Annotated in this window: 48 protein-coding genes and 1 tRNA gene; 26 read left to right on the forward strand and 23 right to left on the reverse strand. The window is 72.8% G+C overall.

Going from position 1 to position 57,080, the window contains the following annotated elements:
- Window positions 1–917: serine/threonine-protein kinase (locus C3486_RS20165; RefSeq protein WP_146075020.1), on the reverse strand; the 917-nt coding region annotated here is incomplete at its 3' end.
- Window positions 918–1,261: 344 nt separating this feature from the next.
- Here C3486_RS20165 and C3486_RS20170 point away from each other — a divergent pair.
- Both C3486_RS20170 and C3486_RS20175 read left to right on the forward strand, forming a co-directional pair.
- Window positions 1,262–1,522 carry a hypothetical protein gene (locus C3486_RS20170; RefSeq protein WP_052867513.1) on the forward strand — a complete coding sequence of 87 codons (261 nt, stop codon included), beginning with the start codon at window positions 1,262–1,264 and terminating at the stop codon, window positions 1,520–1,522.
- A 337-nt stretch (window positions 1,523–1,859) separates the two neighbouring features.
- Window positions 1,860–3,596 (forward strand): amidohydrolase, encoded by a 1,737-nt coding sequence (locus tag C3486_RS20175; protein ID WP_258052886.1) that lies wholly within the window; start codon window positions 1,860–1,862, stop codon window positions 3,594–3,596.
- Window positions 3,597–3,617: 21 nt separating this feature from the next.
- Here C3486_RS20175 and C3486_RS20180 read toward each other — a convergent pair whose 3' ends face one another.
- The 3 genes from C3486_RS20180 to hmgA all read right to left on the reverse strand — a co-directional run bounded on the left by C3486_RS20180 (window position 3,618) and on the right by hmgA (window position 7,035).
- The gene (locus C3486_RS20180) at window positions 3,618–4,826 is read right to left on the reverse strand and encodes a type ISP restriction/modification enzyme (protein ID WP_103834136.1); all 1,209 of its coding nucleotides are present in this window, start codon (window positions 4,824–4,826) and stop codon (window positions 3,618–3,620) included.
- An 85-nt stretch (window positions 4,827–4,911) separates the two neighbouring features.
- The gene (locus tag C3486_RS20185; protein ID WP_103834137.1) at window positions 4,912–5,661 is read right to left on the reverse strand and encodes a GntR family transcriptional regulator; all 750 of its coding nucleotides are present in this window, start codon (window positions 5,659–5,661) and stop codon (window positions 4,912–4,914) included.
- 18 nt (window positions 5,662–5,679) lie between these two features.
- Window positions 5,680–7,035, reverse strand: a complete 1,356-nt coding sequence (gene hmgA, locus C3486_RS20190) for a homogentisate 1,2-dioxygenase (protein WP_103834138.1) — start codon at window positions 7,033–7,035, stop codon at window positions 5,680–5,682.
- A gap of 138 nt (window positions 7,036–7,173) precedes the next feature.
- Between hmgA and C3486_RS20195 the strand changes: the two genes are divergently transcribed.
- The 3 genes from C3486_RS20195 to C3486_RS20205 all read left to right on the forward strand — a co-directional run bounded on the left by C3486_RS20195 (window position 7,174) and on the right by C3486_RS20205 (window position 10,713).
- The gene (locus C3486_RS20195) at window positions 7,174–7,779 is read left to right on the forward strand and encodes a TetR/AcrR family transcriptional regulator (RefSeq protein ID WP_103834139.1); all 606 of its coding nucleotides are present in this window, start codon (window positions 7,174–7,176) and stop codon (window positions 7,777–7,779) included.
- Window positions 7,780–7,942: 163 nt separating this feature from the next.
- The gene (locus tag C3486_RS20200; RefSeq protein WP_103834140.1) at window positions 7,943–9,382 is read left to right on the forward strand and encodes a CitMHS family transporter; all 1,440 of its coding nucleotides are present in this window, start codon (window positions 7,943–7,945) and stop codon (window positions 9,380–9,382) included.
- Window positions 9,383–9,426: 44 nt separating this feature from the next.
- Complete coding sequence (locus tag C3486_RS20205) at window positions 9,427–10,713, forward strand: MFS transporter (RefSeq protein ID WP_103834141.1); 1,287 nt, start codon at window positions 9,427–9,429, stop codon at window positions 10,711–10,713.
- Here C3486_RS20205 and C3486_RS20210 read toward each other — a convergent pair.
- A complete protein-coding gene (locus tag C3486_RS20210; RefSeq protein WP_103834142.1) occupies window positions 10,652–13,006 on the reverse strand; it encodes a LuxR C-terminal-related transcriptional regulator in 2,355 nt (784 codons plus the stop codon). The genes C3486_RS20205 and C3486_RS20210 overlap by 62 nt on opposite strands.
- Before the next feature lie 267 nt (window positions 13,007–13,273).
- On the opposite strand from C3486_RS20210, the gene C3486_RS20215 reads away from it, so the two are divergent.
- The 3 genes from C3486_RS20215 (at window position 13,274) to C3486_RS20225 (ending at window position 17,653) form a co-directional block, all read left to right on the forward strand.
- Entirely contained in the window at window positions 13,274–14,692 is a 1,419-nt protein-coding gene (locus C3486_RS20215; protein ID WP_103834143.1) for an aldehyde dehydrogenase family protein, read from the forward strand.
- Window positions 14,693–14,808: 116 nt separating this feature from the next.
- Window positions 14,809–15,888 carry a Zn-dependent alcohol dehydrogenase gene (locus C3486_RS20220; protein ID WP_103834144.1) on the forward strand — a complete coding sequence of 360 codons (1,080 nt, stop codon included), beginning with the start codon at window positions 14,809–14,811 and terminating at the stop codon, window positions 15,886–15,888.
- 373 nt (window positions 15,889–16,261) lie between these two features.
- Entirely contained in the window at window positions 16,262–17,653 is a 1,392-nt protein-coding gene (locus C3486_RS20225; RefSeq protein WP_103834145.1) for an MFS transporter, read from the forward strand.
- On the opposite strand, the gene C3486_RS20230 is transcribed toward C3486_RS20225, so the two are convergent.
- Both C3486_RS20230 and C3486_RS20235 read right to left on the reverse strand, forming a co-directional pair.
- Entirely contained in the window at window positions 17,628–18,629 is a 1,002-nt protein-coding gene (locus C3486_RS20230; RefSeq protein WP_258052887.1) for an urea transporter, read from the reverse strand. The genes C3486_RS20225 and C3486_RS20230 overlap by 26 nt on opposite strands.
- A gap of 104 nt (window positions 18,630–18,733) precedes the next feature.
- Window positions 18,734–19,366, reverse strand: a complete 633-nt coding sequence (locus C3486_RS20235) for a TetR/AcrR family transcriptional regulator (RefSeq protein WP_103834146.1) — start codon at window positions 19,364–19,366, stop codon at window positions 18,734–18,736.
- A 111-nt stretch (window positions 19,367–19,477) separates the two neighbouring features.
- Between C3486_RS20235 and C3486_RS20240 the strand changes: the two genes are divergently transcribed.
- Window positions 19,478–20,629, forward strand: coding sequence for an acyl-CoA dehydrogenase family protein (locus tag C3486_RS20240; RefSeq protein WP_103834147.1), 1,152 nt, complete (start codon window positions 19,478–19,480; stop codon window positions 20,627–20,629).
- Between the two features lie 163 nt (window positions 20,630–20,792).
- Window positions 20,793–21,422 (forward strand): TetR/AcrR family transcriptional regulator, encoded by a 630-nt coding sequence (locus tag C3486_RS20245; protein ID WP_103834148.1) that lies wholly within the window; start codon window positions 20,793–20,795, stop codon window positions 21,420–21,422.
- Window positions 21,423–21,430: 8 nt separating this feature from the next.
- On the opposite strand, the gene C3486_RS20250 is transcribed toward C3486_RS20245, so the two are convergent.
- Window positions 21,431–21,892, reverse strand: coding sequence for a MaoC family dehydratase (locus tag C3486_RS20250; protein WP_103834149.1), 462 nt, complete (start codon window positions 21,890–21,892; stop codon window positions 21,431–21,433).
- Between the two features lie 89 nt (window positions 21,893–21,981).
- Between C3486_RS20250 and soxR the strand changes: the two genes are divergently transcribed.
- Complete coding sequence (soxR, locus tag C3486_RS20255; RefSeq protein ID WP_103834150.1) at window positions 21,982–22,488, forward strand: redox-sensitive transcriptional activator SoxR; 507 nt, start codon at window positions 21,982–21,984, stop codon at window positions 22,486–22,488.
- 119 nt (window positions 22,489–22,607) lie between these two features.
- Here the strand turns inward: soxR and C3486_RS20260 are convergent, their stop codons facing one another.
- Window positions 22,608–23,972 (reverse strand): OFA family MFS transporter, encoded by a 1,365-nt coding sequence (locus C3486_RS20260; RefSeq protein WP_103834151.1) that lies wholly within the window; start codon window positions 23,970–23,972, stop codon window positions 22,608–22,610.
- A gap of 245 nt (window positions 23,973–24,217) precedes the next feature.
- On the reverse strand, window positions 24,218–24,829 hold the full coding sequence (locus C3486_RS20265) for a hypothetical protein (protein ID WP_103834152.1): 612 nt from the start codon (window positions 24,827–24,829) through the stop codon (window positions 24,218–24,220).
- A gap of 209 nt (window positions 24,830–25,038) precedes the next feature.
- On the opposite strand from C3486_RS20265, the gene C3486_RS20270 reads away from it, so the two are divergent.
- The gene (locus C3486_RS20270) at window positions 25,039–27,858 is read left to right on the forward strand and encodes a penicillin acylase family protein (RefSeq protein ID WP_103834153.1); all 2,820 of its coding nucleotides are present in this window, start codon (window positions 25,039–25,041) and stop codon (window positions 27,856–27,858) included.
- 69 nt (window positions 27,859–27,927) lie between these two features.
- On the opposite strand, the gene C3486_RS20275 is transcribed toward C3486_RS20270, so the two are convergent.
- The 3 genes from C3486_RS20275 to C3486_RS20285 form a co-directional block, all read right to left on the reverse strand.
- Window positions 27,928–29,256, reverse strand: a complete 1,329-nt coding sequence (locus C3486_RS20275) for a serine-threonine protein kinase (RefSeq protein ID WP_103834154.1) — start codon at window positions 29,254–29,256, stop codon at window positions 27,928–27,930.
- Window positions 29,257–29,407: 151 nt separating this feature from the next.
- Window positions 29,408–30,739, reverse strand: coding sequence for an MFS transporter (locus C3486_RS20280; protein WP_374936900.1), 1,332 nt, complete (start codon window positions 30,737–30,739; stop codon window positions 29,408–29,410).
- Window positions 30,740–30,812: 73 nt separating this feature from the next.
- A complete protein-coding gene (locus tag C3486_RS20285) occupies window positions 30,813–32,090 on the reverse strand; it encodes an exo-beta-N-acetylmuramidase NamZ domain-containing protein (RefSeq protein ID WP_103834155.1) in 1,278 nt (425 codons plus the stop codon).
- A gap of 168 nt (window positions 32,091–32,258) precedes the next feature.
- On the opposite strand from C3486_RS20285, the gene C3486_RS20290 reads away from it, so the two are divergent.
- The 3 genes from C3486_RS20290 (at window position 32,259) to C3486_RS20300 (ending at window position 35,401) form a co-directional block, all read left to right on the forward strand.
- The gene (locus C3486_RS20290; RefSeq protein ID WP_181138618.1) at window positions 32,259–33,032 is read left to right on the forward strand and encodes an SDR family oxidoreductase; all 774 of its coding nucleotides are present in this window, start codon (window positions 32,259–32,261) and stop codon (window positions 33,030–33,032) included.
- Between the two features lie 69 nt (window positions 33,033–33,101).
- On the forward strand, window positions 33,102–34,763 hold the full coding sequence (locus C3486_RS20295; RefSeq protein WP_103834157.1) for a class I adenylate-forming enzyme family protein: 1,662 nt from the start codon (window positions 33,102–33,104) through the stop codon (window positions 34,761–34,763).
- 44 nt (window positions 34,764–34,807) lie between these two features.
- Complete coding sequence (locus C3486_RS20300; protein ID WP_103834158.1) at window positions 34,808–35,401, forward strand: TetR/AcrR family transcriptional regulator; 594 nt, start codon at window positions 34,808–34,810, stop codon at window positions 35,399–35,401.
- Window positions 35,402–35,732: 331 nt separating this feature from the next.
- Here C3486_RS20300 and C3486_RS20305 read toward each other — a convergent pair whose 3' ends face one another.
- Both C3486_RS20305 and C3486_RS20310 read right to left on the reverse strand, forming a co-directional pair.
- Window positions 35,733–36,947 (reverse strand): acyl-CoA dehydrogenase family protein, encoded by a 1,215-nt coding sequence (locus tag C3486_RS20305; protein WP_103834159.1) that lies wholly within the window; start codon window positions 36,945–36,947, stop codon window positions 35,733–35,735.
- 19 nt (window positions 36,948–36,966) lie between these two features.
- Window positions 36,967–37,995, reverse strand: coding sequence for a phosphotransferase family protein (locus C3486_RS20310; RefSeq protein WP_103834160.1), 1,029 nt, complete (start codon window positions 37,993–37,995; stop codon window positions 36,967–36,969).
- Between the two features lie 254 nt (window positions 37,996–38,249).
- Between C3486_RS20310 and C3486_RS20315 the strand changes: the two genes are divergently transcribed.
- Window positions 38,250–39,065: an alpha/beta fold hydrolase gene (locus C3486_RS20315; protein WP_103834161.1), complete on the forward strand. Its 816-nt coding sequence runs from the start codon at window positions 38,250–38,252 to the stop codon at window positions 39,063–39,065.
- Between the two features lie 184 nt (window positions 39,066–39,249).
- Here the strand turns inward: C3486_RS20315 and C3486_RS20320 are convergent, their stop codons facing one another.
- The 6 genes from C3486_RS20320 to C3486_RS20345 form a co-directional block, all read right to left on the reverse strand.
- Entirely contained in the window at window positions 39,250–39,594 is a 345-nt protein-coding gene (locus tag C3486_RS20320; protein ID WP_103834162.1) for a DUF202 domain-containing protein, read from the reverse strand.
- 2 nt (window positions 39,595–39,596) lie between these two features.
- On the reverse strand, window positions 39,597–40,007 hold the full coding sequence (locus tag C3486_RS20325) for a YidH family protein (protein ID WP_103834163.1): 411 nt from the start codon (window positions 40,005–40,007) through the stop codon (window positions 39,597–39,599).
- 10 nt (window positions 40,008–40,017) lie between these two features.
- A complete protein-coding gene (locus tag C3486_RS20330; RefSeq protein WP_103834164.1) occupies window positions 40,018–40,584 on the reverse strand; it encodes an NUDIX hydrolase in 567 nt (188 codons plus the stop codon).
- Window positions 40,585–40,823: 239 nt separating this feature from the next.
- A complete protein-coding gene (locus tag C3486_RS20335) occupies window positions 40,824–41,588 on the reverse strand; it encodes a glucose 1-dehydrogenase (protein ID WP_103834165.1) in 765 nt (254 codons plus the stop codon).
- Complete coding sequence (locus tag C3486_RS20340) at window positions 41,585–42,247, reverse strand: TetR/AcrR family transcriptional regulator (RefSeq protein WP_103834166.1); 663 nt, start codon at window positions 42,245–42,247, stop codon at window positions 41,585–41,587. Before C3486_RS20340 ends, C3486_RS20335 begins: the two co-directional genes overlap by 4 nt.
- A 561-nt stretch (window positions 42,248–42,808) precedes the next feature.
- The gene (locus C3486_RS20345) at window positions 42,809–43,213 is read right to left on the reverse strand and encodes a (2Fe-2S) ferredoxin domain-containing protein (RefSeq protein WP_374936901.1); all 405 of its coding nucleotides are present in this window, start codon (window positions 43,211–43,213) and stop codon (window positions 42,809–42,811) included.
- 126 nt (window positions 43,214–43,339) lie between these two features.
- Here C3486_RS20345 and C3486_RS20350 point away from each other — a divergent pair, with 126 nt between their 5' ends.
- Together C3486_RS20350 and C3486_RS20355 are read left to right on the forward strand one after the other, a co-directional pair.
- Window positions 43,340–44,731 carry a cytochrome P450 gene (locus tag C3486_RS20350; protein ID WP_103834167.1) on the forward strand — a complete coding sequence of 464 codons (1,392 nt, stop codon included), beginning with the start codon at window positions 43,340–43,342 and terminating at the stop codon, window positions 44,729–44,731.
- Between the two features lie 428 nt (window positions 44,732–45,159).
- A complete protein-coding gene (locus tag C3486_RS20355) occupies window positions 45,160–46,776 on the forward strand; it encodes an ABC-F family ATP-binding cassette domain-containing protein (protein ID WP_103834168.1) in 1,617 nt (538 codons plus the stop codon).
- A 38-nt stretch (window positions 46,777–46,814) separates the two neighbouring features.
- Here C3486_RS20355 and C3486_RS20360 read toward each other — a convergent pair whose 3' ends face one another.
- Complete coding sequence (locus C3486_RS20360) at window positions 46,815–47,519, reverse strand: HAD family hydrolase (protein ID WP_258052888.1); 705 nt, start codon at window positions 47,517–47,519, stop codon at window positions 46,815–46,817.
- A 302-nt stretch (window positions 47,520–47,821) separates the two neighbouring features.
- On the opposite strand from C3486_RS20360, the gene C3486_RS20365 reads away from it, so the two are divergent.
- The 5 genes from C3486_RS20365 to C3486_RS20385 all read left to right on the forward strand — a co-directional run bounded on the left by C3486_RS20365 (window position 47,822) and on the right by C3486_RS20385 (window position 53,263).
- Entirely contained in the window at window positions 47,822–48,325 is a 504-nt protein-coding gene (locus C3486_RS20365; protein ID WP_103834169.1) for a hypothetical protein, read from the forward strand.
- 118 nt (window positions 48,326–48,443) lie between these two features.
- On the forward strand, window positions 48,444–50,192 hold the full coding sequence (locus C3486_RS20370; RefSeq protein WP_181138619.1) for a hypothetical protein: 1,749 nt from the start codon (window positions 48,444–48,446) through the stop codon (window positions 50,190–50,192).
- The gene (locus C3486_RS20375) at window positions 50,189–50,911 is read left to right on the forward strand and encodes an ABC transporter ATP-binding protein (RefSeq protein ID WP_258052889.1); all 723 of its coding nucleotides are present in this window, start codon (window positions 50,189–50,191) and stop codon (window positions 50,909–50,911) included. Before C3486_RS20370 ends, C3486_RS20375 begins: the two co-directional genes overlap by 4 nt.
- Window positions 50,908–52,128: an FtsX-like permease family protein gene (locus C3486_RS20380; protein ID WP_103834171.1), complete on the forward strand. Its 1,221-nt coding sequence runs from the start codon at window positions 50,908–50,910 to the stop codon at window positions 52,126–52,128. Before C3486_RS20375 ends, C3486_RS20380 begins: the two co-directional genes overlap by 4 nt.
- A 4-nt stretch (window positions 52,129–52,132) precedes the next feature.
- Window positions 52,133–53,263, forward strand: a complete 1,131-nt coding sequence (locus C3486_RS20385; RefSeq protein WP_103834172.1) for a hypothetical protein — start codon at window positions 52,133–52,135, stop codon at window positions 53,261–53,263.
- A gap of 168 nt (window positions 53,264–53,431) precedes the next feature.
- Here the strand turns inward: C3486_RS20385 and C3486_RS20390 are convergent.
- Window positions 53,432–53,519, reverse strand: a tRNA-Leu gene (locus tag C3486_RS20390).
- 301 nt (window positions 53,520–53,820) lie between these two features.
- On the opposite strand from C3486_RS20390, the gene C3486_RS20395 reads away from it, so the two are divergent.
- From C3486_RS20395 to C3486_RS20405, 3 genes are all read left to right on the forward strand, one after another.
- On the forward strand, window positions 53,821–55,167 hold the full coding sequence (locus C3486_RS20395; RefSeq protein ID WP_103834173.1) for a M20/M25/M40 family metallo-hydrolase: 1,347 nt from the start codon (window positions 53,821–53,823) through the stop codon (window positions 55,165–55,167).
- Between the two features lie 287 nt (window positions 55,168–55,454).
- Complete coding sequence (gene chpH / locus C3486_RS20400; RefSeq protein ID WP_103834174.1) at window positions 55,455–55,688, forward strand: chaplin ChpH; 234 nt, start codon at window positions 55,455–55,457, stop codon at window positions 55,686–55,688.
- Between the two features lie 172 nt (window positions 55,689–55,860).
- Window positions 55,861–56,667: a chaplin gene (locus tag C3486_RS20405; protein ID WP_103834175.1), complete on the forward strand. Its 807-nt coding sequence runs from the start codon at window positions 55,861–55,863 to the stop codon at window positions 56,665–56,667.
- The last annotated feature ends 413 nt before the right edge of the window (window positions 56,668–57,080 follow it).

Genomic DNA, 57,080 nt, shown 5'->3' on the forward strand with positions numbered 1-57,080 from the left:
CCTCCGCCGCCGCCTCGCCCGGCACCGGGCGAGGCGATCGTCGGCGAGTACGGGGCCCGCGGCGGAACGGTCGTCACCGTCGTCGGCTGGCCGCCGCCCGCCACCGCGGCCAGCAGCTCCGCTGCGCCGGCCGCCGACAGCCGCTCCGCCGGTTCCTTGCGCAGCAGCCCGGCCAGTACCGGCGCCAGCGGTCCCGCCAGGCGCGGCGGCGGCACCTCCTCGTCGACCACCGAGCGCAGCGTGCTCAGCGCGGTGTCCCGGTGGAACGGCGACCGGCCCTCCACCGCCGCGTACAGCGTGACGCCCAGGGACCACAGGTCCGACTCCGGGCCCGGCGTCCGGCCGAGCGCCCGCTCGGGCGCGGTGAACTCCGGCGAACCGATCAGCTCGCCGGTCAGCGTCAGCGCGGCGCTGCCCTCGACGGCGGCGATCCCGAAGTCCGTGAGCACCACCCGCCCGTCGTCCGCCAGCAGGACGTTGCCCGGCTTCACGTCGCGGTGCAGCACGCCCGCCGCGTGCGCCACCCGCAGCGCGGCCAGCACCTCCGCGCCCACCGCCGCGGCGCGCCGGGGCGGCAGCGGCCCGGCGGCCTCCAGGGTGTCGGCGAGCGAGAGGCCGCGGACCAGCTCCATCACGATCCACGGGCGGCCGTCCTCGGTGACCACGTCGAAGACGGTCACGACGTTGCGGTGCGCGATCCGGGCCGCGGCGCCGGCCTCCCGCTCCAGCCGGGCGTAGAGCAACCGCTCCTCGCGCGCGGGCAGTTCGCTGGGCGCCCGGACTTCTTTGACCGCCACCTCCCGGTTCAGCAGCTCGTCCCGGGCCCGCCAGACGACGCCCATGCCGCCCCGGCCCAGTTCGGCCAGCAGGCGGTAGCGGCCCGCCAGCGTCCGTCCGTTCCCCGTACCTGCGTCCATGGCACGAGCCCCCTCGACTCCGCAAATGGAGCGATGTGCACCAAACGTACCCCTCCCGGGCGGCCTTGCCGCCCCCTCGGCGGCAATCCGGAAGCGGTCCGGGCGCGTCCGGGCCGCCGCGGTGGTGACGCTCCGTCATGGGGGGCGCACGCTCGGGGCCGGTACGTGCTCCCGTACGCCCGCCGTGCCGTCCGAAGTAGGTGCAGCGCACGGACGTTCCGTATGGTGTTGGTCAACGCCCTTGCGGGGCAGGTGAATATGGATACCGGGCTGCGCGAAGGTCGTGCGGGAGAGATAGGGTTACCCTGCCCGGGCCGGGTGCCCTCGTACGGGTGGGGAGTGTCATGGAACAGATTGCAGTACGCAGCAGGCCGCGAGTGCCTGCCATCACGTGCGGCGGCGCGTCCAGCGCCCGCCTGGACCGCCATCTCGCGGTGCTCGGCGGGCCGGCGATACCGCAGCGCGAGACCGAAGGCGCCACGTCGCTGATGCAGGAGATCACCAAGCGTGATCACGCACGGACGCGGAAGAACCGCGGCGCGCGGGTGTCGCTCTTCGCGCCGCTGCGCCGGCTGCGCCGGTCGCTCTTCGGCGGTCACGGCTGAGCCGAGCCGTGCCGAGCGGTGCTCCGGTGCGCCCCCTGTGCGCCCCGTCAGCTCCCCGCCGCTGATCCGGCCCCGTTCCGCGGGCCGCCGGCCACCGCACGGCCCGGCCGCAGCACCACAGCGTCACAGCCCTGCGCGTCCGCCCCGCTCCCGGCATGTCCGGTGAGCGGGGCGGACGCGTTCGGCGTTTCCGGGTCACCCGGACGGCCCAACGGGGCACCGGCGACCCGGCTTCATCCGTACCGGTGATGCCGTACCGCGCTGTTGACGTGTCGATCATTCCGCGCCAGGGTGCAGTCGCTTGCCCCGTACAACCATCCTGCCGCGGGAGGCGCCTGTGTGTGATCTGCACGATGACCACGAGCACAAGCACGACGCGGGGGCTGCGGCCCCCAACGGGCTCAGCAGACGCAGGATCGTCCAGCTGCTGGGCGCCGCGGGGGTGAGCACCGCCGCGATGAGCGCGGCGGCGGACCCCGCGATGGCCGCCGCTGCCGACACCGCGGATCCGGACGGCTACAAAGCGCCCGAGGGACTGGCCAAGGACACCCCGGCCAAGGCCGCCGCGCTGGCCTGGATCGACCGGGAGCGGTCGAGGATCACCGGTCTGGACGACGAGATCTGGGAGAACGCCGAGCTGTCGCTGCGCGAGTGGAAGTCCTCGCTCGCCGAGGCCGACTTCCTCAAGGCCGCCGGCTTCGACGTGGAGTTCGGCACGGCCGGCTTCCCGACCGCCTTCACCGCCACCTTCCGGCACGGCAAGGGCGGCCCGGTGCTCGGCTTCAGCGGCGAGTACGACGCGCTGCCGGGGCTGTCGCAGCGCAAGGGCGTGGGCCACCACGACCCGCTGGAGTACGTCCACGACCCGTTCGCGCCCGGGTACGGGCCCGGCCACGGCTGCGGCCACAGCGCCCTGGGCACCGCGGCCGCGGCGGCGGCAGCGGCCGTCGCCAAGGCGGCCGAGGCGCACGGCCTGGACGTGACCGTGAAGTTCTTCGGCTCCACCGCCGAGGAGCAGCTGATCGGCAAGACGTACGCGGTGAGCAAGGGCGTGTACGACGGGCTGGACGCCTTCCTGGACTGGCACCCCTCCACCTCCAACGCCACCGGCTGGGGCTCGACCACCGCGATGACCGCGGTCACCTTCACCTTCCTCGGCGTCGCGGGCCACGGCGGCACCCCGCTGGGCAACAAGAGCGCGCTGGACGCCGCGGTGATGATGGCGACGATGTCGGAGTTCCTGCGGGAGGAGAACCTCGCGCCGTCGGGGCGGCTGCACTGGGTGATCAACAACGGCGGTGACATACCGAACGTCACCCCGGAGATCGCCGAGATCTCGTACTACGTGCGCGAGGGCAGCCCGGAGCGGGTCCAGGTGCTGCTCGACAAGGTGATCGAGGTGTCCGAGGCGGCCGCCAAGGCCAGCCGGACCACCGTCCGGCACAAGATCACCTCGGCCTGCTGGAACCAGCTGCCGTCCCGGTCCTTCGCCGAGCTGATGCACGACAACATGCGGCGGATCGGCCCGCCGGAGTTCACCGACGAGGCCCAGCGGCTCGCCAAGGACCTGCAGAAGTCGCTCGGCCTGCCCGAGAAGGGGATGCACGACGAGATCGGCGAACTCACCCCGCCCAACCCGGTCTTCATGGGCGGCGGCTCCACCGACGTCGCCGACATCAGCTGGAACGTCCCCACCGTCTCCATGGGCGCGGCCCTCGCGCCCATCGGCACCAAGATGCACACCTGGTCGACGGCCGCCTGCGCCGCCGCGGCCCCGGGGCACGCGGCCGTGCTCGCGGCGGCGAAGTACCTGGCCGCGACCGCCGTCGATCTGATCACCCAGCCGGCGCGGCTGAAGGCGGTCAAGGACGAGTTCGCCGAGCGCACCAAGGGCGTGCGCTGGAAGACCGCCCTCCCGGACGGCTACGAGCCGCCCATGTACGAGCCGCCCGCCTGGTTCCTGGAGAAGACCGGCCAGTCCTGGCCCCCGCCGAACATCACCTGGCCGCCGAAGCGCGTGGTCAGCCAGGAGAGGTTCAGCTCGCTGGGGCCTGATCTCGCGCCGCAGAAGTGAGCCGCTGAGCGCGGCCGGCGGTCAGAGCAGCGCGAACTGGCCGTCCGGGCCCTCCTCCTGGTGGTCCAGGACGGAGGCCGGGCGGCGGGCGGCGGCGGGCGCCGGCAGGACGCCCGCCGCGGTCAGCTCTCCGGCGGTGACCGGCGGCGCGTCGCCGACCGCGGCCGTCAGCCGCTCCTGCTCGGCCCCGGCCTCGCCGAGCAGCGCCAGTACCGTGATCAGCTCCAGCAGGTCGGTGGTCCACTCCTGCGGCCAGCCGGCGGGGCGCACCGCCTCCAGCGTGCCCGGCTCGACGGCGCCGGTCCGCCGCTCGTACCACGCCTCCAGCACCCGGACGCCGCCCGCGTGCGCGTCCCAGGCCGCCGCCGGCACCGGCGAGATGCGCCCCTCGCCGATCAGCAGCGCCTCCTCGTCCGGGTCGTACGCGAGCTCGGCCGGCAGGCCGCGGGCGGGCAGCGCGGCCCGTACGTAGGGGCGGCGGCCGCCGGGCAGCCGGGGGCGCTCACCGGTGTGCGCGCCCCGGGTGTGCAGCCGGATCAGCTCGCGCCCCAGCGCCACCCCGCGCGTCCACAGCTCCGGGTCGGTGGTGAGCGGGACGGCGAGGCCGCCGGCGTCGTGCCGGGCGGTGGCGGCCAGGTAGCCGAAGGCGTCCTCGGCGGTGACCGGCCGGCCGAGGCGGTCGGCGAGGTGGTCCAGGAGGCCGGGGGCGAGGTTCGGTTCGGCACCGGCCGGGCGGCGGTAGAGGGGGCGTACGCGGCCCTGGCGGCCGACCGGCAGCACGGCCGAGACGGCGAGCGCGGGGCCGGTGTCCTGCGGGACGCGGGGCTGTTCGACGGCGAAGAGCTGCCGCGCGTCGGCGACCCGCCACAGCTCGGGGCGTGCCGCGTCGATCAGCCGGTGGTCGGGGAGCAGCCACTGCTGGTCGTACGTGCCGTGCCGGACCCGCACCGGCTCCGGGCAGGGCGCCTCGCCGCGCACCAGGCGGGCCAGCCGGCCGGGTGCCGTGGCCTGTCCCGGCAGCTGGCCGACGGCGGTGTGCAGGGTGCGGGCCCGGGACGGGCGGAACAGCCGCTCGCGCTCGGCCGGTCCGTCGGCCCCCAGCAGCGCGTCCCAGCGCGCCCGCAGCGACCCGGCGTCCGGCGCCATGATCCAGGCCCGGCCGAGCCGCGGCGCGGCGACGGACCACGGCATCAGGTCGGACAGCAGGGGCACGTCCTGCTTCGCCGTCACGCGGCAACCCTCCCGGACGGTTCGGATGACCCGGGCATCGTAACCACGCTCCCGGCACCGCGCGCCGGGCCGCCCGGGCGGCCCCTCAGTCCGCGTCCAGGGTGACGGTGAACGAGAAGCGGTCGCCCCGGTAGTGGATGCGCGCGACGTCGATCACCCTGCCCGCCTCGTCGTAGGTGATGCCGGTGTAGTGCAGGATCGGGCTGAGCAGCGGTACGTCCAGCAGCCGTGCCGTCTCCGGCTCCGCGAGCCGCGCCTCGACGGTGTCGGTGATCCGGCTGATGGCCACGCCCACCGAGTCCCGCAGCACCTTCGTCATCGGGCGGTGCTCCAGCTCGGCCGGGTCGATGCGGGCCGCGAGGTCGGGCCGGACGTAGTTGACGGCGTGGTTGGTGGGCTCGCCGGTCCGTTCGTCGCTGCGCAGCCGCCGGAAGACGCCGGCCCGGGCGACGCCGGGGAAGTGCTCGGCGAGGTCCGGCGGCACCGGCCCCGTGCCGTGCTCCAGCACCTTGGTGACCATGCCGGACTGCTGGGCGACGATGGCGTCCACCGAGCCCAGCAGCCGGACGGGGGCTCCGCGCCGCGCGTCCGGCTCGATGAACGTGCCGCGCCGCCGGTGCCGGCTGATCAGCCCCTCGGCCTCCAGCTCCTTCAGGGCCTGCCGCATGGTCAGCACGCTCACCCCGTAGTGCGCGGCGAGCGCGTCCTCAGTGGGCAGCCGCAGCGGCGCGTCGGGCCGGCGGCCCAGTATGGAGGCCCGCAGCGACTGCGAGACCTGGTACCACAGCGGCAGCTTGCGGTTCAGGGCGAGCGAGTCGGGCGCGAAGGTCGTCACGGAGTGTCCCCACGGCGTCTATGGGCGGCGCTGTCCGGAGGATGATCCCCCGGACTGCCAGTGGCGTTCCAGACCCTGCCACACGTCGTCGTAGCCGCTCTGCAGGTGGTCGGCGGTACGGGCCTGTTCGGTGAGCAGCACCGGCCAGCGGGTCTCGAACATGAACGCCAGCCCGTCGTCCACCTTCTGCGGCTTCAGCTCGGCGGAGCTGGCCTTGTCGAACGTGGCGCGGTCCGGGCCGTGCGCGGACATCATGTTGTGCAGCGAGCCGCCGCCGGGGACGAAGCCCTCGGCCTTCGCGTCGTACGCGCCCTCGATGAGCCCCATGTACTCGCTCATCACGTTGCGGTGGAAATAGGGCGGCCGGAAGGTGTCCTCACCGACCAGCCAGCGCGGCGCGAAGACCACGAAGTCCACGCCCGCGAGGCCCGGGGTGTCGGACGGCGAGGTGAGCACCGTGAAGATCGACGGGTCCGGGTGGTCGTACGAGATCGAGCCGATGACGTTGAAGCGGCGCAGGTCGTAGACGTACGGGGTGTAATTGCCGTGCCAGGCGACGACGTCGAGCGGGGAGTGGTCGTAGGCGGCCGACCAGAGGTTGCCGCAGTACTTGTTGATCACCTCGCAGGGTTCGTCGGCGTCCTCGTACGCGGCGACGGGCGCGAGGAAGTCCCGTGGGTTGGCCAGCCCGTTGGCGCCGATCGGCCCGAGGTCGGGGAGCTGGAAGGGACGGCCGTAGTTCTCGCAGACGTAACCGCGGGCACTGTCGTCCAGCAGCTCGACGCGGAAGCGCACGCCGCGCGGGATCAGCGCCACGTGCCCCGGCTCGGCGGCGAGCAGCCCGAACTCGGTGCGCAGCAGCAGCCCGCCGCGCTCCGGGACGATCAGCAGCTCGCCGTCGGCGCTGCTGAACACCCGCCGTTCCATGGAGGAGTTGGCGTGATACAGGTGCACGGCCATGCCGGTGCGCTGGGTCACGTCGCCGTTGCCGCCGAGCGTCCACAGCCCGGCCACGAAGTCGGTGCCGGCCGGGGGCTCGGGGAGCGGGTTCCAGCGGAGCCGGTTGGGGTCCGGCTCGGTGGCGGTGAACGGTGCTGCCCGTACGCCGCCGTTGTCCATGCGCACGAAGGGCGGGTGCGCGGCCGAGGGGCGGATGCGGTAGAGCCAGGACCGGCGGTTGTGGGCGCGCGGTTCGGTGAAAGCGGTGCCGCTCAGCTGCTCGGCGTAGAGGCCGAGCGGGGCGCGCTGGGGGGAGTTGCGGCCGACGGGCAGGGCGCCGGGCACGGCCTCGGAGGAGTGTTCGTTGCCGAAGCCGGGGGAGTGGGCCAGTCCCTGCGCCGTCTTCCTCGCCTGCTCTCCGACCGTGCCTGTCATCGCGTGCTCCCGCCGCTCAGGGACAACCTCAGGGAATCCTGTGCAAGACCTTAGGATTGGCGGCCGGGGCCGTCAACGGCAAGCCCGGTACGACGCGCCGCCCGCCGCCGGAATCCGGCCGGAGTGCAGGATGGGTACGTGGATACCCCGTCCCTCCGCCGCGCCCCGGTCCAGCGCCGCAGCGCCGAGCGTCTGACCCGCATCCTCGACGCCTGCGCCGAAGTCCTCGACGAGCAGGGGTACGAGGACCTGAGCACCCGCGCGGTGGCGGCCCGCGCCGACGTGCCCATCGGCTCCGTCTACCGCTTCTTCCCCAACAAGCGGGCGATGGCCGAGGCGCTGGCGCTCCGCAACCTCGACGGGTACGCGGACCGGGTCACCGCCGGGCTCGCGGCGGCCGGCGACCGGCTGGACTGGCGGTACGCCATGGACGTGGTGGTCGACGAGTACCTCGCGATGAAGCGGTCGGTGCCCGGCTTCGCGCTGGTGGAGTTCACCGTGCCGGCGCCGCGGGCGACGCGCGAGGCGAACCACCGCGTGGCCGACCGGCTGCTGGCGCTGCTCGCCGGGCCGCTCGGCCTGGACCCGGCGGACCCGCGGCTGCGGACCGTGTTCCTGGTGGGCGTGGAGGCGGCGGACGCGCTGGTCCAGCTCGCGTTCCGGGTGGCGCCCGACGGTGACCCGGAGATCGTCGCGGAGACCAAGGAACTGCTGCGGGCATACCTCGGGCGGGTGCTGGACTGAGCCCCCGGCACCCGGCCGCCGACCCGTCTCCCCGTATTGACCTGGGGTTTTGCTCGTATTGCTCGCGCGTCAAGGTCTTGTTAACAAAAGTTGGCCGCCCCTAACGTCGCCTCGACCGCCACCCCCCTGGCAGGTGTTCAAGGGCGAACGTGAGGTACCCCCAATGCTGACCATCCTCGGATTCGTCATGATTGCCACCTTCTTGGTGCTGATCATGATGAAGAAGGTGTCGCCGCTGGCGGCGCTCGTGCTCATCCCGGCGCTGTTCTGCGTCCTGGTCGGGCAGGGCGCGCAGCTCGGCGACTACGTCATCAAGGGCATCGGCGACCTGGCGCCGACCGCCGCGATGCTGATGTTCGCGATCATCTATTTCGGCGTGATGATCGACGTCGGGCTCTTCGACCCGATCGTGCGGGGCATCCTCAAGTTCTGCAAGGCCGATCCCGTGCGCATCGTCGTCGGCACGGCCCTGCTCGCCGCGATCGTCTCGCTCGACGGCGACGGCTCCACCACCTTCATGATCACCGTCTCCGCGCTGTACCCGCTCTACAAGCGGCTGAAGATGAGCCTCGTGGTGATGACCGGCGTCGCCGCCACCGCCAACGGCGTCATGAACACCCTGCCCTGGGGCGGCCCCACCGCCCGCGCCGCCACCGCGCTGAAGCTGGACGCCGGCGACATCTTCGTCCCGATGATCCCCGCGCTGGCCACCGGCCTGCTCGCCGTCTTCGCCCTCGCCTACGTCCTGGGCCGCCGCGAGCGCAAGCGGCTGGGCACCCTCACCCTCGGCGAGCCCGGCACCGCCAAGGCCGTCACCGAGGACGCCGAGGTCACCGAGCAGGAGACCGTCCTGGTCGGCGCCGGTGCCGGCACCCGTGGCGGCAGCACCGGTCGCGCCCTGCCCGCCGGCGGCTCCGCCGGAAGCGCCGGCACCGGCCACGGCCCGGCGGACGAGGAGGAGTTCCAGGGCCTGGACCCGCACCGCGCCACCCTGCGCCCCAAGCTGTACTGGTTCAACGCCGCCCTCACCGTCGCGCTGCTCACCCTGCTGATCATGCAGGTGATGGACATCCCGGTGCTCTTCCTGCTGGGTGCCGCCATCGCGCTCACCGTGAACTTCCCGCACATGAAGGAGCAGAAGGAGCGCATCGCCGCGCACGCCGAGAACGTCCTCAACGTCTCCGGCATGGTCTTCGCCGCCGCCGTCTTCACCGGCGTGCTCACCGGCACCGGCATGGTCGAGCACATGGCCCGCTGGCTGGTCGGCAACGTCCCCGACGCGCTCGGCCCGCACATGGGCCTGGTCACCGGCATCCTCAGCATCCCGCTGACCTACTTCATGTCCAACGACGGCTTCTACTTCGGCATCGTCCCGATCCTCGCCGAGGCCGGCGCCTCGCACGGGGTGGGCGCACTGGAGATCGCCCGTGCCTCCCTCGTCGGCCAGGCCCTGCACATGTCCAGCCCGCTGGTCCCGGCCGTGTACGTCCTGGTCGGCATGGCCAAGGTCGAGTTCGCCGACCACACCAAGTTCACGGTGAAATGGGCCGCGCTCACCTCGCTGGTCGTGCTCGGCGCCGGCCTGCTGTACGGAATCATCTGAGGCAGTCCCCGACGGAACGGCACCCGAACGGAAACCGCTGACCCATGAACGCTCCGACGCCCGGCAGGGGCTGGCTGCTGCGCCTCGTGCTCACCTTCTCCTTCGCCCAGGCGGCGGTGAGCATGGCACGGCCCGCTGTCTCCTACCGGGCGCTCGCGCTGGGCGCCGACGAGACCGCGGTCGGCGTCATCACCGGCGTGTACGCGCTGCTGCCGCTGCTCGTCGCCGTCCCGCTCGGCCGGCGCACCGACCACGGCCGCTGCACCCCGCTGCTGGCCGTCGGCGTCGCACTGATCACCGGCGGCTGCGCACTGAGCGGCCTGGCGTCCTCGCTGCCCGCGATGGCCGCCTGGAGCGGGGTCATGGGCCTCGGCCACCTCTGCTTCGTGATCGGCGCCCAGTCCATCGTGGCCCGGCGCAGCGCCCCCGACGAACGCGACCGCAACTTCGGCCACTTCACCATCGGCGCCTCCCTCGGCCAGCTGCTCGGCCCGGCCGGCGCGGGGGCGCTGATCTCCGAGCACGACGGCGCCATGGCCCGGACCAGCGCCACGGCCCTGCTGGTCTCCGCGGCGGCGGCGGCCTGCGCCTGGACGGCCCTGTGGCGGCTGGAGCGCCGGGACGCGGTGGGCCAGGGCGGCACGCCGCGCGGCGACGGCGGCCGAGTGCCCGTGCTCGGCATCCTGCGTACGCGCGGTGTCACCGCCGGCATCTTCATCAGCCTCTCGGTGCTCTCCGCCACCGACATCCTCACCGCCTACCTCCCGGTCGTCGGCGAGGCCCACCACATCGCGCCCGCCACCATCGGCCTGCTGCTGAGCCTGCGGGCCGCGGCGACCATCGCCTGCCGGCTGGTGATGACGCCGATGCTGCGGCTCCTCGGCCGTACCGCCCTGCTCACCCTCACCTGCGCGGCGGCCGCGGTGCTGTGCGCCGCCATCGCGGCACCGCTGCCGGTCTGGGCGCTGGCCCTCGTGCTGGCCGTGCTCGGCTTCTGCCTCGGCGTAGGCCAGCCGCTGTCGATGACCACCGTCGTCCAGGCGGCACCCGACGACGCGCGCTCCACCGCGCTCGCGCTCCGCCTGACCGGCAACCGGCTCGGCCAGGTCGCGGCGCCCGCGGGAGCCGGCCTCGCCGCCGGGGTGGCGGGCGCCGCCGCGCCGTTCGTACTGCTCGGCGTGCTCCTGGTGGGCTCGGCCGCGGTCGCCCTGCGGTCGCCGCGGGAGGCCGGCGGGGCGCGGCGCGGAGGCGCATCCCGCCGGGCGGCCGCTACTGCTGCCGAGGCCCCGAAGCGCCGTCCTGCAGAGCGGCGATCTGCGCGCGGGAGCTGAAGCCGAGCTTGGCGAGGATGTGCTCGATGTGCGAGTCGACGGTCCGCTTGGAGACGACGAGCTTCTCGGCGATCTCCCGGTTGGTGAGGCCCCGGGTGACCAGCGCCGCGACCTGACGCTCGCGGGGGGTGAGTTCATCGGCCGGGCCGCCCGCCCGGACCGGCAGCTCCGGCATCTTCGTGAAGTCCTCGTCCAGCGCCAGCTCCACCGCCTCGGCCAGCGTCAGCGAGCCGCCCTCGGTGAACGCCCGGTGGAACGCGTCGGCGCCCAGTGCCTCGCGGGCCAGAGCGGCCGCGTTGTCGTGCAGTTCGTGCAGTACGGGGATGGCGAACCGGGCCTCCTTCGCGGCCTTGCGCCACAGCGCGTCGGCGGCGCCCTGGAGGGCGCCCACCCGCTCGAAGTGGCCCTGCTCGGCGGCGTACCAGGCGAAGCCCTCCAGAAAGTGCGCGATGCCCATCGTGTCGCGCAGGGCGGCCTTGGAGCGGATGCCCTCGCGGCAGCACTCGATGCTCTGCGCGGACTCGCCCTTCAGCCACAGGCCGACGCTCTTGACCCACAGCGCCCAGCTGCGCGACCAGTGCTCCTGCGGATGGGCGGCGTTGCGGCGCAGGGACTCGTCGCACAGGGCGATGCCCTCGCCGATGCCCCCGGCCAGGAAGTGGGCGAAGGCGAACTGGAAGGCGGTGATCAGCAGGGCCACCTCGTCGCCTGCCTCGGCCATGCGCCGGCGGGCGTCCTCGTACCCCTCGGCGACGCCCTCGACGGTGCCGCGGAAGTAGTGGGCGTGGTGCCGGTAGGCGAGCGTCCAGGCGAGGCCGCGGGCGTCGCCGGCGCGGGCGGCGATCTCCTCGGCCTCGTCGAGCAGCGCCCAGTTGTCGCCCCGCTCGCCCTGGACGTCCAGGTACCAGCTGGTGAGCCAGAGCGCCTTGACGCGTTCGGGGGTCGGTTCGCGGCTGACGTCGAGGGCGCGGCGCAGCCAGTAGCGGCCCTCGGTGTACAGCCCGGTGCACTGCCAGTAGCCCCACAGCCGGGTCGCGAGACACAGGCCGTCGTACGCCAGGCCCGGGGTGCCGGTGCACGTCTCCAGCGCGACCCGCAGGTTGGCCTGGTCGTAGCGGAACCTGCGTACCCACGAGAGCTGGGTGTCGCCGGTCCACGCGGCGTCGAACTCCTCGGCGCGGTCGAGGAAGTAGGCCGCGTGGCGCCGCCGTAGGCCCGCCTCCTCCGCTCCCGCGGCGAGCTGGTCCCGGCCGAACTCCCGGATCGTGTCGAGCATCCGGTACCGGGTGCCCACCTCGGTCTCCACGCGCAGCACGACGGACTTCTCCACCAGCCCGAAGAGCGCGTCGAGGACCTCCTCGGCGGGGAGGACGCCGTCGTCGGCGCACACCCCTTCCGCCGCCTCCAGGCTGAACTCCCCGGCGAAGACGGAGAGCCGGGCCCACAGCACCCGCTCCTGGGGGGTGGACAGATCGTGGCTCCAGCCGATGGTGGTCCGCAGCGTCTGATGACGGGGCACGGTGGTGCGGCGGCCGCCGGTGAGCAGCAGGAAGCGGCGGTCGAGCCGGCCGAGGATCTCCTCCAGGGACAGGGCGCGCAGCCGGGAGACGGCCAGCTCGATGGCGAGCGGGATGCCGTCCAGGCGGCGGCACAGGGACGTGGCGTCGGCGAGGTTGTCGTCGGTGAGGGTGAATCCGGGCACGGCCGCCGCGGTCCGGTCCGCGAAGAGCTGCAGCGCGTCGGAACGCGGGCCGGGCCGGCCGCACCGGGCCGCCGGGTCCGGGTCGTCCTCCACCGACAGCGGGGGAATGGGCAGGATGTGCTCGCCCGCGATGTCCAGCGGCTGCCGGCTGGTCGCGATCAGCCGCACGTCCGGTGCGGCGCACAGCAGCTCGTCGGCGAGCAGCGCGCACGCGTCGATCAGATGCTCGCAGGTGTCGAGGATGATCAGGGCCTTCTTGTCCGCCAGGTAGGCGGTGAGGACTTCCATGGCGGGCCGCGCTGCCTGCTCGGGCAGGTCGAGCGCGGCCGCCACGGTGTTGGGCAGCAGCTCGGGTTCGGCGAGCGCGGAGAGCGGTACGAGATGGACCCCGTCCGGGGACCGGTCGCGCAGCTGATGTGCCGCGCGCACCGCCGTACGGGTCTTGCCGACCCCGCCGGGGCCGGTGAGGGTGACCAGGCGGAAGCGGTCGAGCACCTCGGCGATCTGCGCGATCTCCCGCTTCCTGCCGATGAAGCTGGTCGTCTCGGCGGGCAGCTCGCCGCCGCGCCGGTGTTCGGTGTCCTCGGCCATGCGCGTCGCCACCCCGTACCTCGGAACTCGTGAATGGTGCCGGATGGCGCGCACGGTAGCGAGGGCACGCCGGGCATGCGTCCCTTCCGCCGAGTGTCACCCGTCCGAGACGTGGTAGTGGGACACTGCGGCACCCGTCGCCCGAAATCCGTCGAGGGGAGATCCCCGGCAGGGTGGCGCCCCGCAAACTAGCGGCGATAGTTTGTACGCGCGGCGTATGAGCGCCCGCTTAGCGCACCTGACGACCACCCTCGGGAGGACGCCGACATGAAGGCACACGACGGCATGTACATCGACGGAGCCTGGCGGGACGCGGCGGGAGGCGACACCATCGAGGTGCGCAACCCGGCCGACGAGCAGGTGATCGCCACCGTTCCGGCCGGTACCGCCGCGGACGTCGACGCCGCCGTACGTGCCGCCCGCGCCGCACTGCCCGGCTGGCGCGCCACCGCGCCCACCGAGCGCGCGGCCAAGCTCACCGCGCTGGTCGAGCAGCTCAAGGCACACGCCGACGAGATCGCCGAGACCATTACCGCCGAGCTGGGCTCGCCGAAGTCCTTCGCGGCGAACGTGCAGACCGGCATGCCGATCGCGGTCACCGCCTCGTACGCCCAGCTCGCCGCCGAGTACTCCTTCGAGGAGCAGATCGGCACCTCCACCGTGCTGCACGAGCCGGTCGGCGTCGTCGGCGCGATCACCCCGTGGAACTACCCGCTGCACCAGATCACCAACAAGGTCGCCCCGGCGCTCGCCGCCGGCTGCACCGTCGTTCTCAAGCCCGCCGAGGACACCCCGCTCACCGCCCAGCTCTTCGCCGAGTGCGTGGACGCGGCGGGCATCCCGGCGGGCGTCTTCAACCTCGTCACCGGCCTCGGCACGGTCGCGGGCCAGGCGCTCGCCGAGCACGAGGGCGTGGACCTGGTCTCCTTCACCGGCTCCACCGCGGTCGGCAAGAAGATCGGCGCCATCGCCGGCGGCGCCGTGAAGCGGGTGGCCCTGGAGCTGGGCGGCAAGTCCGCCAACGTCATCCTGCCCGGCGCCGACCTCGCCAAGGCCGTGAAGGTCAACGTCGCCGACGTCATCCGCAACTCCGGCCAGTCCTGCAACGCGCTGACCCGCATGCTCGTCCACGAGGACCAGTACGAGGAGGCGGTACGGCTCGCCGCCGACATCGTCGCCAAGTACCTGCCCGGTGACCCGAACGACGAGGCCAGCCGGCTCGGCCCGGTCGTCAACGCCAAGCAGCGCGACCGGGTCCGCGGCTTCATCACCAAGGGCCAGGAGGAGGGCGCCCGCCTGGTCACCGGCGGCGCCGAGGCCCCCGAGGGCCTGGAGACCGGCTACTACGTCCGGCCCACCGTCTTCGCCGACGTCACCCCGGACATGACCATCGCACAGGAGGAGATCTTCGGCCCGGTCATCTCGATCATGAAGTACCGGGACGAGGACGAGGCCGTGCAGATCGCCAACGGCACGGTCTACGGCCTCGCCGGTGCCGTCTGGGCGAAGGACCAGGAGACCGCGGTGGCCTTCGCGCGGAAGCTGGACACCGGCCAGGTCGACATCAACGGCGGCCGCTTCAACCTGCTCGCGCCCTTCGGCGGCTACAAGCAGTCCGGCGTCGGCCGCGAGCTGGGCCCGCACGGCCTGACCGAGTACCTCCAGACCAAGTCGCTCCAGCTCTGAGCGGCCCGGGCGCCGGTCACCGACCGGCGCCCGCCCCTTCCCCGCGGGCCCTGCCCGCACGTACCGTCCCGCAGTTCCCGCCCGTACTCCGCCCTCCCCACCGAGGAGACCGCACCGTGGTCCGCGCTGCCGTACTGCCCGCCGTCAACGCCCCGCTGGAGATCGCCGAGATCCAGCTGCCGGAGCCCGGACCCGGCCAGGTCCGGGTCAGGCTCGCCGCCGCCGGGGTCTGCCACTCCGACCTGTCGCTGTCCAACGGCACCCTCAAGCAGCCCGTGCCCGCGGTCCTCGGCCACGAGGGCGCCGGCACCGTCACCGCCGTCGGCGACGGGGTCACCGGCCTCGCGCCCGGCGACCCCGTCGTCCTCAACTGGGCCCCGTCCTGCGGCGACTGCCACTTCTGCGGCCTGGGCGAGGTGTGGCTCTGTGCCAACTCGGCCGCGGCAGCGGCGAAGCCGTACGCCACCCGGGCGGACGGCAGCGAGCTGTACCCGGGCCTGGGCACCGCCGTCTTCGCCGAGGAGACCGTGGTCGCGGCCAACGCCGCGCTGCCGCTGCCCAAGGGCGTACCGCTCACCGAGGCGGCGCTCCTCGGCTGCGCGGTCCTCACGGGCTGGGGCGCGGTGCACCACTCCGCGCAGGTCCGCGCGGGGGAGTCGGTCGTCGTCTTCGGCGTCGGCGGCGTCGGCCTCGCCACGCTCCAGGCCGCGCGGATCGCGGGCGCCGGCCCGATCATCGCCGTCGACGTCTCCCCGGCGAAGGAGGAGCTGGCACGCGCGGCCGGCGCCACCGACTTCCTGGTGGCGGCCGATGACACGGCGAAGGCCATCCGCAAGCTCACCGGCGGGATCGGCGCCGACGTGGCCCTGGAATGCGTGGGCCGCGCCGACACGATCCGCACCGCCTGGTCCTCGACCCGCCGCGGCGGCCGGACGACGGTCGTCGGCGTCGGGGGCCAGGACCAGCAGGTGACCTTCTCCGCGCTGGAGCTGTTCTACTTCGGCCGCACCCTCTCCGGCTGCGTCTACGGCAACAGCGACCCGGCCAAGGACCTGCCGGTCATCGCCGAGCACGTGCGCGGCGGCGCGCTGGACCTCTCCGGACTGGTCACCGAGCGGATCGGCCTGGAGGGCATCCCGGCCGCCTTCGACGCCATGCTCGCGGGCAAGGGAGGCCGCGCCCTGATCGTCTTCTGACGCCGGGCCCCTCCGAGCCGTCTTCTCGCACCGGCCCCCTTCCGGGCCGCCTTCTGACGCCGGCCCCCTTCCGAACCGTCTTCTCCCGCGGCCCCTTCCGAACCGTCTTCTCTCGCCGGCCCCCCTTTCGAGCGAACCTCCCCCTCCCGGGGCACTCAGCCCCCACCCCATCCGTCGGACGGGGTGGGGGCCACCCGCGCTGCACCTCTATGCGCGCCATCCGGAACCCCACGCTCCGCTGGGCAAAGCGCCGCCCAACCCGCCGTAAAAATCCCTGCTGCGCAGTCCGTTGACGCCGTACCAGCCGGTCGGTACGGTCACCCGACATCACGGCGCCGCCCCCCGTTCCCCGCACCCTTCGGAGCGTGCACGCATGGACACGGCCCCCTCCGCGACACCTCGCGGCACCACCGCGGGCACCCCCGCCCGGCACCGCCGGAAGGTGGCCACGGCGGCCGCCCTGGCCTCCGCCGTCGAGTGGTACGACTACTTCGTCTTCGGCATCGCAGCGGCCCTCGTACTGGGCCACGCCTTCTTCCCCTCCGGCAGTCAGGTCGCCGGCGTGCTCGCCGCGTTCGCGACCTTCGCCGTCGGCTTCCTCGCCAGACCCATCGGCGGCGTGATCGCCGGCCAGCTCGGCGACAAGCGCGGCCGCAAGCCGATGCTCGTCCTCGCGCTGACCCTGATGGGCCTGTCCACCACCGGCATCGGCCTGCTCCCCACGTACGAAACGATCGGCATCGCCGCACCGATCCTCCTGGTGACGCTGCGCATCGTGCAGGGCATCGCGGTCGGCGCCCAGTGGGGCGGCGCGATGCTGATGGCCACCGAGTACGCGCCCGAGGGCAAGCGCGGGCTGTACGGCTCGCTGGTCCAGCTCGGCGTGCCGATCGGCGTGGTGACCGCCAACACCGTCTTCCTGGTGGCCGGCGCGGCCGTCGGGGACGGCGCTTTCGCCTCCTGGGGCTGGCGGCTGCCCTTCTTCGTCGGCATCCTCGTGCTGGTCCTCGCCTGGTACATCCACACCCGCGTCGAGGAGACGCCCGAGTTCCGGGACGCCGAGCGCCGGCTCGCCGCCGCCGAGAAGCAGGCCGGCAGCGCCCGCTCGCCGCTGCGCGCGATCCTCCGCCACCACCTCGGCACGGTCCTGCTGGCCGGCGGCTCCTTCGCGGTGAACACCGCGACGTTCTACATCCTGATCACCGGCGTACTGGACTACGCGACCCGTGAACTGGCCATGCAGCGCACGTCCGTGCTGATGGTCTCGCTGCTGGTCAGCCTCACCCAGCTCGCCCTGATCCCGGCCGCGGCCGCGCTCTCGGACCGGGTCGGCCGGCTGCGGATCTACACGCTCGGCGCGGCCGGGCTGCTGGTCTGGGCGGTGCCGATGTTCCTGCTGATCGACACGGCGTCGCTGTGGTGGCTGGCCGTCGGCACGTTCGTCACCAGCTGCTTCCTGAGCATCATGTACGGGCCGCAGGCCGCCCTGTTCGCCGAGCTGTTCTCGGCGGAGATGCGCTACACCGGGGCCTCGCTGGGCTACCAGATCAGCGCCGTGCTGGGCGGCGGCCTCGCGCCGTTCCTCATGGTCCTGCTGCTGGAGGTGAGCGGCACCTCGCTGGCGGTCTCCGGCTACATCATGCTGCTCTCGGTGGTCGCCCTGGGCTCCATCGCGGTCCTGGCCAAGCGGGCCCGCCGGGCGGCCGCCGGTACGGCGGAGGCCGGGGTACCGGCCCCCGCTACGCGGCCGCGGCCGGCGGAGTAGCGCTCCCCGCCGCGACGGGTTCCGGCGCGCCGGCCTTCCGCAGCCTGGGGAAGGCCGGCACCGCCACCAGGAACGCCAGCGTGGTGAGCACGAACGGCCAGGTGAAGGTGTGGCCGCCGGACGGCGCGAAGAGCGCGGCGGCCGCCGAGGTCAGGATGGTCGCGGCGACCGCGCCGGTCACCGCGTACGCCAGCGACCAGCCGTCGGCGGCCAGGAAGACGCCGCCCAGCGCCATCGTCACCAGCACCGCGTTGTAGCCCATCCCGCCGTCGGCGATCTGCTGCGCGGGGGCGCCCAGCAGCCAGCTCGCCGCGATGCCGGCCGCGCTGCCCAGGCAGGCCAGCGCGCCCAGCCGGCGGTCGGCGACGAAGATGCCGAGCAGGAACAGCGCGCCCACGTACCACTGCGGCATGAAGAAGATCTGGGCGACGCTCGCGAAGAAGGCGTGCCAGAGGTCGGTCCAGGTGAGCGCGGTCGGGCCGGTGGCCGGCCGGGCCAGCGCCGCCAGCCCGCCGTCGTGGTGCCAGGCGCGGGTGAAGCCGGGCGCTGCGATGGTCATGGCGCTGGCCGTGAGGCAGTACGGCAGGGTCAGCGTCGGCAGGTTCCACGGGCGCAGCAGCGTGCCGACGGCGCCGGTGAGCACGGTGACGACCACGCAGCCGCCCGCCGCCAGCAGCACGGTCGAGAGGTGGCCGGCGCCCAGGAACGCCGCGAAGCCCACCGCCACCAGGCAGGAGTTGAAGCCCTCCAGGCCCGCGGTGATCCGGTCGCGGGCGACGCCGAGCAGCTGTGCGGTGGCGGTGCCCAGCGCGGTGCCGCACAGCCCGTAGACGCCGTACTCCCAGCCGGCGGCGCAGAGCGCGATGGTGAAGACGAGGCCGGCGAGCGCGCTGGGCAGGAAGTCCACCTGGGCCTGGCCGCGCAGCACGCGCAGTGCGAAGGCGAGGGCCGGCCGGTCCGGTATCGGCTGCTGCACGTGGGTTCTCCTGTCGCGCGTGCTACGTCACGGGCGCTCCGGATATTACATGCGTGTTACACGTAGGTAACAGGGGAGGGTCGCCCGCAGTGCGGCGCGTGCGGTCAGGAGGCCGGCTGGAACTGCAGCGCGAGCCCGTCGACCAGGGCCTGCAGCCCCGACTCGAACGCGCCCTCGTCCACCTGCTGCTGGTGCTCGGCGAGCAGGTGGGCCTGGCCGAGGTGGGGGTAGTCGGCCGGGTCGTAGGCGGCAGCGTCGTCGACGAAGCCGCGCGCGAAGGAGCCCAGCGCCGAGCCCGCGACGAAGTACCGCACCATCGCGCAGACCTTGGTGGCCTGCGCGGGCGGCCAGCCGGCCTCGACCATGCCGCCGAACGCCGCGTCGGCCATCTTCAGTCCCGCCGGGCGGCGTCCCGGCCCCTGTGCGAGGAACGGCACGAAGTTCGGGTGCGCGGCGAGCGCCGCGCGGTAGGACCGGGCCCACTCCAGCAGCCCGCGCCGCCAGTCCCGCTCGGGTCCGAAGCCCGAGACGTCGACCTTGGCGATCACCATGTCCGCCGCGGCGTCCAGGATCTCGTCCTTGGTCGTGAAGTGGTTGTACAGGGAGGGGCCGCTCACGCCCAGCTCGGCGGCGAGCCGCCGGGTGGACAGCGCCTGCAGCCCCTCCTCGTCGATGAGCGCGAGGGCCGCCGTGACGATGCGCTCACGGTTCAGCAGGGGCTTGCGGGGTCGGGCCATGACGCACATAGTAGAGGCTGCCGCCGAAAAACTAGCAGTGATAATTAAGGCTGCGGCGCCCCGCGGCTGCCGCCTGCCTTGCGCCACTGCCCCCGCAGAGGAAGACGCATCATGGACCTCGAACTCACCGAGGAGCAGGCCGCCGTCCGGCAGCTCGCCAAGGACTTCGTCGACCGCGAGGTCGCCCCGCACGCGACGGAGTGGGACCGCGCCGAACAGGTCGACCGCGCCATCGTGAAGACCATGGGCGACCTGGGCTTCCTGGGTCTGACCATCCCCGAGGAGTACGGCGGTTCCGGCGGTGACCACTTCGCGTACGCCCTGGTCACCGAGGAGCTGGGGCGCGGCGACTCCTCCGTGCGCGGCATCGTCTCCGTCTCGCTCGGCCTGGTGGCGAAGTCCATCGCCGCCTGGGGGAACGAGGACCAGAAGCGGGAGTGGCTGCCCCGGCTCACCTCCGGCGAGGCGATCGGCTGCTTCGGCCTCACCGAGCCCGGCACCGGCTCCGACGCGGGCAACCTCACCACGCGTGCCGTGCGCGACGGCGGGGACTGGGTGATCAACGGCTCGAAGATGTTCATCACCAACGGCACCTGGGCCGACGTGGTGCTGCTCTTCGCGCGTACCGGCCCCGAGCCCGGCCACAAGGGCGTGAGCGCCTTCCTCGTCCCCACCGGCACCCCCGGCCTGTCCCGCCGGGAGATCCACGGCAAGCTCGGCCTGCGCGGCCAGGCCACCGCCGAGCTGGCCCTGGAGGACGTGCGGGTGCCCGCCTCCGCGATGATCGCGCCCGAGGGCAAGGGCTTCTCGGTGGCGATGTCCGCGCTGGCCAAGGGCCGGATGTCGGTCGCGGCCGGCTGCGTGGGCATCGCGCAGGCGGCGCTGGACGCGGCGGTGGGGTACGCCACCGAGCGCGACCAGTTCGGCAAGACCATCGCCCACCACCAGCTCGTCCAGGAACTGCTCAGCGACATCTCGCTGGACGTGGACGCGGCCCGGCTGCTGACCTGGCGGGTCGCCGACCTGATCGACCGCGGCAAGCCGTTCGTCACCGAGGCGTCCAAGGCCAAGCTGTTCGCCTCCGAGGCCGCGGTACGCTGCGCCAACAACGCCCTCCAGGTCTTCGGCGGGTACGGCTACATCGACGAGTACCCGGTCGGCAAGCTGCTCCGCGACGCCCGCGTGATGACGCTGTACGAGGGCACCAGCCAGATCCAGAAGCTGCTGATCGGGCGCGCGCTGACGGGCGTCTCCGCGTTCTGAAGCGGCGTACGGTGGCCGTCCGCGCGCCGCGGACCCGGCCGGTTCCCCGTGACCCGGCCGGGCCCGCGGCGCGCTAAGCGCTTGCTCAGTCGCAGCGGTATGGTGTTCGATCTGATGGCCCGCCGCGGACGGACCGTGGCGGACCGCGGGATCGGAGTGCGCGATGGGTGCGGAGGCGGAGCGGGCCGGCGAGGCCGCCGAGGAGTGGTCAGGAGTGGCTCCGGACGCGGCCCAGCGGCTGGTCGGGGCCGCCGTCGAGGCGTTCGCCGAGCGCGGCTACCACGCCACGACCACCCGTGACATCGCCGGGCGGGCCGGCATGAGCCCGGCCGCGCTCTACATCCACTACAAGACCAAGGAAGAGCTGCTCTACCGCATCAGCGTCACCGGGCACGAACGCGCGCTGAAGATCATGTCGGCCGCCGCCGGCGCCGAGGGCACGGCCGCGGACCGGCTCTGCCACGCGGTACGCGCCTTCGCCAGCTGGCACGCCGAGCGGCACACCACGGCCCGCATCATCCAGTACGAGCTCAAGGCGCTCAGCGAGGAGCACTACGCCGAGATCGCGGGGCTGCGGCGGCAGACCGACCGGCTGCTGCGCGAGATCATCCAGGACGGCACGGACGCCGGGGAGTTCTCGGTGCGGGACGTGCCGGGCACGACGCTGGCCGTGCTCTCGCTCTGCGTGGACGTGGCCCGCTGGTTCACCGCGGACGGCAAGCGCACGCCCGACCAGGTCGGCGAGCTCTACGCCGACCTGGTCCTGGGCATGGTGGGCGCGCGCCGCCCGTAAGGAAGGCCCTACAGGTAGAAGCGGCTGACCGACTCCGCGACGCAGACCGGCTTGTCGCCGCCCTCGCGCTCCACGGTCACCACCGTGGTGAGCTGCACCCCGCCCGCCACCTCGGTCACCTCGGCGATCTTCGCGGTGGCGCGCACCCGCGAGCCGACCGGCACGGGGGAGGGGAAGCGCACCTTGTTGGTGCCGTAGTTGATGCCCATCTTCACGTTGTCGACACGCATCAGCTGCGGTACCAGCGCGGGCAGCAGCGACAGCGTCAGGTAGCCGTGCGCGATGGTGGTGCCGAACGGGCCGGCCTTGGCCTTCTCCTGGTCCACGTGGATCCACTGGTGGTCGCCGGTCGCGTCGGCGAACAGGTCGATCCGCTTCTGGTCGACCTCCAGCCAGTCGCTCGGGCCGAGTTCCTCGCCGACCGCACCACGCAGCTCGTCCAGCGAACCGAACACTCGGGGGTCTGCCATGTTCCTGTGCCTCCTCATCGACTAAGCGCTTGCTCAGCTTGCTGTGCGGAACCGCCGCTGTCAACGGACCGTCCGGTTAGGCTGGCGGCGTGCCCCAGCTACCGCGCAAAGTCCATGAACTCACCGTCGGCCAGCTCGCCGCGCGCAGCGGCGCGGCCGTCTCGGCGCTGCACTTCTACGAGTCCAAGGGCCTGATCAGCAGCACCCGGACGGCCGGCAACCAGCGCCGGTTCACCCGCGACACCCTGCGCCGCGTGGCGTTCGTCCGCGCGGCGCAGCGCGTCGGCATCCCGCTCGCCGTGATCCGGGACGCGCTCGCCGAGCTGCCGGAGGAGCGCACGCCCAACCGCGAGGACTGGGCCCGGCTCTCCGAAGCCTGGCGCGCCGAGCTGGACGAGCGGATCGGCCAGCTCCTGGAGCTGCGCGACAAGCTGACCGACTGCATCGGCTGCGGCTGTCTGTCGCTGGAGAAGTGCGCGCTGTCGAACCCGTACGACGAGCTGGGTGAGCAGGGCCCCGGCGCGCGCCGGCTGCGCGTGGACCGGGCGGCCCCGGAGAAGGACGGGGCCGGCGCGTGCGCACGCGCCGGCCGCTGAAGCGTTCCGTCAGCCGGTGAACAGCTGCTTCATCTTGAGCGCCAGCTCGTACAGACCGTAGGCGAAGGGCAGTCCGACCCACAGCCAGACGAAGGCGAGCAGGGCGCGGCGGCGGGCGGTCACAGGGCGGCTCCTTCTTCCCGGTCCTCCTGGCGGCGCGGCTCGGCCGGCTCGTGGTGGCGCGGATGCACCGGCCGGATCAGCTCGTTGGCGACGAACCCGATCACGAGCAGGCCGATCATGATGAAGAACGACGTGCTGTACAGGTCGGGCCCGCTGCGCCCGGCGGCGTGCTGGGCGTCGGCGATGGCGTTGACGATCAGCGGGCCGAGGACGCCGGCGGTGGACCAGGCGGTCAGCAGCCGGCCGTGGATGGCGCCGACCTGGTACGTGCCGAAGAGGTCCTTCAGGTACGCCGGGGCCGTGGCGAAGCCGCCGCCGTAGAAGGACAGGATGACCACGGCGCAGGCCACGAAGAGCGGCTTGGACGCGTCGCCGGTCAGCGCCAGGACGAGGTACAGCAGCGCGCCCACGCCGAGGTAGAGGCGGTAGATGTTCTTCCGGCCCGCCAGGTCGGAGAGGGTGGACCAGGCGAACCGGCCGAGCATGTTGGCGAGCGAGAGCATGCCGACGAAGCCGGCCGCCGCCGCCGCGCTCACGGGCGTCGAGGTGTCAGCGAAGAAGTCCGCGATCATCGGCGCGGCCTTCTCCAGGATGCCGATGCCGGCCGTGACGTTCATGCAGAGCACGACCCACAGGCACCAGAACTGCGGGGTGCGCAGCGCGCTGCGGGCGGAGACCTGCGCGGTGGTGACCAGCGCGCCGGCCGCGGTCCCGGCGGGCGTGGCACCCGGCGGCCGCCAGTCGTCGGCGGGCACCCGGACCAGCAGCACGCCCAGCGACATGAAGACGGCGTACGCCAGGCCCATCACGAGGAAGGTCCGCGCGATGCCGGCGGCGTCGGTGCCCAGTGCGTCCAGCAGCCCGCTGGACCAGGGGGAGGCGATCAGCGCGCCGCCGCCGAAGCCCATGATGGCGATGCCGGTGGCCATGCCGGGGCGGTCGGGGAACCACTTGATCAGGGTGGAGACGGGGGAGATGTAGCCGATGCCCAGGCCGATCCCGCCGATGAAGCCGTAGCCGAGCACGACCAGCCAGTACTGACGGGTGGCGGCGCCGAGCGCGGCGATCAGGAAGCCGGAGCAGAAGCAGAGGGTGGAGACGAGCATGGCCCAGCGGGGGCCGCGCCGTTCGACGAGGGTGCCGCCGAAGGCGGCCGAGAGGCCGAGCATCACGATGGCGAGCTGGAAGGGGAGCGCGGAGGCGGTGCCGGAGAGCCCGAGGGAGGATTCCAGGGGCGGTTTGAACACACTCCAGGCGTAGGCCTGTCCGATGGCGAGGTGGATGGCGAGCGCGGCCGGCGGCACGAGCCAGCGGCTCCAGCCCGGCGGGGCGACGGTGGCGGATCGGGCGAGCGCGAGCATGCCGTGAACGTAGTGCCGTGGGGTGAGTCAGGGGAAGATCTTCGTCAAGGACTCAACCAGTTCCGGCGCGATCCGCCCAACTGCCGCGCGCCGCGGCGGAGCGGGTCACCTGCGGGTCCCCCGTTCCCGGTGCGGCCGTGCCGCAGCGGCCCTTCGGGTCCCCCGTCCCGAGAGCAGGCCTCCGGTGTGTCCCGCGTGGTGGTGCCGGTGGTCGCCGGCCCCGTCGTGGAGCTGCCGCGTGGTGCTCAGGCCGCGGCGAAGGCGCGTTCGGCCCGCGCCCGGCGGGCCGCGGAGAGCGTGGCCGCGGTGAGGACCGCCGCCGGAGTGACCACGCCGCACTCCTGGCAGACCGGCCCCGCCATCGGACGCTCGGCGTCGGTGAGCCAGACGAAGCGGTGACCGCCGCAGACCGGGCAGTCCTCGCGCGGCCGGCCCGACTCCATGGCCGCGATCACCCGGCGCAGCACCTCGGCCAGGCGCGCCGTGGGGTGCCGGTCGGGCGACTCGCACGGCACGATGTCGCACCCTCCCCAGGTGCGCAGGTGCCATTCGTGCAGGGCGCCCGGCTGCCGGATGCCGTCGTGCTTCTCACGCCGCCTGCGGGCGGCGAAGTCGGCTTCGTAAGCGAGCCAGAGGTTGCGTGCTTCCTCCAGTTCCGCCAGGGCGGCCATGAGCCGGCCCGGGTCGGGGTTGCGGTCCTGCGTCCCGATGCCTGCGCGGGTGCACAGGTGGTGCCAGGTCGCCCGGTGCCCGTAGGGGGCGAACCGTTCGAGGCACTTGCGCAGCGCCGTCCGTCGCTGGGTGGCGACGAGACGCGGGTTACGGACCTGTTCGGCGAGAGCTCTGAAACCGGCCAATTCATCCCACCTCCGTGGGGAGGACCCGACTGGACATGGAATGGACGTAGCGGACCGCGATCCGGATCCATCGAACTGATGTGTGCATCTGGGCTGTTGGCCATGTGGCGTACGGGACAGGCGGGTTGAAAAAAGTTGACTGTTGTTCATCTTCCGCCGCGGTTTTACCGCCGGTAACCTCCTGCGCACCCGTCTCCCGAGGAGCAGGAATGCGACGACGTACCGGACGGCGCACCGCTGTCACCCTGGCAGCCGTGTTCGCCCTGGGGGCCAGCGCCCTGGCGCCCCTCCCCGCGGCGGCGGCCGCCGCGGACACCGACCCCGCCGACCACTGCCAGGGCCAGTGCGCCGACATCCTGCCGCCCGGCGAGAACGGCAACGCCACCCTCGCCGAGATCCTCGGCAACAAGGTCTTCGGCACCCGTCCCGCGCACGCCTCCGACCAGCTCGGCCCCTACGACGCGCTGAACGGCGGCTACCGGTCGCTCACCGACGACACCCTGAAGGACTTCTTCAACGACGCCTCCTTCGGCGTCCCCGAGGACCAGGTCGGCTCGGTGACCCGGCCGCGCGACGACGTGACGATCACCCGCGACAAGAAGACCGGCGTGCCGCACATCAAGGGCACCACCCGCTACGGCACCGAGTACGGCGCGGGCTACGCCGCGGGCCAGGACCGGCTCTGGCTGATGGACCTCTTCCGGCACATCGGCCGCGGCGAACTGACCTCCTTCGCCGGCGGAGCGCTCGCCAACCAGGGCCTGGAGCAGGAGTTCTGGCCCAAGGCCCCGTACACCGAGCAGGACCTCCAGGACCAGGTCGACGCGATCCGCAAGAACAACGGGGCACGCGGCGAGCAGGCCATGGCCGACGCGCAGGCGTACGTCGACGGCATCAACGCCTACCGCGAGCAGGCCAAGAAGGGCCGCTACTTCCCCGGCGAGTACGTCCTCACCGGGCACGTCGACGCCATCACCAACAAGGGCGAGATCGCCCCCTTCAAGCTCACCGACCTCATCGCCCTCGCCTCCGTCGTCGGCGGGCTCTTCGGCAACGGGGGCGGCGGCGAGGTCCCGCAGGCCCTCGCGCTGCTCTCGGCCCAGCAGAAGTACGGCGTCGAGAAGGGCACGCAGGTCTGGGAGTCCTTCCGGGAGCGCAACGACCCCGAGGCCGCGATGACGCTCCACGACGGCCAGTCCTTCCCGTACGCGGAGAAGCCGAAGAACGCCGAGGGCACGGCGCTGCCCGACCGCGGCTCGGTCACCCCCGAACAGCTGGTGTACGACCGGAAGGGCGCGGCCACCGCGAAGAGCGACCCACCGCAGGCCGACGTGCAGGCCCCGAAGAAGCTCGAGCCCCTCAAGGGCGTCTTCCAGGACGGCGTGCTGCCCAGGGGCAGCTTCGACACCACCCAGCACCGCGGCATGTCCAACGCGCTGCTGGTCTCCGGCAAGCACACCGCATCCGGCCACCCGGTCGCCGTCTTCGGACCGCAGACCGGCTACTTCGCCCCGCAGCTGCTGATGCTCCAGGAGATCCAGGGCCCCGGCATCAGCGCCCGCGGCGCCTCGTTCGCCGGCGTCGGCATGTACGTCCAGCTCGGCCGCGGCCAGGACTACGCCTGGAGCGCCACCTCGGCGAGCCAGGACATCACCGACACCTACGCCGTCGACCTGTGCAACGCCGACGGCTCGGCACCCACCAAGGACTCCACGGGGTACCGCAAGGACGGCCGCTGCGTCCCCATGGAGAAGCTGGAGCGCACCAACTCCTGGCAGCCGACCGTCGCCGACCCCACCGCAGCGGGCTCGTACCGGATGCAGGTCTACCGCACCGACTACGGCGTCGTGACGCACCGCGCGACCGTCAAGGGCAAGCCCGTCGCCTACACCGCGCAGCGCTCCACCTACCGCCACGAGGCCGACTCCATCATCGGCTTCCAGATGTTCAACGACCCGTCCTACGTCAAGGACGCGAAGTCCTTCCAGCAGGCGGCGCAGCACATCGGCTACGCCTTCAACTGGTTCTACGCCGACTCCAGGGACATCGCGTACTACAACAGCGGCCTGAACCCCGTACGCAACCCGAAGGTCGACCCGTCCCTCCCGGTCCGGGCCGAGAAGGCGTACGAGTGGCGGGACTGGGACCCGAAGGCCAACACCTCCGCCTACACCCCGGCGGACCAGCACCCCCAGTCGGTCGGCCAGGACTACTACATCTCCTGGAACAACAAGCAGGCCAGGGACTATGACTCGGCCGGCTTCGGCAACGGCTCCGTGCACCGCGGCAACCTGCTCGACGACCGGGTCAGGGCCCTGGTGAAGGACGGCGGCGTCACCCGCGCCTCGCTCACCCGCGCCATGAGCGAGGCCGCCGTCACCGACCTGCGCGGCGAGGACGTCCTGCCGGAGCTGCTGAAGGTGCTGCGCTCGGCGCCGGTCGACGACCCGGCGGTGAAGACGGCCGTGCAGCAGCTGGACGCCTGGCGCAAGGACGGCGCGCAGCGCCGCGAGACCGGCCCCGGCGCGAAGAAGTACGCCCACTCCGACGCCGTACGCATCATGGACGCCTGGTGGCCGCTCATGATCGAGAAGGTGTTCAGGCCGGGCCTGGGCGACGGCCTCTACGACGCGCTGAAGGCCAACATCGCCGTCGACGAGTCGCCTTCGGCCGGCCACGGCCCGACCGGCAGCCACGCCGGCTCGGCCTTCCAGTACGGCTGGTGGTCCTACGCCGACAAGGACCTGCGCGCCGTGCTCGGCGAGAAGGTGCGCGGCGGCCTGGCCGAGCGGTACTGCGGCGAGGGCGACCTGCACGCCTGCCACGACACCCTCGTCAGCACCCTGCGCGAGGCGGCCGCCAAGACCGCCGAGCAGGTCTACCCGGGCGACGACTCCTGCAAGGCCGGCGACCAGTGGTGCTCCGACGCGATCATCCAGCGCGCGGTCGGCGGCATCACGCACGACCCGATCAGCTGGCAGAACCGGCCGACTTACCAGCAGGTGGTGGAGTTCCCGAGCCACCGCTAGCCGGCTCGTGAACGGCGCGGTGCGCGGAGCCGTGGGGGGCTCCGCGCACCGCGCGCGCATGCGGGCCGGTCAGCCGCGGCCGATCCGGCCCGCCTCCGTGATCACCCGGGCCAGCTCCGGGTGGCAGATGTCGCTGTGCGCACCGGCCGGCGGCGCGCCCCGCCGCACCACGGCCGAGGCGTCCACGCTCACGCAGCCCGTCGTCGGCACCGCCTCGCCCAGCCGGATCCGCCGCGCCCCGTCGACGGCCTGGATGCCGTCGAACCCGATCGCGCCCCAGCGGTCGAACAGCCCCAGGAAGCTCGCCGAGTCCCCGGCCAGCTTCGACGCCAGCGGATAGAACGTGCCGAGCGCCTCGTCGTGCACCGAGTGGCAGGCCACCAGCGGGCCGTCGATCCGCTGCTGCATGCCGTTCAGCGCGCCGGAGCGCGCCTCGTCGTACGGCAGCCGGGCGGTGAACGCGTAGTGCGAGAAGGCCCCTTGCAGCAGCGTCACCGACTTCACACTGCGGTTGTCCCGCGGCATGCCGCGCAGCGCGTACGAGACCAGCCGGCCGCCGAAGGAGTGGCCCGCCAGGTGCACCCGCAGCGCGGGCGCCGCGTCCGCCAGCCCGCCGAGCACCGGGCCCAGCCCCAGCTGGCCCACCGTGCCGGCACGCCGCTTCATGGCGTAGTAGCCGCCCTGCCGCAGCAGTTCGTGCGCGCCGTTCCACAGCCGGGTCAGCCCGCCGCCGAAGAGCGGCATCCGCTCGGCGTCCACCGCCTCGCCCGGCCACACCCCGGCGCCCGCCGACCGCAGCGCGGCCGTGAACACCTCGCAGACCTCCAGCGCGTCGTCGGTCAGCATGCCCGGCGTCCCGTCCCCGCTGTCCGTCGCGAACCGCAGGTCGGGACTGTCCTCCGGTACCGAGATCAGCTCCCGCACCAGCCGCGCGAACTCGTCGAACGCCGAGCGCGCGTCGGGCCGCTCCGCCAGCAGCTGCGTGATCCGCTGCAGCACCAGCTCCCGGCCCGGGAAGACCGCCGCCAGCTGCTGCCGCATCGGGGCCCGCAGCGCCGGCCCCGCCGCGGCCTCCGAGAGCGCGGCGGACCGGGCCTGCGGCGAGGGATCGAAGTCGGGGATCGGCTCGTCGGTGAAGCGCAGCGCCGGCCAGAGCACGCCCACGTACCCCAGCCGGGCCCGCCCGTCCACCAGCAGCTCGGGGAAGGGCTCGAAGACCCTGCTGTACAGCCGGGTGGCCATCGACCGGTCGTTGTTCCACCCGTGCGAGAAGACCACCACATCGGTCAGCCGTTCCCGCACCACGCCCGACAGCAGCGCGTCCCGCTGCCGCGGATTCACGTCCCCGTCGGCGTCAAACGTCAGTTCCCAGTACGGCCGCACCCCGACACCCGCCATGACGACCCCCTTCGCTGCCTCTCGTGCAGCGATCGTCCTGCGCCCCGGCCGTCACCGCCATACGCAGGACGACGTACGCAGGACGACGGAGGCGGGAGCCGTACCGCGGGCCCGGTGGCGGCGCGCACCCGGCGCGCCGCCCGGCCGCGGGTCAGGCCAGCTCGCGCTCCCGGGTCTCCGGCAGCACCAGCACGCACAGCAGCGAGACCACGGCCATCGCGGAGACGTACCAGCCGACGGAGGACGAGCCGAAGGCGGCCTGCAGCCGGGTCGCGATCAGCGGCGAGACCGCACCGCCGAGCACCCCGCCGAGGTTGTAGGCGAGTGAGGCGCCGGAGTAGCGGACCTTGGTGGCGAACAGCTCGGGCAGGTACGCGCCCATCGGCCCGTAGACCACGCCCATGCAGAACAGCGCGCCGCCGAGGGCGAGCGCCACCAGGACCGGCGACTCGGTGTCCAGCAGCGGGAAGAGGACCAGCCCCCAGACCACCGCGAGGCCGGAGCCGGCCAGGATCAGCTTGCGGCGGCCCGCGCCGTCGGAACGGGTGGCGGCGAGCCAGGTGCCGGCCGCGAGGAAGAGGCAGGCCACCAGGGAGAGGCCCAGCATGGTGTTGCGGGAGATGCCGAGCGTGCCGGTCGCGTAGGACAGGCAGTACGTGGTGGCCGTGTAGAACAGCCCGTACGCGATGATCATGCCGCCCGCGCCGAGCAGCAGCTCGCGCCAGCCGCCGCGGAGGACGTCCAGCGTCGGGACCCTGCTGGCCTCCTGCGCCTCCATCACCTTCGCGAAGACCGGCGTCTCACTGATCTTCAGCCGTACGAAGAGACCCACCGCGACCAGCAGGAACGACAGCAGGAAGGGAATCCGCCAGCCCCACGACCGGAACGCGTCGTCCGCCAGCGACGCCGACAGCAGCCAGAAGACCCCGGTCGCGGCGAAGAACCCGACGGACGGGCCCAGTTGCGGGAAGGCGGCGTACAGGCCGCGGCGCTTCTTCGGCGCGTGCTCGACCGCGAGCAGCGCCGCGCCGCCCCACTCGCCGCCCAGCCCGATGCCCTGCAGGAAGCGCAGCAGGATCAGCAGCAGCGGCGCCCAGATGCCCAGCGTCGCGTAGCCGGGCAGCAGCCCGACGAACGCCGTGGACAGGCCCATCAGCAGCAGCGAGACGACCAGTACGGACTTGCGGCCCACCCGGTCGCCGAAGTGCCCGAAGACGATCGAGCCGAGCGGCCGGGCCGCGAACGCCACGGCGTACGTCGAGAACGAGGCCAGGGTGGCGTTGACCGGGTCCAGGGTCGGGAAGAACGCCTGGTTCAGTACGAGCGCGGCCGCCGTCCCGTAGATGTAGAAGTCGTAGAACTCGATGGCCGTGCCGATGAACGAGGCCACGGCCACCCGCCGCAGGCTCTCCGGGCTGCCGTCCTGTCCGGCGGAGCCGGCCGTGGTCTCTTCTGCTGTCGCTTCGCTCTGCACGAGCCGCATGCTCACGGTCGTTGGAGTGGGCAGTCAATAGGTGGGACGTGTGGTCTCGGCCTCTGAGACGGAGGCGCGCCGGTCAGCGGTAGCGCAGGTAATCCGCCCGCAGCGCGCGGAACTTGGCCAGGTCCGCCTGCCAGGCGCCCACCACCTCGGCCGTGCCGGCGCCCGCGTCGATCATCGTGCGGACCTTGTCGGACCCGGCGAGCCGGTCGATGCCGTTGTCCGCGCGCCACGTGAAGTCCCGCCACACCTTCTTCGCCGTCACCAGCAGCGCGATGCCCGTCCGCACCGGATCGAACGCCGCCCGGTCCTGCACGTGCAGCTGCACCCCGCCGATCGTCTTCCCCTGGAACTTGGAGAACGTCGGCGCGAAGTACGCCTCGCGGAAGCGGACGCCCGGCAGCCGCTCAGCGTTGGCCGCCGCCGCCCACCTCCGGTCGATGCCCTCGGCACCGAGCAGCTCGAAGGGGCGGGTCGTACCGCGGCCCTCGGAGAGGTTGGTGCCCTCGAACAGGCAGGTACCGGAGTAGACCAGCGCGGTGTCCGGGGTGGGCATGTTCGGGCTGGGCGGCACCCACGGCAGCCCGGTCGCGTCGAAGAAGTCCGCGCGCCGCCAGCCCTTCATCAGCACGGTGTCCAGCCGGACCGCCTTGCCCGCCGCCGCGGGCACGAACCGGTCGTTGAACAGCAGCGCCAGCTCCGCCACCGTCATCCCGTGCGCCTGCGCGATCGGCTCCCGGCCGACGAACGAGGCGTATTTCTTGTCCAGTACCGGACCGCTCGCCGACCGGCCGGTCACCGGGTTCGGCCGGTCCAGCACCACGAAGCGCTTGCCCGCCGTCGCCGCCGCCACCATGCAGTCGTACAGCGTCCAGATGTACGTGTAGAAGCGCGCCCCCACGTCCTGGATGTCGAAGACCACCGTGTCGACCCCGGACTCGGTGAAGATGTCCGCCAGCGCCTTCCCGCTCTTCTGGTACGTGTCGTACACCGGCAGCCCGGTCGCCGGATCGTCGTGCTTGCCCTCCGAACCGCCCGCCTGCGCCGTGCCGCGGAAGCCGTGCTCGGGCCCGAAGACGGCGGTCAGCTTCACCCGCTCGTCCGCGTGCATGACGTCCACGATGTGCTCGACGTCCGGGGTGACACCGGTCGGGTTGGTCACCATGCCGACCTTCTGCCCCGAGAGCAGCGCGTACCCGTCGGCCGCGAGCAGGTCGAAGCCGGTCCGTACGCGGCGGCCGCGGCCGGGCGGCGCCGCCGCGGGGGAGAGGGCGGCGGCCGGTCCGGTGCTCGCCGCCGAGGCGGCCCCCACCGCGCCGGTGACGGCCAGCAGGCTTCTTCTGGACAGGGACATGCGCACACCTCCGGAATCGGAACTCGTGTGCACCGCACGCTAATGCGCCGGACGGCCCGCCGCCGGGGCATTGCCCCGGACGGCTGCCTCCGGGGGCTTCCGCAGTCACATACCGACTGGTTAGTCTGCCTGCTGACCGTGGTGCCGGGCGAGGCGAGGGAGACGCAAGTGGAAGCCGTGCGGGACAAGGCCGTGGTGGTGACCGGAGCGGGCGGCGGCATCGGCGCCGCGCTCGCGGCCCGCTTCATCGCCGGGGGAGCCCGGGTCGTCATCAACGACCTCGACAAGGAGAAGGCCGAGCGCACCGCCGCCGAACTGGGCGCCATCGCCGTGCCCGGCGACGCCTCCGCCGTCGTCCCGGCCGCCCGCGAGGCCCTCGGCGGCCGCATCGACGTCTTCTGCGCCAACGCGGGCGTCGGCACCGGCGGCGGCCCCGAGGCCCCCGACGAGGACTGGCAGCTGGCCTGGGACGTCAACGTCATGGCCCACGTACGCGCTGCCCGCGCGCTGATACCCGAGTGGCTGGAGCGCGGCAGCGGCCGGTTCGTCGCCACCGTCTCGGCGGCCGGCCTGCTCACCATGATCGGCTCCGCGCCGTACAGCGTGTCCAAGCACGCCGCGTACGCCTTCGCCGAATGGCTCTCGCTCACCTACAAGCACCGCGGCATCGACGTGCACGCCATCTGCCCCCAGGGCGTCCGCACCGACATGCTCGCCGGCACCGGCTCCGCCGGCGACCTCGTCCTCACCCCCGGCGCCATCGAGCCCGCCGCCGTCGCCGACGCCCTCTTCGACGCCATCGCCGAGAACCGCTTCCTGGTCCTGCCGCACCCCGAGGTCGCCGGCTACTACGCGACCCGCGCCGCCGACCCCGCCCGCTGGCTGGGCGGCATGAACCACCTCCAGCGCAAGCTCGAAGCCGCCGAGGACGCCGGCGCCTGACCGGAGCGGCACCACCACGGGACCTCCGCACCACCACCGGGACGAGACGAGAGAAAGGGCCGGACGCCGATGACGTCGTACCAGGACATGCCGTGGCTGTCGCAGCTGAACGAGGCCCAGCGCGCCCCCGTGCACCCGCACCCCTCCACGCTGCACGCCTTCCGCGCCGCGGTCCGCCGGGTGCCCGACCGCACCGCACTGGCCTACTTCGACGGCCGGCTGTCCTACGCCGAGACCGACGCGCTCTCCGACGGCATCGCGGCCCACCTCGGCGACCGGGGCTTCCGGCCCGGCGACCGCGCCGCCGTCATGCTGCAGAACACCCCGCACTTCGTGCTCGCCGTACTCGGCGTCTGGAAGGCCGGCGGCGTCGTCGTCCCCGTGAACCCCATGTACAAGTCCGGCGAGATGACGCACGTCCTCACCGACGCCGAGGTCACCGCCGTCCTCTGCGCCGACCACACCTGGGACGCCTTCCTCCGCGACACCGCCGCGGCCGTCCCCTCCGTGACCATCGCCCTGACCGCCTGCGAAAGAGACCTGCAGACCCGGGACGACGCCCGCGTGCTGCGCGGCGAACGGCTCGGCCCGCGCGAAGGCGCCGACGACCTGCTGGCCGCCGCCCGCGCACACGCGGGGCGCGGCCCCGCCGCCGGCGTGCCCGAGCTCACCGCCGACGACATCGCCCTGATCAGCTACACCTCCGGCACCAGCGGCACGCCCAAGGGCGCCACCAACACCCACGGCAACATCTCCTACAACGCCGAACGCCAGCGCACCGGCCTCGGACTCCCCGACGGCGCCACCTACTTCGCGCTCGCGCCCCTCTTCCACATCACCGGCATGGTCTGCGAACTGGCCTCCTGCATCACCGGCGGCGGCACCCTCGCGCTGGCCTACCGCTTCGAGGCCGGCGTCGTCCTGGACGCCTTCCTGGAACACCGCCCGGCCTTCACCGTCGGCCCCTCCACCGCCTTCATGGCCCTGATGGCGCACCCCGACGCCTCCCGCGACCACTTCTCCTCCTTCGCCACCCTCGCCTCCGGCGGCGCGCCGCTGCCGCCCGCGCTGGTCGAGAAGTTCCGCGCCGCGTTCGGCCCGTACATCCGCAACGGCTACGGCCTCACCGAGTGCACCGCGCCCTGCGCGAGCGTGCCGCCGCACCTGGAGGCCCCGGTCGACAAGGTCTCCGGCACCCTCGCCGTCGGCGTACCGGGGCCCGACACGATCGTCCGGATCATCGACGACCAGGGCCGGGACGTGCCCTTCGGCGAACAGGGCGAGATAGCCGTACGCGGCCCCCAGGTCGTCCCCGGCTACTGGCGCCGCCCCGACGCCACCGCCGAGGCGATCCCCGGCGGCGAGCTGCGCACCGGCGACATCGGCTTCATGGACGCCGACGGCTGGCTGTACGTCGTGGACCGCAAGAAGGACATGATCAACGCGTCCGGCTTCAAGGTCTGGCCGCGCGAGGTCGAGGACGTGCTGTACAGCCACCCGGCCGTCCGCGAAGCAGCCGTCGTCGGCATCCCGGACGCCTACCGCGGGGAATCGGTCAAGGCGTACGTCAGCCTGCGCCCCGGCCAGTCCCCCGACCCGGCCGAGCTGGCCGCCTACTGCAAGGAACGGCTGGCCGCGTACAAATATCCCCGGGAGGTCGAGGTCCTGCCGGAGCTGCCGAAGACCACGAGTGGCAAGATCCTCCGACGGGAGCTGCGGGACCGCGGCTAGCCTCCACAGCACGCGAACAGCACGGAGAAGGACAGGTGAGGGCGATGGCCGGCACGACGGACGGGAGCACGAAGCCCGTGGCACAGCGGCTGCTGGCCACCGCCACCCGGCTCTTCGCCGAGCAGGGGTACGACCGGACCTCGGTCCAGGAGATCGTCGAGGCGGCGGGCGTCACCAAGGGCGCGCTGTACCACTACTTCGGCTCCAAGGACGACCTGCTGCACGAGGTCTACGGGCGGGTGCTCCGGCTCCAGCAGGAGCGCCTGGACCACTTCGCGAACGCCGACGCGCCGGTGGAGCAGCGGCTCCGGGAGGCCGCAGCGGACGTCGTCGTCACCACCATCGAGAACCTCGACGACACGAAGATCTTCTTCCGCTCCATGCACCAGCTCTCCCCGGAGAAGGACAAGCAGGTGCGCGCCGAGCGGCGCCGCTACCACGAGCGTTTCCGCGCGCTGATCGAAGAGGGCCAGCAGGCCGGCGTCTTCACCGCCGACGTCCCCGCCGACCTGGTCGTGGACTACCACTTCGGCTCGGTCCACCACCTCGGCACCTGGTACCGCGAGGGCGGCCCCCTCACCCCCCAGCAGGTCGCCGACCACCTGGCGGACCTCCTGCTGCGGGCGTTGCGGCCGTAGCGGCCTCTGTGCTGCGGCGCCGCGCCCGTAGGGGGCGGTGTACGGCGGCGCCTGAGGGGGAGCGCGGCCGCGGTGCCTGAGGGCGGACGTGGGCGCGGGGCTTGCAGGGGGTGCGGCCGCGCGTCGTTCCTGTAGGCGCGGCGCATTCGTATGACTGCGGCGCCGGCCCCGATTGCGCAGACCCACAGACCCCCACCAGGGGGTTACCCAGGTGGGGGTCCGCGCACGCGTGGGGCCGGGATGAAACCGGCCGGGCCTGGGCGAGGCCGGCCGGGGGCCCCGGCGAGGCCGGCCGGGCCCGGCGGGGCTGCGTCCGCCGGGCCCGGGGCGCCTACAGGTACTTCTTGATCTCGCGGCGGGCGAGGGAACGCTGGTGAACCTCGTCCGGACCGTCGGCCAGCCGGAGGGTGCGGGCGCCGGCCCACAGTTCGGCGAGCGGGAAGTCCTGGCTGACGCCGCCCGCGCCGTGCAGCTGCACCGCCTGGTCGATGATGTCCACGACCGTGCGCGGCGTGGCGATCTTGATGGACTGGATCTCCGTGTGCGCGCCCTTGTTGCCGACCGTGTCCATCAGCCAGGCCGTCTTCAGGACCAGCAGCCGCAGCTGCTCGACGGCGACCCGCGCGTCCGCGATCCACTCCTGGACCACGCCCTGCTGCGCGAGCGGCTTGCCGAAGGCCGTACGGGCCACCGCGCGCTTGCACATCAGCTCGATCGCCCGCTCCGCCATGCCGATCAGCCGCATGCAGTGGTGGATGCGGCCCGGACCGAGGCGCGCCTGCGCGATGCCGAAGCCGCCGCCCTCCTCACCGATCAGATTCGACACCGGCACGCGCACGTTCTCGAAGAGCACCTCGGCGTGCCCGCCGTGGTAGTGGTCCTCGTACCCGTACACCTGCATGGCCCGCTTGACCGTCAGGCCCGGCGTGTCGCGCGGCACCAGCACCATCGACTGCTGGCGGCGGATGTCCTCGCCGTCCGGGTCGGTCTTGCCCATCACGATGAAGATCTGGCACAGCGGGTTCATCGCGCCGGAGATGTACCACTTGCGGCCGTTGATGACGTACTCGTCGCCGTCCCGCTCGATGTGCGTGGTGATGTTCGTGGCGTCCGACGAGGCCACCTCGGGCTCGGTCATCGCGAACGCGGACCGGATCTCGCCCGCCAGCAGCGGCTCCAGCCACTGCTTCCGCTGCGCCTCATTGCCGAACTGCGCGAGCACCTCCATGTTCCCGGTGTCCGGCGCCGCGCAGTTCAGCGCCGTCGGCGCGAGCTGCGGGCTGCGCCCGGTGATCTCGGCGAGCGGCGCGTACTGGAGGTTGGTGAGCCCGGCACCGTACTCGGCGTCGGGCAGGAAGAGGTTCCACAGGCCCTGCTTGCGGGCCTCCGCCTTCAGCTCCTCGACGATCGCCGGGGTGTCCCAGGGCGAGGCCAGCGCGGCCCGCTGCTCGTGCGCGACCTGCTCGGCCGGGTACACGTGCTCGTCCATGAACGCGAGCAGCTTCTCGCGCAGTTCCTCGGTGCGGGCGTCGAATGCGAAGTCCATGAGCGGCCTCAGCCTTCCTTCAGGCGGACAGGGTGGACAGGGTGCGGTGGCCGTTGTCGATGAAGCGCGGCACGACCTCGCCGATCCGGTCGAAGCCCGCACCGACGGTCTGGCCGAGCGTGTACCGGTAGTGGATGCCCTCGAGGATCACCGCGAGCTTGAAGTACGCGAACGCGGTGTACCAGGCGACCTGTGAGACGTCGCGCCCGGAGCCGGCCGCGTACCGCTCGATCAGCTCGCCCGGCTCGGGGTGCCCGGGGGCGCTGCGGGTGGTGGTCACGGGCGAGTCGGGGGACTCCTCCTGCTCGCTGTACATGGCCAGCAGGCCGAGGTCGGTGAGCGGGTCGCCGAGCGTGGACATCTCCCAGTCCAGTACGGCGGCGATCCGGTCGTCCGCGCCGACCAGCACGTTGTCCAGCCGGTAGTCCCCGTGCACGACCGCGGGCGCGGGGGAGTCGGGGAGCTTCTTGCCCAGCGCCTCGTGGAGTTCGTCGATGCCGGCCAGTTCGCGGTTCTTCGAGGCGGCGAGCTGCTTGCCCCAACGGCGCAGCTGCCGCTCCAGGAAGCCCTCGGGCCGCCCGAAGTCGCCCAGGCCCACCGACTCCGGGTCCACGGCGTGCAGGTCGACGAGGGTGTCGACGAGGCGCAGCACGATGTCGCGGGTGCGCTCGGGGCCGAGCGGCCGCAGCTGCTCCGCCGTGCGGTACGGCGTGCCGTCGACCAGCTCCATCACGTAGAACGGCGCCCCGATGACCTCCTCGTCCTGGCAGAGGAGCAGCGTCTCGGGCACCGGAACACGGGTATCGTGCAGCGCGCTGATGACACGGTGCTCGCGGGCCATGTCGTGCGCGGTGGCGAGGACATGACCGAGCGGCGGGCGGCGGACGACCCAGCGGCCGGTGCCGTCGGTGACGCGGTACGTGAGGTTGGACCGGCCGCCCTGGACCAGCTCGGCGCTCAGCGGGCCCGCGACCAGGCCGGGGTGCTCCCGGTCCAGGTGGGCGCGGAGCCGCTCCAGGTCGAGGCCGGGCGGATTGTCCTTGCTCATCGTGCGCCTCCGTGTGCTGGGCGGTGGAGTATGACCGTCCACGATCATGCCGACTAGTCGGTATGGCGTCCAGAGGGCGGAGCGAACGCGTTGGGCGCGGGCGTGTTCCGCGCGTCACACGCGGGGGCCGGGAGGCCGGGGCGGAGGGCCCGGGCCGGGCATCGGGGCAGACGATTCGGGGGCGCTGGCGCGCCGTGCTCCGCACGCCGGAAAATGGGTGGCGGTGACGGACAGTGACGAGGATCATCGCTCGCATGACCGAACTCCGTGCGCTCGCCCCCGACGGCGTCCCGCTCACCGCCCTCGACGACGGCGGCAGCGGTCCCACCGTGCTCGTCGTCCACCCCGGCGGCCGGGGCCCCGAGTCCTGGGACGCGGTCGCCCGCCTGCTGACCGACCGCTTCCGGGTGGTCCGCATACGGCGCCGCATCTACGCACCGGGCGTACGCATCGGCCGTCACCACTCGATGGCGGTCGAGGCGGCCGACGTGCTGGCGGTGGCCGGGCTGCTGGCCGCCGACGGCCCCGTGCTGCTCGTCGGGCACTCCTCGGGCGCCGTCGCGGCCCTGGAGGCCGCGCTGCGCGACCCGTCCCCGTTCGCCGGGGTGGTGGCGTACGACCCGCCGATACCGACCCGGTCGCTGCTGGTCGGAGAGGCGGGGCCGCGTGCCCGCGCCGCGCTGGACGCCGGTGACCCGACGGAGGCGATCCGCATCCACTCCCGCGCGATCACCGGCATGCCGGACGAGGCGGTCGAGCAGATGCTCGCCGACCCCCGCGTCCAGGCACTCATCGCCACGCACGCCGAGGCGCAGATCGTCGAGGACGAGATCATCGACGCGCTCGGCCTCGGCGTGGACCGCTACCGCGCCCTCACCCTGCCGGTGACCCTGCTCCAGGGCGAGTCGAGCTTCCCGCACCTGCACGAGCGGGTGGCCGACCTCGCGGCGGTACTCCCGGACGCGCGCGTGGTGACGCTCCCCGGCCAGGGGCACGGCGCGAACTCCACGGCACCGGAAGCGCTGGCGGAGGAGATCGGCCGGGCGGCGAAGGGGGTTTTCGGAGGGTGAGGGGGCGGAGCGGGTGAGGGGCTGAACGGCGCCCCGCGCCCGCAGCGTGACCGCCGCGACGGCGCCCCGTGCTTACGACGGCACCCCGCGCCCGCCCTACGGAACCCAGCACTCACGGCACCCCGCGTCCGCGCCCAGGGCACCCCGTGCCCGCCCCACGGCACCCCGCGTCCCCGCTCGCGCCCTACAACGTGATCGCCGCGCCCAGTCCCACCAGGACCAGCGTGCAGCCGGCGGCCAGAAGTGCCGTGCGGAGGCCCATGGTCCGCGGCGGGCCGTCCGCGGGCGGCGCGGCCAGCTTCCGTATGCGCGTGTGCGCGGCGGTCAGGAAGGCCAGCCCGGCGAGGACCAGCAGCGCCACGAGGGCGACCTCCAGCCCGGTGGGCTCGCCGGTGAGCAGCACCTGACGCCAGGCCAGTACCACCGCGACCGCGCAGGACAGCGTCGTACGCCGCCATGCCATCCGGGTCCGCTCGGGCTGCAGGCCGGGGTCCCGGGCCGCGCCCCGGCGTTCCTCCTCGCCGCCCATCGTCAGCGTGACCAGCCCAGCAGCACGACCACCGCGATGGCCACCGCCAGGAGTCCGACGCCGGCGCCCAGCAGCGCGGGGAAGCGCGAAGCGGGCAGGTCCTCGCCGCGCCGCATCGCGCGTTCGCAGCGCACCCAGTGGTTGACCGAGCGCACCGCGCACAGCGCGCCGCCCGCGAGCAGCGCCACCGTGAAGACCGTCCGCACCGTCTGGTGCAGCGACGGCAGGAACTGGTCGACCGCGAAGCCACCGCCGATCAGCGCGAACGCGGTGCGCAGCCAGGCCAGGAAGGTGCGCTCGTTGGCGAGCGAGAACCGGTAGTCGGGGGTGCTGCCCTCACTGCGCAGCCGTCCGGGCGCGAACCACAGACGCAGGTCGGCGGCGAGCGCCCGCACGCGGTCCGGGAAGATCATGATCCGTACCCTATCCGGCGGCCGGCCGACCGGCCGCCTCCCATGCGCGCAGCCGCCGGAACGCCTCCAGGCCGTCCGGCACCCACTCCCACTCCGGCAGCCGGGCCGCCAGCTCCTCCTCGGTGAGGAAGGCGTGCCAGGCGACCTCCTCGGCCTGCGGGGCGACCGGCAGCGTGCAGCGCACCTCGTAGACCGCCGACCACCAGGTGTGCTCCGGCGTCTCGTACAGGAACTTGAACAGCGGTACGGGGCGGGGGAGTCCGGTCACGCCCAGCTCCTCCTCGGCCTCGCGCAGCGCCGCGTCGTCGTAGGACTCGCCTGCGCCGACCACCCCGCCGACGAACATGTCGTAGTGCGAGGGGAAGATCAGCTTCTGCGCGGTACGGCGGTGCACGAAGATCCGGCCCTCGCCGTCCCGGGCCAGGATGAAGGTGCAGCGGTGCCGCAGCCGGCGCGCGTACGCCTCGCCGCGCGGGGCCTGCCCCACGACCCGGTCGTGCTCGTCGACGATGTCGAGGATCTCGTCGGCGTTGAGCGGCTGCTGAGAGTCCGGTCCGGCCGGCTGCTGATCGGTCATGGGGCCATGCAATCAGACGGCGGGCGGAAGGCGGCCAGGGGCGGGTGACGGGCGGCGCCGTGGGCCCGCCGGGGCGTCGGACGCTGGCCCGCCGGGTGCGGCCGGGTGCGGCCGGGTGCTGCGGGGTGCGGTTGGGTACGGCCGGGGCGGCTGCCTGACCGGCCATGGCGCAGGCCCGCCCGTCGGCTGTATCGCCGTACGCCTCGTCCACCCCGTCCGCCCCGTCCGTCCCGGGCGCCCTACTGCCCCATCACGTACTTGACCGTCGGACCGGTGGTCCAGCCGCCGTCGACCGCCAGTTCGGCGCCGGTCACGTAGGACGCCGCATCGGAGAGCAGGTAGACCACCGCGCTCGCGATCTCGTGCGGCTCGCCGACTCGGCCCATCGGGGTGTTGGGGTAGTTGCCCTCGCCCTTCTGGATGCCGACGCCGGCCGTCATCGGGGTGTACGTCATGCCCGGGTGCACGGAGTTGACGCGGATGCGGTCCGTACCCAGCTCCACCGCTGCCACCTTCGAGAGGCCGCGCACGCCCCACTTCGAGGCGCCGTAACCGCCGGTCATCGCAAGGCCCATCAGGCCGGCGGCCGAGGAGATGTTGACGATGGAGCCCGCGCCGCGCTCCCGCATCAGGGGGATGACCGTCTTCATGCCGATGAAGACACCGGTGAGATTGATGTCGATCACCTTGCGGAAGAAGTCGACGGAAATGTCCTCCAGCGGCTGACCGGTGGATATCCCCGCGTTGTTGACCAGCCCGTCGAGGCCGCCGAATTCGGTGACGGCGAAGTCCGCCACCCGCTGCCAGTCCGCCTCGGAGGTGACGTCGTGCGGCAGGAAGCGGGCCGCGTCGCCCAGTCCGGCCGCGGTCGCCGCACCCTCCTCCGCCAGGACGTCGGTGAGGACGACCCGCGCGCCGGCCGCCACGGCCTCCCTGGCCGCCTCGGCGCCCAGCCCACGTGCGCCGCCGGTGATGAGAATGGTCTTGCCGGACAGATCGGTCATCGTGCACTCCTGTGTCGGGAAGCGGGCCGCCCCTCCTCCGGGGCGGGGGCGCGCAGCAGCGCCACCGTGGTGGTGACGAGGTCGGCGAGGAAGGTCTCCTCCGTGGTGAGCGGGCGCGCGCCGTCGAGGTACTGGCGCGCCCGGTCGGACAGCGCCGCGCCGATCAGCGTGAGCGCCAGGTCCGTGCGCTCCAGCCGGATCGCTTCGGGCAGTCCGGCGGCCGCGAGCGAGCCCTCGATGCGCTCGATCAGCTCCCAGTAGGCGGTGCCCGCCAGCGTGGGGTGCGGTGTCCGGCTGCGGATGCCGCTCTCATGGCTGAGCTGTGCGGAGATCCGCAGGCAGCGCAGCCCGCGTACGTCGCTCAGCTGGGTCGCCTCGGCGGTCACCAGGGCCCGTACGAGGTCCTCCAGCGTCGGCTCCGGCAGCTCCGCGAGGAGTGGCGCGAGCGCCGCCTCCGTACGCCGCAGCCGGCCGGCCATCACCGCGTCCAGCAGGCCCGCGCGGGATCCGAAGTGGTACTGCACCGCCGAGGGGTTGGCCTGGCCGGCCAGCCGCACGATGTCGCGGGTCTGGGCGCCGTCGACGCCCTGCGCCGCGAAGATCTCCTCCGCGGCGCGGATCAGCTTGTCCCGGGTCTCGGCCCCTGCGGTTCTCGCCATGACGCCATATTAATACTCGCCATTATTAAATGCACGGGTGTGAGGTGCCGCACGGATGCGGAGGTGGTGCGTACGGGGTGACGCTGCCCGCCGGGCGCGGCCTTCAGGGCGTGGCCCTCGGGGCGCGACCTCCAGGCGCGGGGGAGCGCGGTGACGGCTCGGTGGCTCGGTGGGTGGCTCGGAGGGTGGCGCCCCCCGCGTGGCCCTCCGGCGCGCCGACCGCGGAACCCGAGGGGGCCACATGCGGCGGCCTTACGGGGGTGCGCGGGGTGGCACCCAGGAGTGTCGGGCGGGACGGGCTCCACGAGTGCCATGCGAGGCGGGCCTACGAGTGTCGTGGGGGGGGCGGGCGACGGGCCGCACGAATGTCGTGCGAGGCGGCCTGTATGGATGTCGTGCGAGACGGCCCATTTGGGTGCAGTGCGGGGCGGGCCTCACGAGTGCCGCGCTGGGCGGCTCCCACGAGTGCCGTGCGGGGTGAGCCCCATGAACGTCGTACGGGCGGCCCGTCCAAGTGTCATGTCGGGCGCGGCCCCAAGATGCCGTGCGGCGGCGCCGCCCTCAGCCCGGCAGTCCCTCGCTGACGCGGCGGGAGACCTTGATGGCGTACAGGTCCAGGATGCCGGGCGGCTCGGCGATGCCGGGGCCGCCGGCGCGGATCCATGCCGCGATGTCCGCCAGCGCGTCGTCGTCGTTGACCAGGCCCAGCCACACGGGACGGCCGCCCGCCGCGCGCCCCTCGGGGGACGGCTGGACCACGACCACGTTCGCCTGGTCGCAGACGTCCAGGCACTCCGAGGCGCGTACCGGCGCCGCGCCGTCCAGCGCCGCGCGCAGTCGCGGGATCTGCTGGGCGTGGTCGACGCCGGGCACCTTGGCCGCGTCACCGCAGCAGCAGCCGCGGCACACCGTGACGCGGCAGGAGGCGGCCCGGTCGGCGGATCGGCGGGAGGACTTGTTGATCACCGGCCCATCGTACGGGGCGCCGCGTACGAGGGGGCGGCCCGTACGGCCCCGGGTGTGGCGCACAACTCCCCGCGGCAACAGGGAGTTTGAGTGCCGCGGAAGGCCCATCGGGGTAGGACCGGTGGCATGACTCACACTGCTACCGATGCGTACGCCGGGGCGCGCCCCGTGGATGCGATCCCCGGCCCCAAGGGGCTGCCGCTCCTCGGGTCGATGTTCGAACTGCAGCAGGACTCCCTGGGTGCGTTCCTCCGGGCCCGCCGCGACCACGGGGACGTGGTGCGGATATCGGCGGGGCCGCCCGGGCTGCGGACCGTCCTGCACGGCGTCTTCGGCCCCGAGGGAGTGCAGCAGGTGCTCGCCACGGAGTCGGCGAACTTCCGCAAGGACAACCCGTTCTACGAAGAGGTCCGGGCCGCCTTCGGGAACGGCCTGCTGACCAGCCAGGACGCCGATTACCTGCGCCAGCGCCGGCTGGTGCAGCCGCTGTTCACCAAGCGCCGGGTGGACGGGTACGCGGACGCGATCGCCGAGGAGGCCGCCGCGGTCGTCGCGCGCTGGAGCGGTCGCGAGGGCGTCGACCTGGTCGCCGAGATGAGCCGGCTGGCGCTGCGTACGGTGGCGCGCATCCTCTTCGGCTCCGACGTGGAGGCCGCCGTCGAGGTCATCCACCGCTCCTTCCCGGTGATCAACTCCTATGCCCTCAGCCGCGCCTACGCGCCGGTCAACGTGCCGCGCGAGTGGCCGACGCCCGGCAACCGCCGCGCCATGGCCGCCATCGCCGAGGTCTACGCGGTCTGTGACCGGATCATCGCCGAGCGCCGCGCCGCACCCGGTGGCCCCGTGGGCGAGGATCTGCTCACGCTGCTCGCGCAGGCCGGCAGCGAGGAGGACGGCAGCCTGGACGCGACCGAGATCCGCGACCAGGTGCTGATCTTCCTGCTCGCCGGTCACGAGACCACCGCGACCTCCATGGCCTTCACCCTGCACCTGCTCGCGCGCCACCCTGAGGAGCAGGCGCGCGCCCGCCAGGAGGTGGCGGAAGTGCTGGGCGACCGTGTGCCCACCGCCGCGGACCTGGAGCGGCTGCCGTACCTGACGCGCGTGCTCAAGGAGGGCATGCGGCTCTACCCGGCCGCTCCGGTGGTCGGCCGCCGGGCCGTGGCGGACACGGAGATCGGCGGCCACCGCATCCGGGCGGGCTCCGACGTCGTGGTCGCGCCGTGGGTCACGCACCGCAATCCCGACCTGTGGGAGGACCCGGAGCGCTTCGACCCCGAACGGTTCACGCCGGAGCGGTCGGCCGGGCGGCATCGCTACGCGTGGTTCCCGTTCGGCGGCGGCCCGCGGGCCTGCATCGGCCAGCACTTCTCGATGCTGGAGTCGGTCCTGGCGCTGGCCACGCTGCTGCGCGCGTACGAGCTGGAGGCGGCCGACGACGCCGAGGTGCCGGTGGGCGCGGGCATCACCCTCCAGGCGAAGGGCCCGGCGCGGGTCCGGCTGCGGCCGCGGACGTAACGGCCGGCCGCCGCCCGCCCGCTCCCTCCCGCGTGCGCAACGGGCGCCGACCGACGCCCACCCCGTCCCCGCCCGTGTCTCGCCGGGCGCGCCGAAACCATCCGCCAAACGCTACGAAAATAGCGTTTGCGTTTTCGCCGCGCTCGGCGTAGCGTCTTTTCCGGCCCCATTGCCGTCGATTGGAGAAGGCCGTTGCTCGTCTGAGGTCCTGAGACACCGCGCTGGTCCCAGCGCACCGTGCCCGACCTCGGCGTGCCTTCGTGCCCACGACGGCCGACCAGCCGCCCGCGTACGCGTCCCTCACGTACGCGCGACGACCACGGCAGCCCGTGTTCGTCCCCGGTGGCCGGCACCTGCACGGTCCCCCGCTCCAGCGGTGTCTCTATGCGCTGTTCCCCATCAGCCCACGCCCGCTCAGGGAGACCTGTATGTCTACGCACGACCGCTCCGCCGCCACCTCCATCGTCTGCACCGGTCTGTCCTTCGCCTGGCCCGACGGCACGGCCGTCCTGGACGACTTCCAGCTCACCATCGGTCCCGGCCGCACCGGCCTCATCGGGCTCAACGGCGCCGGCAAGTCCACCCTGCTGAAGCTCGTCGCCGGGGAGCTGCGGCCCACCGCGGGCACGGTGAAGACCGCCGGCGAGATCGGGTACCTCCCGCAGAACCTCACCCTGGACACAGCCCTCCCCGTGGACGAGGTGCTGGGCATCGCCCGCACCCGCGCCGCACTGCACGCCATCGAGGGCGGCGACCCGAGCGAGGCCCACTTCGCCGCCGTCGGGGACGACTGGGACGTCGAGGAGCGCGCCCGCGCCACCCTCGACCAACTCGGCCTGCACGGCATCGACCTGGACCGCACCATCGGGGAGGTGTCCGGCGGCGAGTCCGTGCTGCTGCGGCTGGCCGCCCTGCTGCTCCGCCGCCCGGACGTCCTGCTGCTCGACGAGCCCACCAACAACCTCGACCGCCGGGCCAGGGCGCGGCTGTACGAGGCCGTCGAGCGCTGGTCAGGCGTCCTGGTCGTGGTCAGCCACGACCGGGAGCTGCTCGACCTCGTCGACCAGATAGCCGACCTGAGGGCCGGCGAAGTCCACTGGTACGGCGGCAACTTCACCGCGTACGAAGCGGCGCTCGCCGTCGAGCAGGAGGCCGCCGAGCGCATGGTGCGGGTCGCCGAGGCCGATGTGCAGCGGCAGCGGCGCGAGCTGACCGACGCGCACGTCAAGCTGGCCCGCCGGGTCCGCTACGGCAACAAGATGTCCGCCAACAAGCGCGAGCCCAAGATCATCATGAACGAGCGGAAGCGCCAGGCCCAGGTCTCGGCCGGCAAGCACCGCATCATGCACACCGAGAAGCTGAAGGAGGCGAAGGAACGGCTCACCGAGGCGGAGGAAGCGGTCCGCGACGACGAGGCGATCCGCGTCGACCTGCCGCACACCGCCGTGCCCGCGGGCCGCGGCGTACTCACCCTGCGGGATCTGACCACCCGCTGCGGCACCCACGTCAACCTGGAGCTGCGTGGCCCGGAGCGGCTGGCGCTCGTCGGGCCGAACGGCTCGGGCAAGACGACCCTGCTCCGCACGATCACCGGCGAGCTCGCCCCGGCGGCGGGCGAGGCCGTGGTGCACGTACCGCACCGCTTCCTGCCCCAGCGCCTGGACGTGCTCGACGACCGGCTGACCGTCGCGGAGAACGTCGCCCGGTTCGCCCCGCAGGCCACCGTGAACCACATCCGGGCCCGGCTGGCCCGCTTCCTCTTCAAAGGGGCCCGCGCGGACCAGCCGGCCGCCACCCTCTCCGGCGGCGAACGCTTCCGCGCGACCCTCGCCGCCCTCATGCTCGCCGAGCCCGCCCCGCAGCTCCTGCTGCTGGACGAGCCCACCAACAACCTCGACCTGGCGTCCGTCCGCCAGCTGGTCGCCGCCCTCGACGCCTACGAAGGAGCCCTGATAGTCGTGAGCCACGACGAACGCTTCCTGACCGAAGCCGGCATCACCCGCACCCTGGATCTGGGGGAGGTGTCACCGGAGGCGGGTGGCTGACGGCAGCGGCGAGCCCGGACACCAGCGGGCCCGGTCCCTCAGAAGTGCTGCAGCAACTTCGGAAAGGCGGTGAGCCGCAGCACCTTCTCGTCCGCCGGGTCCAGCTCGTCGTGCTCCAGCACCCACGTGTTGTCGTTCGGGATGAACACCGCGTTCATCCCGGCGGCACGCGCGGGGAGGATGTCCGACCTGGGGGAGTTGCCGATCATCCAGGCCGACTCCGGCGTCAGCCCGTACTCCCGCGCCAGCCCGCGGTACGTCCCGGCGTCCTTCTCCGCGACGATGTGCACGCCCCGGAAGTGGTGCGCCAGCGCCGAGTTGTCCACCTTCCGCCGCTGCTCCTCCGCGTCGCCCTTGGTCAGCAGCAGCAACTCGTGCCGCCCGGCCAACTCGGCGAGCGTGGCGGCGACTCCGGGAATCAGCTCCACGGTTCCGCCGTCGAACGACGTTGCCCACGCCGCGATCCGCGCCAGCTCCTCGGCCGTGGCGTCCCGCCCGTGCAACTGCGCCAGGCACTCGCCCAGGCTGCGCAGGAAGACCTTGCTGCCGTAGCCGTGCGCCTTGGCGTTGGCCGCCTCGACGGCGTCCAGCGCCGCCCGCACCCCGTCCCGCCCGAGCCGCAGCCCGATCTCCGGATCGGTCATCCAGTCCAGGAACTCCCCGATCACCCGCTCGAAGATGACGTTGTTCTCCCAGAGCGTGTCGTCCGCATCAAAGATCAGCACCTTCTCCGTACCGCCCAACCCGGCCTCCCCACCACGCCGATCACCAACAGTCCGGCCCGCAGCGTAATGAGCGGGGCCGCCGGGGCGCACGGGGTTATCGGGTGGACGGACGGCCCGAAGGAAAAGCGAGTCCTCCGCATTTCAACCAATCCTTCTGTGAGTGGCGGCACATGTCACCCATTTGCTGCGTGATCACGCCAATGGCAGGATTACTCCCGCGTTCGCACCGCGAGCGCTTCTTTTTCTCGCACCCGAACTGACCATTCGGGCGCCTGTACCACACTGAAGATCCGTGCGCGTATGCATGGATCGGGGGAAACATGAAGACAAAGACCGCACGTTCGCGCTTCCTGAAGGGCGCCGCGAGCGCTGCCGCACTCAGCGCCGGCCTGCTGATCGCCGCTCCGAGCGCACACGCCACCAGTAGCTCCGGCACCTGGAACATTCCGGGTGGCAACAAGATGTCGGTGAACGCCTGGCACTGCGGGGCCTTCGTCAACGCCTGCGACTGGAAGGCGTCCACGAAGATGACGGGCAGCAACCCGAAGAAGGCCCAGTGGATCAAGAACGTCGCCGACCTCCAGGCGCACGGGATCAGCGTGAGCATCAAGATCTCGAAGAACCCCGAGGCGTCGCTCACCATGGTGAGCAAGTCCCTGGGGCGGGTGACCTGGAAGAACACCAAGACGTGGATCTCCGACACCAGCGGTCAGATGCGCCCGAGCAAGCTGACCACGTACGTGTCGACCAAGAGCTGCGGCTCCGCCCAGCTCACCAGCAAAATCAAGTTCAGCACGAAGTGCGTCTACGCAGGGGCTGCCTGACCAGCAGCCGCGGCTGAAGCGAACCGACCCATGAGAGCGGGCCGCCGGATACCGGGCGGCCCGCCCTCACGGATACGCACGGAGTGCGGGGGAAAGCGTGTCCCATTCACGACGCGGTATGGCATGCCCGGAAAACGGGTCGGGCCGAAGACCGGGCAACTGGCTGCTCCTGATGCTGTGTTGCTGCCTGCTGCTCAGTTCCTGCGGCGCTGCCGCGGAAGGAAATTCCGGACGGGCGGAAAAGCGGCCGTCCGACCCCTTCAAGAAATTCGTCAGTGCACAGAACGGGCTGTATTACCACCCGTTCCTGCTGAACGAGCCCGCCGGTGCCGAGGCGCAGTCCTATGCGCTGACCGTGCTGGCGGAAACGGGCCCCGAACCGAAAGTCTCCCTCGACGCGAAAGGGCAGTCAGCGCTGCGCGGGGACGCACTCGCCATGTCCCCCCTGTGGGGACGCTACTGGCTGATTCCCTTCCGGCGGGCGGACGCCACCGGCGTACTCGGCCCCCGGGACGCCGAGGCCGTGCGGAAGCTCCGCCGGAAGGACGGCTCCTACCGGGACCCCGACCAGGACGCCAAGGACACCGCCGCACTCATCGGCAGCACCTGGGCGGCGCTGGAGGTGCTCGACGCCATCGGCTCCCTCGGCGAAGCCGACCCCGCGGAAACCGGGCCGACCGCCGCCTGGCTCACCTCCCGCGCCGAAGGGACCCATGACCTCTCCGAAGCCGGGGCGCTGGCCCGCTCCCTGCGGCTCCTGTCGCGACCCGTACCGGAACGCCTCACGCGGCTCGAGGCGCCCCGCATGGCCGGCTTCACCTCACTGAAGCCCGGCGAACGGATCGCCCGGCTCGTCGACACCTACGGCTACGTGCAGATCCAGGAGGCGGCAGGACACCGGCCCGAGATCGACGTACCGGCCTGGCGGCAGGTCCTGCGGCACAACGCGGACACCCTCGACTACGAACAGCTCTTCTACGCCGTGCACATCCTGCGCGCGGCCGGTGCCGACGAGGGCGCGTACACCGACGTGCGCCGCCGTCTGGAACGCAACCGGCTGGACGACGGCACCGTGCGGGACCCGGACACGTACGCGGGCAGCCTGGACGCCTCCCTGTGGGTGGAACGACTGCGTACCCTGGCCGGCCTCCCGACCGAGGACCGCCGCCTCGTCACCGCGCTGGACCGCGCGGCCGTGACCGCCGACCACAGCCCCGACAGCGGCGAACTGCTCGCACGGGCCGCGCTGTACCGGCAGGCGGGCACCTCGGACGGCGCTCAGCCCACCACCAACGCGGCGAACGCGGAATGCCGGGCGGGGCGACTGCTGCCCGGCACGGTCACGGCGGACAACGCGTCCCCGTGGCAGCGCCAGAGCATGGCGTGCACCGAAGCCGGCAGCACCGTGCCCGCGCCGGCCGTGGACCGGTGGCAGCTGGACAGCCCGCAGCAGGTGGCGGCCGCCGCAGCGCTCGTCGTGGGGCTGTACGCCACGGGTCACCGGGACGCCGTCCCCGCATGGATCACCGCCGATGCGCTCGCGTCCTGGGCGAGGAACCCGGAGCGGTTCACCTCCGTCTTCGACTACGCCCAGACCGTACGCGCCCACCTGCTGCTCGGCGGCGAGGCGAAGGGCGCCCTACGTGCCGCGATGCGACGGGGCACCGGCCCCTACAAGGGCTGCCCCGGCCTCCCGGACCTCTACCGGACCGGCGGCGACGACCCGGGCTGCGACCTCAAGACCACCTGGGCGGTACGGGCCCTGGACCAGCAGGCACACGGCGTACTGAACGCCCTGCCCGACGACGCTGCCCGCACGGCAGCCAGGAAAGACGACGTCATGGACGAAGACGGGAACAACGAGTGAGTACGCCACTGCGCGCCGAAGGAGTGGGCAAGTCCTACTCCCTGCGCGGACGGAGAATCGACGTACTGAGCAGGGCCGGCCTCACCGTGCACGGCGGGCGGATCAGTGCTCTCATGGGCCGCTCCGGCTCGGGCAAGAGCACCCTGCTGCACGTCCTCGGACTGCTCACCCCGCCCGACACCGGGCGCGTCCTGCTCGACGGCGAGGACACGACCGGCCTGCGCGACGCCGAACTGGCCGAGCTGCGCCGCCGGCGGCTGGGATTCGTCTTCCAGTCCTACAACCTGCTGCCGCAGCACTCCGCGCTGGACAACGTGGTGCTGCCCTCGCTGCAGCGGCGCACCCCCGCCCGGCAGCGGGGCCGCGAACTGCTGGCCCGGGTCGGCCTCGGTGACCGTGCCGGCCACCGTCCCGGCGAGCTGTCCGGCGGCGAACAGCAGCGCGTGGCACTGGCCCGCGCGCTCATCAACGACCCGCCGGTCATCCTCGCCGACGAGCCCACCGGCAACCTCGACGAACGCAGCGAAGAACTGCTCCTCGGCCTGTTCCGGGAGCTGGCCGACGAAGGCAAGGCCGTACTCCTCGTGACCCACAACCAGTCCGTGGCCGAGGCCGCCGACACGGTGGCGCACATCGTCGACGGCACTCTCGACGAGACCGGAACCGGGACCGCCGCCGACGCGCGGCACGCCTCGGCACGAGAGGCGGACACCGCATGAGCCTGCTCCGACTCGCCCTGTCCAACGTCCTCGCCCTGCGCCGCAGACTGTACGGCCTGATCACCCTGGTGACCGTCGCCGCAGCCGTCTGCCTGGCCTCCCTGGGCATCGCCGACCGCGCCCAGGGAGCCGCCGACAACGGCGTGCGGGAGAGCTATGCCAACCGCAGCATCAAGATCGACCGGAGCGACGGCGACCGCCCCGACGCCAAGCCGCTGACCGACCGTGCCGAACGACGCCTGCGGGCGCTGCCCGGCGTGCAGTCCGTGCAGCACCGCGCGCAGGCGTCGTTCGGCCTCAAGGACGACCGCGTCGACGGGGTCCTGCTGTACGCCACCACCCACCGCGCCTCGCTCGCCCCGCCCGTCCTCGACTCCGTCCGCAGCCACCTCTTCCCGCTGCGCCCCGGCGAGGTCGTCCTCCCCGCCACCGCCCAGGGCGAGAACCTGGCACCGGAACTGGGCAGGAAGATCACCGTCGAGACCACCCGGTACATCGCCCAGGGACAGGGCACCGGCGCCTCCGACACGGTCCGCGTCGTCGGCCTCTACGACCCCGCCTGGCAGCTCGACGGCCCGGACGTGGCGTACGCCGACGACGCCACCGTCGTGCGCTGGGCCGCAGCGAAGGCCGGGATGGCGGCCGAGAGCTACCCGAGCACGGTCGGGTACGACCAGCTCACCGTGGTCGCCGAGTCCTCCGGCAAGGTGGCGGACGTCCAGCACCGCATCCAGCGGCTCGGCTACCCGGCCACCACCCTGCGGCAGGAACTCAGCGCGCTGCCCGGAGTACTGGAACTCATCCGGACCGTCGGCCGGGTGCTGGTCGTGGTCCTCGGACTGCTCTCCTTCGCGGGGGCGGCCACCGTGACCGGAGCGCTGGCCCGCCAGCGGTCACGCGAGATCGGCATCCTCAAGGCCGTCGGCTTCCGCACCCGCTCCGTCCTCACCCTGCTCGTACTGGAGACGGCACTGGCCGGCGCGGTGGCCGCAGTGCTCGGCACGGTGCTCGGCGCCGCGCTGAGCGGCGCGGGAGCCGCCGCGCTGCGCAGCCGGACGGACACCGCCGCCTACGTGGAGGGCGCGGTCCTGCTCCCCGGCCCGGGCATGTCGCTGCTGCTGCTCGGGGCCCTGGTAGTCGTCGTGGTCGCCGGTGCACTGCTGCCGGCCCGGCGCGCGGCAGCACTTCCCCCCACCGACGCGATGAAGGACTGGTGACCCCATGCACAAGCACGACAAGCCCGACGCCCCCGTCACGAAGGACGGGGCGCGGCGCCGCGCCCGGCGCTCCGCACTGCCGCTGGCCGCGGCCGGACTGCTCACCGCGCTCGCGGCCACGGCCTGCTCGGTGGAGCCGGGCGGCGTCGAGCTGGGCAAGGACTGGAAGGGCGCCCGGGCCTTCGCGCTGAGCGAGGTCGACGGCCAGCTGACCGTCATCGGCGTGAACCCGGTGAAGGGCAAGGCCGAGCCGCTCGTCGTCGTCCCCTCGCAGGCCGACGACAACGACACCCTCGCACCCCAGATCGTCCGGCTCGCCGACGGCCGCTGGATGATCTCGGTACCGCGCAAGGGCGGCAAGCCGGACCGGCTCTACGCGCTCGACCGCAAGGACCACTCCGTGGCCGTGCAGGGCGCCGGGGTCGAGTCGCTGCACGGACTGTTCCCGGCCAGGAGCCGGGTCGCCGCCGTCCCCGGACTCCCCGACGAGGACACCCACGGCGGCAAGGGCACGGGCGGCCCCAGCGCGATCCTGGTGCAGAACCCGGCGGACTGGACCACCGACCGCACGGTGCGGGTGCCCGGCACCGTCTCGCTCGCCGCGTCCTCGCGCGGCTCCGACACCCTCTGCGTGACCCGCGACGCGGCGGACGGCAAGGGCCGGACCAGGGTGTCCACCGTCGGCCTGACCGACGGCAAGGTCACCGAGGCCGCCGCGGCCCCGGAGGGCTTCACGGTCCAGCAGCTCGCCTGCGCCGACGGAACCCCCGTACTCGCCGGTGCCGGCAGTACACAGGGGAAGACCTCCGCGGGGTCCGGCAGGCTCGACGTGGCCCACAAGGACGGCAACGTGATCGTCACCGCCGACGGCGGACGCGTCGATCAGCTCGCCGTGGACGGGGACACCCTCGTCGCGGCGGTCTTCCACAAGGACCACGAGCGCCTCGTCACGCTCGACATGACGTCGGGGAAGGAAACGCACCGGGTGACGCTCCCCGGGCTGACCGACGCCGCCGGCCTCCAGCACACGGAGCGGGGCTGGCTGGCCCTCTCCGACGAGGGCGCCGTCCTCACCGACCCCGCGTCGGGCGCGACCAAGAAGATCGGACTGCCCGGCAAGCTGCTCGCTTCCTGAGCGGAGAGGCACGGTGGGCCGCTGACCGCGGGCCCTGGCCCGGTGTACGGACATCCTCGGACGGGTGGCCGTGCATCGGGCCTTCGTCGTTCTTCGCCCGGTCCGCGGGCCCGGAAGGCCCCGAAACGACGATTCCCCGCGGTCTCGGTGAGACCGCGGGGAACCGGCTGGTGTCCGAGGGGGGACTTGAACCCCCACGCCCGATAAAGGGCACTAGCACCTCAAGCTAGCGCGTCTGCCATTCCGCCACCCGGACAAGGTGTCTGTCGGGCGGGCCGTCTGCGCCCTTCCGACGTGGAAAACCATAGCAAACATTTGGGGGTGGTCGATCACGCGCTCGGCCGGGGCGTACGCGGCGGTGGCCGTGGGGCGGGTGCCGGGCGCCGCGGCGGGTGCCCGGCGGGGTGCGGTACCGCCCGCACGGCTGTGACCAGCGTGTGTCGGGAGGATTGCGGCCTTGGGCCCCGGGCGGGGGAGAGGGAGGATGGCGGAAGACCCCCGTCGCGGTGACCGCGCGTACCGGCGCGAACCGCGGCCGTGAAGCATGAGGAGGCAGCGTGAGCGAGTCGAAGCCCGCACCGGACGCGGCACAGCCGGTCCCGTCCGTCACCGGCGAGGACGAGGTCGTCGACCTGTGCCGCGACCTGATCCGGATCGACACGAGCAACTACGGCGACCACTCGGGCCCGGGTGAGCGGGCCGCCGCCGAGTACGTCGCGGAGAAGCTGGCCGAGGTCGGCCTCGAACCGCAGATCTTCGAGTCCCACCCGGGACGCGCCTCCACGGTCGCCAGGATCGAGGGCGAGGACCCCTCGCGCCCCGCGCTGCTGATCCACGGGCACACCGACGTCGTACCGGCCAACGCCGTCGACTGGACCCACCACCCCTTCTCCGGCGAGATCGCCGACGGGTGCGTGTGGGGCCGCGGCGCGGTCGACATGAAGGACATGGACGCGATGACGCTGGCGGTCGTCCGCGACCGGCTGCGCACGGGCCGCAAGCCCCCGCGCGACATCGTGCTGGCGTTCCTCGCGGACGAGGAGGCGGGCGGCGTCTACGGCGCCGGCCACCTGGTCAAGGAGCACCCGCACCTCTTCGAGGGCGTGACCGAGGCGATCAGCGAGGTCGGCGGCTTCTCCTTCACCGTCAACGAGAACCTGCGGCTCTACCTGGTCGAGACGGCCCAGAAGGGCATGAACTGGATGAAGCTCACCGTGGACGGCACCGCCGGCCACGGTTCGATGATCCACAAGGACAACGCGATCACCGAGCTGTCCGAGGCCGTGGGGCGCCTCGGGCGGTACGAGTTCCCGGTCCGGGTGACCAAGACCCTGCGGCACTTCCTCGACGAGCTCGGCGACGCGCTGGGCACCGAGCTCGACCCCGAGAACATGGACGAGACGCTCGCCAAGCTCGGCGGCATGGCCAAGCTCATCGGCGCCTCGCTGAAGAACACCGCCAACCCGACGCAGCTGGGTGCCGGGTACAAGGTCAACGTCATCCCGCAGCAGGCGACCGCGTACGTGGACGGGCGCTTCCTGCCCGGCTTCGAGGAGGAGTTCGAGGCGGACCTGGACCGCATCCTCGGGCCGCGGGTCAAGCGCGAGCCGATGCACGCGGACAAGGCGCTGGAGACCACCTTCGACGGCGCGCTGGTGAACGCCATGCAGTCGGCGCTGCAGGCCGAGGACCCGATCGCCAAGGCCATCCCGTACATGCTCTCCGCCGGCACGGACGCGAAGCACTTCGACAACCTCGGCATCCGCGGCTTCGGCTTCGCGCCGCTCAAGCTGCCGCCGGAGCTGGACTTCGCGGGCATGTTCCACGGCGTGGACGAGCGGGTGCCGGTGGACGGGCTGAAGTTCGGCGTGCGGGTGCTGGACCGGTTCATCGAGCAGAGCTGACGGCAGTCGGCAATCGGCAGACGGCAGGAATGGCAGCCGGTTCGCCGGCCGGCGGTCGGCGGCCGGACGGGCCTGGCGGCTCCCGCGATCGTGGGACACACGGGGGACTGAGGTCGAGTACGTGGCTGACGCCGTCGTCCACCACATTCGTCAACCCGGGTCAGTCATTCGTGAGCACTTAACTGAAAAGAGTGAATGCAACCATAGGCTCGTAGCTTCAATACACCTTCCTCGTTACAAGGAATGCGGCCCGAAGTTTGCGGTCGCATTGCCTACAAGGAGGAACAATGATCAAGAAGATCGTCGCTGCTGCGGCTGCCGCTGGTGGTCTCGTGCTCGCCGGCGCGGGGCTCGCCGCCGCCGACTCGGGCGCGCAGGGCGCTGCCGTCCACTCGCCGGGCGTGCTGTCCGGCAATGTCGTCCAGGTTCCGGTGCACGTGCCGGTGAACGCCTGCGGCAACACGGTCTCCGTGATCGGGCTGCTGAACCCCGCCTTCGGTAACACCTGCGTCAACCAGTGACGTTGCGCATCACCCCCTGGGGGGAGTGATTCCGGTCGGCTCCGAAGTGCGTGCCATGCGCTTCGGGGCCGACCGCTTTCGACGGACGGACACCCACGACCGTTCGCCGCGGGGGGACGGAAACCCACGCTCCGTCCGCCCTTCGAAAACGAAAAAGGGGAAGGGACGACCTATGCGTAAGGTCGCGAGAAAGAGCCTGATCACCGTCGTGGCAGCGGGTGGCGTACTCGCCGTTTCGGGTGGTTACGCACATGCGGACGCGGGCGCGAGCGGCGCCTCCGCCCATTCGCCGGGGGTACTGTCCGGGAATTCGGTCCAGGCGCCCGTACACGTCCCGGTCAACGTCTGCGGAAACACCGTGAACGTCGTCGGTCTGCTCAACCCGGCGTCGGGCAACAGCTGCGGGAACGGCTCCGGTGGCGGAGACCACGGCGGCGGATCCCACGGCGGTCATGGCTCCGGCCCTGCCGCCGGGGCCGAGGGGGGTACGCACGACTCGCCGGGCGTCGGCTCGGGGAACAGCGTCCAGGCGCCCGTGGACGCACCGATCAACATCTGCGGCAACAGCGTCACCATCATCGGCGGGCTCAACCCCGTCACGACCGGCGACTGCGGCAACACGGGCACCACGAAGCCGCCGACCGGCCCCGAGAAGCCGGGTCCCGGCAAGCCGCCCGGTGACGACACGCCGCCGTCGCCGCACCAGCCGGATCACCCCGGCAAGCCCGGTACGCCGGAGAAGCCGACGCACCCGGGCGGCAATGAGGGCGGCAACGTCCACCCGCAGACGCCGCCGCACTCGCAGCACGAGATCGTCACCACCCCCGCCGCCGACTCCCGGACCGCCGGGCACCAGCAGCTCGCGGAGACGGGCCCCGGCCCGGTCGGCGCACTGCTCCCGGCCGGCGCGGCACTCCTCGGCGCGGGCGTGATCCTGTACCGCAAGGCCCGGCCGACGGCGAGGGGGCTGCGCGGGTAGGACGCGTCGGGTTCGGATCTTCGCGGGCGGGTGGCGGGTGACCGGTGGTCTGTGGCTGGTGACCGGTGGCTGGTAGCCGGTGGCCGGTGGTCGGTGGCCGGTGCGGGCGTACGGCGTAGCTCGGGGCCCGTGGCTGGGGGCCTCCTCCGCCCTGCCGCTGCCCGTACCGGGCGCTGGCCATCGGGCGGGCCGGTGGCTCATGGCCCGGGTGGCCCGCAGCTCGTGGCCTGTGGCGCGTGGCGTGTGGCTGTGGGCCCGTGGCCCGCGCCCGGAGGCCCGCGAAGATCCGGAGGGGCGTTTCCTGCGGCCTGTCCGGGGTCGCGTGTGACGTGACCGTGAGACCGAGGCCCGCGCGGGCTGGCGTCACGCGGCCCGCGCGGGCCGGGTCACGCGCTTCGGTCATGGTGCCGGTG

The sequence above is a fragment of the Streptomyces sp. Ru73 genome, assembly GCF_002920575.1.
Taxonomy (GTDB): Bacteria; Actinomycetota; Actinomycetes; order Streptomycetales; family Streptomycetaceae; genus Streptomyces.

Excerpts from the sequence above, each read along its gene's own strand:
- C3486_RS20225 (WP_103834145.1), top strand. The coding sequence starts at position 16,262 with ATGGACACGGCCCCCTCCGCGACACCTCGCGGCACCACCGCGGGCACC.
- C3486_RS20385 (WP_103834172.1), top strand. The coding sequence starts at position 52,133 with ATGCACAAGCACGACAAGCCCGACGCCCCCGTCACGAAGGACGGGGCG.
- C3486_RS20245 (WP_103834148.1), top strand. The coding sequence starts at position 20,793 with ATGGGTGCGGAGGCGGAGCGGGCCGGCGAGGCCGCCGAGGAGTGGTCA.
- C3486_RS20275 (WP_103834154.1), bottom strand. The coding sequence starts at position 29,256 with ATGGCGGGTGTCGGGGTGCGGCCGTACTGGGAACTGACGTTTGACGCC.
- C3486_RS20340 (WP_103834166.1), bottom strand. The coding sequence starts at position 42,247 with ATGGCGAGAACCGCAGGGGCCGAGACCCGGGACAAGCTGATCCGCGCC.
- C3486_RS20280 (WP_374936900.1), bottom strand. The coding sequence starts at position 30,739 with ATGCGGCTCGTGCAGAGCGAAGCGACAGCAGAAGAGACCACGGCCGGC.
- C3486_RS20205 (WP_103834141.1), top strand. The coding sequence starts at position 9,427 with ATGAACGCTCCGACGCCCGGCAGGGGCTGGCTGCTGCGCCTCGTGCTC.
- C3486_RS20215 (WP_103834143.1), top strand. The coding sequence starts at position 13,274 with ATGAAGGCACACGACGGCATGTACATCGACGGAGCCTGGCGGGACGCG.
- C3486_RS20285 (WP_103834155.1), bottom strand. The coding sequence starts at position 32,090 with ATGTCCCTGTCCAGAAGAAGCCTGCTGGCCGTCACCGGCGCGGTGGGG.
- C3486_RS20350 (WP_103834167.1), top strand. The coding sequence starts at position 43,340 with ATGACTCACACTGCTACCGATGCGTACGCCGGGGCGCGCCCCGTGGAT.
- C3486_RS20320 (WP_103834162.1), bottom strand. The coding sequence starts at position 39,594 with ATGGGCGGCGAGGAGGAACGCCGGGGCGCGGCCCGGGACCCCGGCCTG.
- C3486_RS20315 (WP_103834161.1), top strand. The coding sequence starts at position 38,250 with ATGACCGAACTCCGTGCGCTCGCCCCCGACGGCGTCCCGCTCACCGCC.
- C3486_RS20210 (WP_103834142.1), bottom strand. The coding sequence starts at position 13,006 with ATGGCCGAGGACACCGAACACCGGCGCGGCGGCGAGCTGCCCGCCGAG.
- C3486_RS20365 (WP_103834169.1), top strand. The coding sequence starts at position 47,822 with ATGAAGACAAAGACCGCACGTTCGCGCTTCCTGAAGGGCGCCGCGAGC.
- C3486_RS20235 (WP_103834146.1), bottom strand. The coding sequence starts at position 19,366 with ATGGCCCGACCCCGCAAGCCCCTGCTGAACCGTGAGCGCATCGTCACG.
- C3486_RS20380 (WP_103834171.1), top strand. The coding sequence starts at position 50,908 with ATGAGCCTGCTCCGACTCGCCCTGTCCAACGTCCTCGCCCTGCGCCGC.
- C3486_RS20335 (WP_103834165.1), bottom strand. The coding sequence starts at position 41,588 with ATGACCGATCTGTCCGGCAAGACCATTCTCATCACCGGCGGCGCACGT.
- C3486_RS20325 (WP_103834163.1), bottom strand. The coding sequence starts at position 40,007 with ATGATCTTCCCGGACCGCGTGCGGGCGCTCGCCGCCGACCTGCGTCTG.
- C3486_RS20300 (WP_103834158.1), top strand. The coding sequence starts at position 34,808 with ATGGCCGGCACGACGGACGGGAGCACGAAGCCCGTGGCACAGCGGCTG.
- C3486_RS20240 (WP_103834147.1), top strand. The coding sequence starts at position 19,478 with ATGGACCTCGAACTCACCGAGGAGCAGGCCGCCGTCCGGCAGCTCGCC.
- C3486_RS20250 (WP_103834149.1), bottom strand. The coding sequence starts at position 21,892 with ATGGCAGACCCCCGAGTGTTCGGTTCGCTGGACGAGCTGCGTGGTGCG.
- C3486_RS20305 (WP_103834159.1), bottom strand. The coding sequence starts at position 36,947 with ATGGACTTCGCATTCGACGCCCGCACCGAGGAACTGCGCGAGAAGCTG.
- C3486_RS20270 (WP_103834153.1), top strand. The coding sequence starts at position 25,039 with ATGCGACGACGTACCGGACGGCGCACCGCTGTCACCCTGGCAGCCGTG.
- C3486_RS20370 (WP_181138619.1), top strand. The coding sequence starts at position 48,444 with ATGGCATGCCCGGAAAACGGGTCGGGCCGAAGACCGGGCAACTGGCTG.
- C3486_RS20260 (WP_103834151.1), bottom strand. The coding sequence starts at position 23,972 with ATGCTCGCGCTCGCCCGATCCGCCACCGTCGCCCCGCCGGGCTGGAGC.
- C3486_RS20355 (WP_103834168.1), top strand. The coding sequence starts at position 45,160 with ATGTCTACGCACGACCGCTCCGCCGCCACCTCCATCGTCTGCACCGGT.
- C3486_RS20405 (WP_103834175.1), top strand. The coding sequence starts at position 55,861 with ATGCGTAAGGTCGCGAGAAAGAGCCTGATCACCGTCGTGGCAGCGGGT.
- C3486_RS20310 (WP_103834160.1), bottom strand. The coding sequence starts at position 37,995 with ATGAGCAAGGACAATCCGCCCGGCCTCGACCTGGAGCGGCTCCGCGCC.
- C3486_RS20200 (WP_103834140.1), top strand. The coding sequence starts at position 7,943 with ATGCTGACCATCCTCGGATTCGTCATGATTGCCACCTTCTTGGTGCTG.
- C3486_RS20170 (WP_052867513.1), top strand. The coding sequence starts at position 1,262 with ATGGAACAGATTGCAGTACGCAGCAGGCCGCGAGTGCCTGCCATCACG.
- C3486_RS20295 (WP_103834157.1), top strand. The coding sequence starts at position 33,102 with ATGACGTCGTACCAGGACATGCCGTGGCTGTCGCAGCTGAACGAGGCC.
- chpH (WP_103834174.1), top strand. The coding sequence starts at position 55,455 with ATGATCAAGAAGATCGTCGCTGCTGCGGCTGCCGCTGGTGGTCTCGTG.
- hmgA (WP_103834138.1), bottom strand. The coding sequence starts at position 7,035 with ATGACAGGCACGGTCGGAGAGCAGGCGAGGAAGACGGCGCAGGGACTG.
- C3486_RS20330 (WP_103834164.1), bottom strand. The coding sequence starts at position 40,584 with ATGACCGATCAGCAGCCGGCCGGACCGGACTCTCAGCAGCCGCTCAAC.